This window comes from Hymenobacter sp. B1770, from assembly GCF_049896385.1.
Taxonomy (GTDB): Bacteria; Bacteroidota; Bacteroidia; order Cytophagales; family Hymenobacteraceae; genus Hymenobacter.
The window spans coordinates 172,765-230,435 of the sequence record NZ_JAFCUF010000004.1; the positions used below are offsets into that span (position 1 = coordinate 172,765).

At 59.1% G+C, this 57,671-nt stretch carries 45 protein-coding genes and 1 riboswitch (2 of these 46 only partly in view); of the genes, 25 read left to right on the forward strand and 20 right to left on the reverse strand.

Annotation, left to right across the window (positions count from 1 at the left end):
- From ACP7AJ_RS09975 to ACP7AJ_RS09985, 3 genes are all read left to right on the forward strand, one after another.
- Window positions 1–535 carry the final stretch of a DegT/DnrJ/EryC1/StrS family aminotransferase gene (locus ACP7AJ_RS09975; RefSeq protein ID WP_426060047.1) on the forward strand. Its footprint begins 620 nt before the window's first position, so 535 of the gene's 1,155 nt are visible here — the last part of the coding sequence; the start codon falls outside the window, past its left edge; it ends in the stop codon at window positions 533–535.
- Window positions 536–544: 9 nt separating this feature from the next.
- A complete protein-coding gene (locus ACP7AJ_RS09980) occupies window positions 545–1,570 on the forward strand; it encodes a Gfo/Idh/MocA family protein (protein WP_426060048.1) in 1,026 nt (341 codons plus the stop codon).
- A 72-nt stretch (window positions 1,571–1,642) separates the two neighbouring features.
- The gene (locus tag ACP7AJ_RS09985) at window positions 1,643–2,251 is read left to right on the forward strand and encodes an STM3941 family protein (protein WP_426060049.1); all 609 of its coding nucleotides are present in this window, start codon (window positions 1,643–1,645) and stop codon (window positions 2,249–2,251) included.
- A gap of 230 nt (window positions 2,252–2,481) precedes the next feature.
- Here ACP7AJ_RS09985 and ACP7AJ_RS09990 read toward each other — a convergent pair whose 3' ends face one another.
- Window positions 2,482–3,423, reverse strand: coding sequence for a DUF3078 domain-containing protein (locus ACP7AJ_RS09990; RefSeq protein ID WP_426060050.1), 942 nt, complete (start codon window positions 3,421–3,423; stop codon window positions 2,482–2,484).
- A gap of 326 nt (window positions 3,424–3,749) precedes the next feature.
- Between ACP7AJ_RS09990 and ACP7AJ_RS09995 the strand changes: the two genes are divergently transcribed.
- From ACP7AJ_RS09995 to ACP7AJ_RS10010, 4 genes are all read left to right on the forward strand, one after another.
- Entirely contained in the window at window positions 3,750–4,202 is a 453-nt protein-coding gene (locus ACP7AJ_RS09995) for a BLUF domain-containing protein (RefSeq protein ID WP_426060051.1), read from the forward strand.
- Between the two features lie 119 nt (window positions 4,203–4,321).
- Window positions 4,322–7,315: a PD-(D/E)XK nuclease family protein gene (locus tag ACP7AJ_RS10000; protein ID WP_426060052.1), complete on the forward strand. Its 2,994-nt coding sequence runs from the start codon at window positions 4,322–4,324 to the stop codon at window positions 7,313–7,315.
- A gap of 11 nt (window positions 7,316–7,326) precedes the next feature.
- Window positions 7,327–7,779, forward strand: coding sequence for a nucleoside deaminase (locus ACP7AJ_RS10005; protein ID WP_426060053.1), 453 nt, complete (start codon window positions 7,327–7,329; stop codon window positions 7,777–7,779).
- Window positions 7,780–7,908: 129 nt separating this feature from the next.
- Window positions 7,909–9,696: a chloride channel protein gene (locus tag ACP7AJ_RS10010; protein WP_426060054.1), complete on the forward strand. Its 1,788-nt coding sequence runs from the start codon at window positions 7,909–7,911 to the stop codon at window positions 9,694–9,696.
- 161 nt (window positions 9,697–9,857) lie between these two features.
- On the opposite strand, the gene ACP7AJ_RS10015 is transcribed toward ACP7AJ_RS10010, so the two are convergent.
- Entirely contained in the window at window positions 9,858–11,048 is a 1,191-nt protein-coding gene (locus ACP7AJ_RS10015) for a cation:proton antiporter (protein ID WP_426060055.1), read from the reverse strand.
- Between the two features lie 83 nt (window positions 11,049–11,131).
- On the opposite strand from ACP7AJ_RS10015, the gene ACP7AJ_RS10020 reads away from it, so the two are divergent.
- Entirely contained in the window at window positions 11,132–12,382 is a 1,251-nt protein-coding gene (locus ACP7AJ_RS10020) for a TIGR03862 family flavoprotein (RefSeq protein WP_426060056.1), read from the forward strand.
- A gap of 82 nt (window positions 12,383–12,464) precedes the next feature.
- Here ACP7AJ_RS10020 and ACP7AJ_RS10025 read toward each other — a convergent pair whose 3' ends face one another.
- Window positions 12,465–12,728 carry a hypothetical protein gene (locus ACP7AJ_RS10025; protein ID WP_426060057.1) on the reverse strand — a complete coding sequence of 88 codons (264 nt, stop codon included), beginning with the start codon at window positions 12,726–12,728 and terminating at the stop codon, window positions 12,465–12,467.
- 196 nt (window positions 12,729–12,924) lie between these two features.
- Here ACP7AJ_RS10025 and ACP7AJ_RS10030 point away from each other — a divergent pair, with 196 nt between their 5' ends.
- Window positions 12,925–14,373 (forward strand): diadenylate cyclase, encoded by a 1,449-nt coding sequence (locus ACP7AJ_RS10030; protein ID WP_426060058.1) that lies wholly within the window; start codon window positions 12,925–12,927, stop codon window positions 14,371–14,373.
- Between the two features lie 47 nt (window positions 14,374–14,420).
- Here the strand turns inward: ACP7AJ_RS10030 and ACP7AJ_RS10035 are convergent, their stop codons facing one another.
- Window positions 14,421–15,413 (reverse strand): aldo/keto reductase, encoded by a 993-nt coding sequence (locus ACP7AJ_RS10035; RefSeq protein ID WP_426060059.1) that lies wholly within the window; start codon window positions 15,411–15,413, stop codon window positions 14,421–14,423.
- Window positions 15,414–15,592: 179 nt separating this feature from the next.
- Between ACP7AJ_RS10035 and ACP7AJ_RS10040 the strand changes: the two genes are divergently transcribed.
- The 6 genes from ACP7AJ_RS10040 (at window position 15,593) to ACP7AJ_RS10065 (ending at window position 20,717) form a co-directional block, all read left to right on the forward strand.
- Window positions 15,593–16,042, forward strand: a complete 450-nt coding sequence (locus ACP7AJ_RS10040; RefSeq protein ID WP_426060060.1) for a hypothetical protein — start codon at window positions 15,593–15,595, stop codon at window positions 16,040–16,042.
- 3 nt (window positions 16,043–16,045) lie between these two features.
- On the forward strand, window positions 16,046–16,738 hold the full coding sequence (locus tag ACP7AJ_RS10045; RefSeq protein ID WP_426060061.1) for an SCO family protein: 693 nt from the start codon (window positions 16,046–16,048) through the stop codon (window positions 16,736–16,738).
- Complete coding sequence (locus ACP7AJ_RS10050; RefSeq protein WP_426060062.1) at window positions 16,738–17,139, forward strand: c-type cytochrome; 402 nt, start codon at window positions 16,738–16,740, stop codon at window positions 17,137–17,139. Before ACP7AJ_RS10045 ends, ACP7AJ_RS10050 begins: the two co-directional genes overlap by 1 nt.
- Window positions 17,140–17,347: 208 nt before the next feature.
- Window positions 17,348–18,280 (forward strand): enhanced serine sensitivity protein SseB C-terminal domain-containing protein, encoded by a 933-nt coding sequence (locus ACP7AJ_RS10055; protein ID WP_426060063.1) that lies wholly within the window; start codon window positions 17,348–17,350, stop codon window positions 18,278–18,280.
- Between the two features lie 166 nt (window positions 18,281–18,446).
- On the forward strand, window positions 18,447–19,805 hold the full coding sequence (locus tag ACP7AJ_RS10060) for a M28 family peptidase (RefSeq protein ID WP_426060064.1): 1,359 nt from the start codon (window positions 18,447–18,449) through the stop codon (window positions 19,803–19,805).
- Between the two features lie 216 nt (window positions 19,806–20,021).
- Window positions 20,022–20,717 (forward strand): hypothetical protein, encoded by a 696-nt coding sequence (locus ACP7AJ_RS10065; protein ID WP_426060065.1) that lies wholly within the window; start codon window positions 20,022–20,024, stop codon window positions 20,715–20,717.
- Window positions 20,718–20,795: 78 nt separating this feature from the next.
- On the opposite strand, the gene ACP7AJ_RS10070 is transcribed toward ACP7AJ_RS10065, so the two are convergent.
- Complete coding sequence (locus ACP7AJ_RS10070) at window positions 20,796–21,656, reverse strand: DUF2911 domain-containing protein (protein WP_426060066.1); 861 nt, start codon at window positions 21,654–21,656, stop codon at window positions 20,796–20,798.
- 122 nt (window positions 21,657–21,778) lie between these two features.
- Here ACP7AJ_RS10070 and ACP7AJ_RS10075 point away from each other — a divergent pair, with 122 nt between their 5' ends.
- Together ACP7AJ_RS10075 and ACP7AJ_RS10080 are read left to right on the forward strand one after the other, a co-directional pair.
- Window positions 21,779–23,281 carry an SDR family oxidoreductase gene (locus tag ACP7AJ_RS10075; RefSeq protein ID WP_426060067.1) on the forward strand — a complete coding sequence of 501 codons (1,503 nt, stop codon included), beginning with the start codon at window positions 21,779–21,781 and terminating at the stop codon, window positions 23,279–23,281.
- 175 nt (window positions 23,282–23,456) lie between these two features.
- Window positions 23,457–25,313, forward strand: a complete 1,857-nt coding sequence (locus ACP7AJ_RS10080) for a prolipoprotein diacylglyceryl transferase family protein (protein WP_426060068.1) — start codon at window positions 23,457–23,459, stop codon at window positions 25,311–25,313.
- Window positions 25,314–25,328: 15 nt separating this feature from the next.
- Here ACP7AJ_RS10080 and ACP7AJ_RS10085 read toward each other — a convergent pair whose 3' ends face one another.
- Together ACP7AJ_RS10085 and ACP7AJ_RS10090 are read right to left on the reverse strand one after the other, a co-directional pair.
- Window positions 25,329–27,899, reverse strand: coding sequence for a DNA topoisomerase 3 (locus ACP7AJ_RS10085; RefSeq protein WP_426060069.1), 2,571 nt, complete (start codon window positions 27,897–27,899; stop codon window positions 25,329–25,331).
- Between the two features lie 104 nt (window positions 27,900–28,003).
- Complete coding sequence (locus tag ACP7AJ_RS10090) at window positions 28,004–28,642, reverse strand: HD domain-containing protein (protein WP_426060070.1); 639 nt, start codon at window positions 28,640–28,642, stop codon at window positions 28,004–28,006.
- A 452-nt stretch (window positions 28,643–29,094) separates the two neighbouring features.
- Between ACP7AJ_RS10090 and ACP7AJ_RS10095 the strand changes: the two genes are divergently transcribed.
- Both ACP7AJ_RS10095 and ACP7AJ_RS10100 read left to right on the forward strand, forming a co-directional pair.
- The gene (locus ACP7AJ_RS10095; RefSeq protein ID WP_426060071.1) at window positions 29,095–29,559 is read left to right on the forward strand and encodes a YsnF/AvaK domain-containing protein; all 465 of its coding nucleotides are present in this window, start codon (window positions 29,095–29,097) and stop codon (window positions 29,557–29,559) included.
- A 113-nt stretch (window positions 29,560–29,672) separates the two neighbouring features.
- Complete coding sequence (locus tag ACP7AJ_RS10100; protein WP_426060072.1) at window positions 29,673–30,584, forward strand: YsnF/AvaK domain-containing protein; 912 nt, start codon at window positions 29,673–29,675, stop codon at window positions 30,582–30,584.
- 79 nt (window positions 30,585–30,663) lie between these two features.
- Here the strand turns inward: ACP7AJ_RS10100 and ACP7AJ_RS10105 are convergent, their stop codons facing one another.
- On the reverse strand, window positions 30,664–32,133 hold the full coding sequence (locus ACP7AJ_RS10105) for an amino acid permease (protein WP_426060073.1): 1,470 nt from the start codon (window positions 32,131–32,133) through the stop codon (window positions 30,664–30,666).
- A gap of 312 nt (window positions 32,134–32,445) precedes the next feature.
- Here ACP7AJ_RS10105 and ACP7AJ_RS10110 point away from each other — a divergent pair, with 312 nt between their 5' ends.
- Window positions 32,446–33,159, forward strand: a complete 714-nt coding sequence (locus ACP7AJ_RS10110) for a hypothetical protein (protein WP_426060074.1) — start codon at window positions 32,446–32,448, stop codon at window positions 33,157–33,159.
- A gap of 61 nt (window positions 33,160–33,220) precedes the next feature.
- Here the strand turns inward: ACP7AJ_RS10110 and ACP7AJ_RS10115 are convergent, their stop codons facing one another.
- The 3 genes from ACP7AJ_RS10115 to ACP7AJ_RS10125 all read right to left on the reverse strand — a co-directional run bounded on the left by ACP7AJ_RS10115 (window position 33,221) and on the right by ACP7AJ_RS10125 (window position 38,109).
- On the reverse strand, window positions 33,221–34,240 hold the full coding sequence (locus ACP7AJ_RS10115; RefSeq protein ID WP_426060075.1) for an LLM class flavin-dependent oxidoreductase: 1,020 nt from the start codon (window positions 34,238–34,240) through the stop codon (window positions 33,221–33,223).
- Between the two features lie 179 nt (window positions 34,241–34,419).
- Entirely contained in the window at window positions 34,420–35,415 is a 996-nt protein-coding gene (locus tag ACP7AJ_RS10120) for an ATP-grasp domain-containing protein (protein WP_426060076.1), read from the reverse strand.
- Between the two features lie 477 nt (window positions 35,416–35,892).
- Window positions 35,893–35,985: riboswitch (SAM riboswitch) on the reverse strand.
- A gap of 144 nt (window positions 35,986–36,129) precedes the next feature.
- A complete protein-coding gene (locus ACP7AJ_RS10125) occupies window positions 36,130–38,109 on the reverse strand; it encodes a TonB-dependent receptor plug domain-containing protein (protein ID WP_426060077.1) in 1,980 nt (659 codons plus the stop codon).
- Window positions 38,110–38,253: 144 nt separating this feature from the next.
- Here ACP7AJ_RS10125 and ACP7AJ_RS10130 point away from each other — a divergent pair, with 144 nt between their 5' ends.
- A complete protein-coding gene (locus ACP7AJ_RS10130; RefSeq protein ID WP_426060078.1) occupies window positions 38,254–40,743 on the forward strand; it encodes a M1 family metallopeptidase in 2,490 nt (829 codons plus the stop codon).
- A 199-nt stretch (window positions 40,744–40,942) separates the two neighbouring features.
- Here ACP7AJ_RS10130 and ACP7AJ_RS10135 read toward each other — a convergent pair whose 3' ends face one another.
- The 4 genes from ACP7AJ_RS10135 to ACP7AJ_RS10150 form a co-directional block, all read right to left on the reverse strand.
- Entirely contained in the window at window positions 40,943–41,641 is a 699-nt protein-coding gene (locus ACP7AJ_RS10135; protein WP_426060079.1) for a carbonic anhydrase, read from the reverse strand.
- A 97-nt stretch (window positions 41,642–41,738) separates the two neighbouring features.
- A complete protein-coding gene (locus tag ACP7AJ_RS10140; protein ID WP_426060080.1) occupies window positions 41,739–43,373 on the reverse strand; it encodes a SulP family inorganic anion transporter in 1,635 nt (544 codons plus the stop codon).
- Between the two features lie 140 nt (window positions 43,374–43,513).
- On the reverse strand, window positions 43,514–44,923 hold the full coding sequence (locus ACP7AJ_RS10145; protein ID WP_426060081.1) for a sensor histidine kinase: 1,410 nt from the start codon (window positions 44,921–44,923) through the stop codon (window positions 43,514–43,516).
- A 130-nt stretch (window positions 44,924–45,053) separates the two neighbouring features.
- Complete coding sequence (locus ACP7AJ_RS10150) at window positions 45,054–45,734, reverse strand: response regulator transcription factor (protein ID WP_426060082.1); 681 nt, start codon at window positions 45,732–45,734, stop codon at window positions 45,054–45,056.
- Window positions 45,735–46,416: 682 nt separating this feature from the next.
- Here ACP7AJ_RS10150 and ACP7AJ_RS10155 point away from each other — a divergent pair.
- The 4 genes from ACP7AJ_RS10155 to ACP7AJ_RS10170 all read left to right on the forward strand — a co-directional run bounded on the left by ACP7AJ_RS10155 (window position 46,417) and on the right by ACP7AJ_RS10170 (window position 51,564).
- On the forward strand, window positions 46,417–46,938 hold the full coding sequence (locus tag ACP7AJ_RS10155) for a (2Fe-2S)-binding protein (RefSeq protein WP_426060083.1): 522 nt from the start codon (window positions 46,417–46,419) through the stop codon (window positions 46,936–46,938).
- Between the two features lie 4 nt (window positions 46,939–46,942).
- Entirely contained in the window at window positions 46,943–47,968 is a 1,026-nt protein-coding gene (locus tag ACP7AJ_RS10160; RefSeq protein WP_426060084.1) for an FAD binding domain-containing protein, read from the forward strand.
- On the forward strand, window positions 47,965–50,232 hold the full coding sequence (locus ACP7AJ_RS10165; protein WP_426060085.1) for a xanthine dehydrogenase family protein molybdopterin-binding subunit: 2,268 nt from the start codon (window positions 47,965–47,967) through the stop codon (window positions 50,230–50,232). Before ACP7AJ_RS10160 ends, ACP7AJ_RS10165 begins: the two co-directional genes overlap by 4 nt.
- A 189-nt stretch (window positions 50,233–50,421) precedes the next feature.
- Window positions 50,422–51,564, forward strand: coding sequence for an XdhC family protein (locus tag ACP7AJ_RS10170; RefSeq protein WP_426060086.1), 1,143 nt, complete (start codon window positions 50,422–50,424; stop codon window positions 51,562–51,564).
- A gap of 227 nt (window positions 51,565–51,791) precedes the next feature.
- Here ACP7AJ_RS10170 and ACP7AJ_RS10175 read toward each other — a convergent pair whose 3' ends face one another.
- The 5 genes from ACP7AJ_RS10175 to ACP7AJ_RS10195 all read right to left on the reverse strand — a co-directional run.
- Window positions 51,792–52,670, reverse strand: coding sequence for an NmrA family NAD(P)-binding protein (locus ACP7AJ_RS10175; protein ID WP_426060087.1), 879 nt, complete (start codon window positions 52,668–52,670; stop codon window positions 51,792–51,794).
- A gap of 710 nt (window positions 52,671–53,380) precedes the next feature.
- Complete coding sequence (locus ACP7AJ_RS10180) at window positions 53,381–53,701, reverse strand: hypothetical protein (RefSeq protein WP_426060088.1); 321 nt, start codon at window positions 53,699–53,701, stop codon at window positions 53,381–53,383.
- A 164-nt stretch (window positions 53,702–53,865) separates the two neighbouring features.
- On the reverse strand, window positions 53,866–55,254 hold the full coding sequence (gene preA / locus ACP7AJ_RS10185; RefSeq protein ID WP_426060089.1) for an NAD-dependent dihydropyrimidine dehydrogenase subunit PreA: 1,389 nt from the start codon (window positions 55,252–55,254) through the stop codon (window positions 53,866–53,868).
- Between the two features lie 140 nt (window positions 55,255–55,394).
- Complete coding sequence (locus ACP7AJ_RS10190; protein WP_426060090.1) at window positions 55,395–56,720, reverse strand: FAD-dependent oxidoreductase; 1,326 nt, start codon at window positions 56,718–56,720, stop codon at window positions 55,395–55,397.
- A gap of 208 nt (window positions 56,721–56,928) precedes the next feature.
- On the reverse strand, window positions 56,929–57,671 hold the 3' portion of the coding sequence (locus tag ACP7AJ_RS10195) for a nitrilase-related carbon-nitrogen hydrolase (RefSeq protein WP_426060091.1). Its footprint extends 124 nt past the window's final position; 743 of the gene's 867 nt are visible here — the last part of the coding sequence; its start codon lies off the right edge, out of view; it ends in the stop codon at window positions 56,929–56,931.

Consider the following 57,671-nt stretch of genomic DNA (forward strand, 5'->3'; position numbering starts at 1 on the left):
CGGCGCCATGTTCACCCGCGACCCCGCCCGGGCCACCTTGCTCCGCCAACTCGCCAACCATGGCCAAAGCCAGAAATACCACCACCAGCACATCGGCCTTAACTCCCGCCTCGATACCCTGCAGGCGGCCTTGCTTCGCGTCAAGCTTCACCACTTGCCAGCAGCTACGGCCGCTCGCCAGACCATGGCGGCCCGCTACGACGCGACCCTAGCCGGGATGTCTGACCTACTAATTCCGGTGCGCGACGCCCGGAGCAGCCACGTATTTCACCAATACACCATCACCCTGGCCGAAGCCAACCGGCGCGACGAGCTGCGGCACTTTTTGCAGCGCTGCGGCGTGCCCACCATGGTATATTACCCGCTGCCGGTGCATGCGCAGCCCGCCTATGCCTATCTGGGTTACCAAGCCGGGCAGCTTCCGGTAGCCGAGCGACTGTGCGGCGCGGTGCTGTCGCTCCCCATTCATCCGCTGCTGACGGTGGCGCAGCAGGATTATATTATTGAGTGCCTCGGCACTTACTTTGGGCGCTAATCCTTACTTGTGAGCAATTCTGTACCTGAAGTACGCTTCGCCATTTGCGGAGTGGGTCACATAGGCCGTCGTCACGCCGCGCTGATTTCCCGCCATGCCGGTGCGGCCCTTGTGGCACTCATTGATGTGCGTGCCGAACTGCGACCCGAGTTGGCCATCGAATTTCCCGGTGTTCCCTTCTTTACTACCCTCGAAGAATTCATGGCCCAAGGCCCGACGGCTGATGTGCTAACCGTGGCTACTCCCAACGGTTGCCACGCCCCACAAGCCGTAGCAGGCCTGCGCCACGGGCTGCACGTGGTGGTAGAAAAACCCATTGCCCTCACCAAGGCCGATGCCGAGACCATCGTACTCACGGCCCAGCAAACGGGCAAACTGGTGTTTGGGGTGATGCAAAACCGTTATTCGCCCCCGGCTGCCTGGCTTAAGCAGGTGGTAGACGAAGGCCGCCTGGGCCAGGTGTACCTGGTGCAGCTCAACTGCTTCTGGAACCGCGACGCCCGCTACTACCGTCCCGGCAGCTGGAAAGGCACCCAGGCCTTGGATGGCGGCACGCTCTTCACCCAATTCAGCCACTTTGTCGATTTGCTGTACTGGGTGTTCGGCGACATCACCAACATCACGGCTCGTTTCCGCGACTTTGCCCACGCCGGCCTTACCGAGTTTGAAGACAGCGGCCTCGTCACCTTCGACCTGGTGCGCGGCGGCAGCGGCAGCCTCAGCTACAGCACCGCTGTGTGGGACCGCAACCTCGAAAGCAGCCTCACCGTGGTAGCAGAACGGGGCAGCCTGCGCATAGCCGGCCAGTACATGGACAAGGTAGAATATTGCCACCTCGAAGGCTACTCCTTGCCCAACCTCCCTCCCACTAACGCGGCCAATAATTATGGCGCCTTCCAGGGCTCGGCCGCCAACCACGTGCAGGTCATCGAAAACGTGGTGGATACCGTGCAACAGCGCAGCTCGGCGACAACTAATGCGCTGGAGGGATTGAAGGTGGTGGAGATAATTGAGCGGATTTACGCGTTGCGGTAGGAACTGCCATAACCATTCTTAACTGCAGGCAGCATCCGAGACACCCGCCACTAGCCAGTTGCGGCAATACAGATGTTAGGCGTAATACTCTCGGAACGCAAGCAAAATAAGGAAAAGGGGAAAATCGAAATACAAAATGGAAAAATGGAAAGAACAGAAATTTACTCAAATAAGAAAAAATCGTTTTTATTATTAGTTGGCTCACTATTATTTGTAGTTGGTGGAATTGATATGGTTATGAACGCTGGAGATTTTGCAGGTTACAAAGCAAGAAATCCACTTTTTGTAGAAGCTACTGGAATTGTATCCATTTTATTTTTTGGTCTCGGAATATATGTTGCCATTAGACAAATTTTAGCAAACCAACTAATTCTAATAATCGACAAAAAAGGAGTGAATATTAATCCGAAAAAATCTCTGACAGAGTTTATTGAGTGGAGAAACATAAACGGATTTTCTGAACTAAAAATACAAAGCCAAAAATTTGTAATTATTGATGTAGACAATGCAAATTATTGGATTGAAAAAGAAGAAAATGGAGTGAGAAAGAAGTTAATGAAATTTAATGTTAATAATTATGGTTCGCCTTTTAATCTCTCTGCCAACTCAATGCAAATGACTTATGCTGAACTTTTGAAAATATTAAACGAAAACCTGAATAAATATAAATACAACACCTAGCAGCAGTTTGGTAAGATGGCGGGTTTAGTGTGAAATTCAACGTCAGTTCTTCAATTGAACTTTTGTGTTTCGATTTCCTCCACTTCACCAAGCTGAAACCGTTAGTCTACTTCTCAAAATGCTTTTTCAAATTGTCTACCATTACTGGAATTGCTTAAAATAACAGAAGCGCCAGACCCCACAGGCTCCGGCGCTTCTTTTCGTCTTGTTATTAGTGTCAATACCGGTCCTTACTTCTTCTCATCCACAAAATTCTGGAAGGCGTAGGCAATGCCGATGTTGAGGCCCTGCGAATACTGCACGCCAGCATCCTGGTCGAAGTCATAAAGGGCGATGCCGTTGACGGCTACGTTGACATACTTACCCACTTTGGCGGTTAAGCCGAGGTCAAGGCGGTGGTCAATTTCTTTGCCATTGAGGTTGCGATAATTGGCGAAGAGGACATAGCGGGCCTTCAGGCTGACGGTGGGGCTGAGGTTTTTGTCGTACTCGGCCAGAATTTGAGCGGCCAGGATTTCCCAGCGGCTGGTGCGGCCGGGGTTTACGCCGTAGGGCGTGTCGCCGAGCACCTCCACAAACCGTTCGGCGCGGTTCACCACCGTCAGGCGCGGGGCGAAGGGCGCGAGGCGTATTCGAAACGTGGGGTTGGGGTGGTACTCGAAACCGTAAGCAGCGGTGATGAAGGCGGGCGCAAAGAAGCTGGAAACCTGCTGGGCGCGTTCGTTGCCGGCGGCATCCTTGTCGTATTTGAAGCCACCGGCAAACTGCGTGAGCAGGTTCAGCGACAAGAACATGTTCCAATCGGAGCTGATGTCGCGGCCATACTTCGTGTCGAGATACAGACGGTCCTGGCCTTTGCGGTAGCCCAAGCCTTTGGTTTCGGAAAAGGCAAAAAGGAAGTCCGATTCATTGTCGAAGCTGTGAATGCCAAGCTTACGGTTGGCCTTTAGGTTGGCCAGGGCGTTGAAGCCGATGGTGTTGACGCCGCCGCCGCGCCAGTTGCTGCTGAGCAACGACTCGTTGACTCCCAGCCCAGTCTTACCCGATTTGCGCCAGAGCGGAGGCGCGGGCAGAGCAGGCACCTGGGCAGTGTCGGGCAGCGGCGTGGTTTGGGCCTGGGCGCTGGTGGCCAGCAGCCCCGCCGCCAGCAAATAAAGTACGGGTGAACGCATGAGCAAGCAAGTTAGGTGATGGAGCAAAGGAAAGAGGAAAGGGCCGGTTCCGGCGCATGGAGGCGCTTGGCGCCCTCTTCTGAGGCGTGCGCTGGCTTAAAAGCAGGCCATTGACACCGCTTCAAAAAGTCAGTTTTGTTCTTACCCAACGAACCACACGCAAGTGCGTCACTGGCACGACTCAGCTAGCCCAAGCAAAGATTTAGATGGGTGATAAATTTTGTAACTTACTAAAAAAAGGCACCATTCTCCGATAGACAATACCCAGGGTTGCACGGAGTTTCGGGCTCCGCACACCTCTTACTTCACGTTTTGGCAGCTGCGCCATGGGTCTTTACCAACTAATTTTTCAGAGCCAGGCGCTGGTGCCTTTCGAGGAGCCGGAGCAAACCGCCTTGCTCACCCAATGCCGGGCTAATAACCGGATTCACCACATCACTGGCTTGATGCTTTACACCCCCGACGGGCGTTTTTTGGAAGTGCTCGAAGGCGAGCAGGCCATCGTTCGAAACCTGTATTTCAACCGCATCGTGGCCGACCCGCGTCACTACAATTGCCAGGTGATTGCCGATGGTCTCTGCCTTCACCGCAGCTTTGCCGACTGGAACATGGGTTTTCGCATCGCCACGGCCCTGGACTTGCGCAAACTGCTCAGTTTGCGGCCTCCCAACGAGCTGGGGCTTCTCATCCCGCGCCCGCCCACGCGGCCCGAGCTGCTGGAACTGCTGCTGGAATTTGTCACCGCTTCTGAAACCGAGCCCTGGCTGGAGCACCCGTAGGGCGACGCAAGCGCAACAGGAGGATTCAAGAGCTGGGATGGAATGGCAACGCCGGTAGATTTTGTTCTATACAAGCCTCGCCCCCCTATCAACCCGCTTCCTCCGGTATCTTTACCTCAATGCCTGCCCTGCCCACGTCTTACCCCGTTCCTGCTACTGATTCGCCGTTGGTGGCGCCCGTTTCTTTTCTTGCCGGCACTGCCCGCGAACTGCTGGACCGCTATGGCTCCGGGCCGCTCGATGAGCTGTCTGATATTGTGGTAGTGGTGCCCACCCGGCGCGCGGTGGTGTACCTTAAGAATGAGTTGGCCCTGGCCCTGCCCCCCGGCTCACCGCTCTGGGCCCCGCGCGTGGCGGCCATGGAAGACTATATGGTGGAGCTGGCGGGCGTGCAAGTAGAGGAGCCCATTGCCTTGCAGCTGCTGCTGTTCGACATTCTTAAAAACATTGACACCAGCCTCGATTTTGACCGGTTTGTGGGCTGGGCAGGGCTGCTGCTGAGCGACTTCTCTAACCTGGACCAAAACCTGGCGCCCACCCGAAAGGTGTTTGAATACCTAAGCCAAGCTAAGGCCTTGGAGCGCTGGGACCTCCAGGCCCTGCCCGAAAAAAGCAAGGTCGCCGCGCACTCCTTTAGCTTCTGGGACCAGCTCGAAAAAGTGTACCGCGAGCTGAAACGCCGCATGCTGGCCAACCACCTTGCCTACCCCGGCCTAGCCTACCGCATGGCCGTGGAAAAGCTGGAAAAGCGCATTCTGGACCCGGCTGAGCCCGAAGTAGCCCGCCACGTGTTCGTAGGCCTGGGCAATTTGTCGAAGTCCGAGGAAAAACTTATCCGCCTGCTCATCGGGGTTGGTCGGGCCGAAGTGCGCTTCGATGGCGACCCGTTTTATCTGGAAGAGGCCTCGCCCAACCGGGCTGGCCAGCATCTGCGGCGCTATTTTAAGAACTGGAATCTGCCGCGCGAAAACATGGGCGGCGGTGTGGAATGGCTGCGCGGCCAGCCCCACCACGTGCGCTACCTGGGCGTGGCCAACCCCAGCATGCAGGGCAAGCTGGCCGGCCAGCTCTTGGCCGAAGCCCGCCGCCGGTACCCCGATTCGTCGGTGGCCGTGGTGCTGCCCGACGAAACCCTGCTCCTGCCGGTGCTGCACGGCCTGCCGCCCGACGAGGTGCCCGACTACAACGTGACCATGGGCCTGAGCTTCCAGGCCACGCCCCTGTTCAACCTGGTCGATTTGCTGTTTGAGGTGCACCTCACGGGCATTCGGGAAGGCAGCGCCGAAACCGGCTACGGCGTGCCCCGCTACCACCACCTGGCCGTGACCAAGCTACTGGGCCACCCCTTCCTGCGGCGCTACCAGCAGTGGCTCGACCGCCAGCCCGACCAGCCCCAGTATCACGGCGTGCTCGACCACGTGTGCCGCGAAATCGTGCGCCTCAACGCCGTGCTGCTGCCCGCCAGCGAGCTGCTGAAACTGGGCTCGCACCACCCAATTATTGAAGCCCTGTTCAAGACCTGGAACAACTGCGACGACATCATTGCCGCCTGCCACACGCTCATCGACTTGTTGAAGCAGGTGTACTCGGACAAGCAATCTGGCATTGAAGCTGAGTACCTGTACCTGTTTTATACCCTGATTAAGCAGCTCGACTCGGCTTTCGACTGCCGCGAGCAGCGCCTGTCGGTGCGCTCGTTCCGGCGCTTTCTGTACGAGCAGATGGGCCGTACGCGCTTGCCCTTCAGCGGCGAGCCCCTGGCCGATGTGCAGGTGATGGGCTTGCTGGAAACCCGGGCCCTGGACTTTGACCACGTCATTATCCTGAGTTGCAACGAAGGTGTGTTGCCGGCGCCCAAGAAGCAGCAGTCGCTGTTTCCTTACGACGTGCTGCAGGAGTTCAAGCTGCCTACCTACGCCGATGCCGAGGCCATTACAGCGTACAACTTCTGGCGCCTGTTGCAGCGCGCCCAGCGCGTCGACCTGGTGCACGTGCTGCCCGGCGCCGAAGGCATTAAAAGTGGCGAGCGCAGCCGGTTTCTGCTTCAGCTGCAAAACGACCTGTTGCCCCAAAACCCGCAGTTGACCCTCGAGGACCTAACTGTGATGGTGGCTGGCCCTGATACCGAAGTCCGGGTTGACCCCTACGAAGGCGACCTGATTCTGGAAAAAGACGAGGAGATGCTGGCTGCCCTACGCGGAGTACTGGAGCGCAACATCTCGCCTTCCCGCCTCAACGATTTCCTGGCGTGCTCCCTGCGATTTTACTTTTCCAAAGTGGCCCGCTTCCATGAAAACGAAGCAGTGGAAGAAACCCTGGAAGCGGGCAGCTTCGGCACCATGGTGCACGCTGCTTTGGAAAACCTGATGATGCCCTTCGAGCAGCAGGCCCGACCCATCACGGCGGCCGATATTCCGGAGTTGCTTAAGCAGGTACCCGAGGAAGTGCGCAAGGCCCTGCGCCAGGAGGAAACCGAAAAGCACGCCCGCCCCGACGAAGGCCTCAACCACGTATACGGCCAGGTAGCGGTGCGCCTCATCACCCGCTACCTCGAAGGGCTGGAAAAGAGCGAAGGCCTGCCGCTGCGCCTGTTCAGCCTGGAGAAAGACTTAGCCGCTACGGTGTTTGTAGACGTGCCTGGCTCCGGCAAGCTGGCCGTGCGCCTCTTCGGCAAAGCCGACCGGGTGGACCAGCTACCCGACGGCCGCCTGCGCGTGGTAGACTACAAAACCGGCCTCGTCGAAGCCAACGACCTTAACCTGAGCAATCGCGGCAAGCTCACGCCCACCGAGGCCACCGAGCGCCTGCTCTGGGAAGCCACGTCCAGCGCCGACAAAGTGCGGCAGCTCTGGCTCTACCGCCTCATGCTGGCGAGCACCGAAAAGCGCGAAACGGAAAACACCGCCATTGTTTCCATGCGCAACCTGGACAAAGGCCTGCTGTCGGCGGACTTAGGCTTTCTTACTCCAGAGGGGGAGGATTTTGTCCGGATTTCCGAGGAATTAGTGAGTAAAATTGCACTGCGAATTTTGGACCCAACAGAGCCAATTCGCAAAACCGACGATTTGAAAAAGTGTGAGCACTGTCCCTATCGGGGCATATGCGCCAGATAAATTCCCACCCCATGACCGACCAAAACACGAAAGACGAATTCATGCAAGCCGCCATCGACGAAGCCCGCCTGGGCCGGTCGCAAGGCGGCATCCCCATTGGCTCGGTACTCATCCGCGACGGCAAAATCGTGGGCCGCGGGCACAACAAACGCGTGCAGGAAGACTCCGCCATCAAGCACGGCGAAATGGACTGCCTGACTAACGCCGGGCGCCAGCGGACCTACCGCGACACCGTGATTTACACCACACTGATGCCCTGCTACATGTGCGCCGGCACCATCGTGCAGTTCAAAATACCGAAGGTGATGGTGGGCGAGTCGCGCACCTTTGGCGAGTCGCGGGCTTTCCTCGAAAGCCACGGTGTGGAAGTGGTAGACCTCGACCTGCAGGAGTGCATGGACATGATGAATGAGTTCATCGAGGCCGAGCCCACGCTTTGGAACGAAGACATAATGGAATTGTAATAGAGCTTCGTGCAGACTGGCCCAATTCGGCGTGAATTTTGGTGGGTTCACCGAGCTTATCCCATAAGCCAGCATCTGCCTGCTCGATTTTTGCGTTGCTGATAATGCGTTAGCCTGCCCACATTGCCCATGCCTCATCACGCCGTCCACCGATTGTTGCGCCCCCTCCTGGTATGGCGGGCGCGCCACGTCAGCGAGCGGATGTACATGCTCTTCCTGAGCATCTTGGTGGGCATCGGCGCGGGTTTGGCGGCGGTACTGCTCAAGACGGCTATCCGGGCGCAGGTCGACCTGCTGCAAGGGGCCATTTCGGAGCCGCAACGGGTGTTTGCCTTGTCGGTTTACCCCATCATTGGCATCACGCTCACGGTACTGGTCACGAAGTATTTGCTGGGTGGGCAATTGGGCCGGGGTATTGGGCCTATCATTTATAGCACCGCCCGCGAAAACAGCGTAGTACCCCGCTCAAAGCTATATTCCCAAATGATTACGGCCTTCCTCACGGTGAGCTTTGGGGGCTCGGCTGGTACTGAGGCCCCGATTTCCGTGACCGGGGCCGCATTGGGCTCCAACATTGGCCGGGTGCTGCACGTGGACCGACGGCGGCGGCGCCTGCTCACCGGCTGCGGTGCGGCGGCGGGTGTGGCGGCCATCTTTAATTCGCCCATTGCCGGCGTGCTGTTCGCCGTCGAAACCATCTTGCTGGAGCTGCCGGCGCAATATTTTATTCCGCTGCTGATTTCCTCGGCCACCGCGACGGTGGTATCCAAGGCGCTGTACGTCGGTCAGCCCTTCGTGCTCATCACCACCAGCTGGCCCGTCGATGCCGTGCCCTTTTACGTGCTGCTGGGCCTGTTCACGGCCTTCTTCTCGGTGTATATGATTCGGACCTACCACTGGTTCGAACGCTTTTTTGACCGGTGGCCGGGCCTCGACTGGCGCAAGGTTCTTCTGGGCGGCACCTCACTCGGCATTCTCATTTTCTTCTTCCCTACCCTCTACGGCGAGGGCTACAACACCGTGGAGCTGCTGCTTGCCGGCCACGCCGAGCGCCTGACTGACGGCAGTATCTTCTCGGTTTATAAGGACAATAACCCCTGGCTGCTGCTGGTGCTGGTCATCTTCAGCATGTTGCTTAAAGTGGTGGCCACCAGCATCACCGTGGGCAGTGGCGGCAACGGTGGTATGTTCGGCTCGTCGCTGTTTGCGGGGGCGCTGGCCGGCTTTTTCTTTGCCCGGCTCATCAACCTGAGCGGCCTGACCTACATCCCCGAGGTACACTTTGTGGTGCTGGGCATGGCAGGCACGCTGGCGGGCGTCATCCACGCTCCACTCACCGCTATCTTCTTGATTGCCGAAATCACGGGCGGCTACGCCCTATTTGTGCCCCTGATGTTGGTGAGCAGTTCGTCGTACCTCATCACCAAATACTTCGAGCCCTACTCCGTCTACACCCGCAAGCTCACCGCCCGCGGCGTGGACGTGTACGCCAACCGCGACCGGGGCCTGCTGGCCCAGCTCGACCCGCGCAAGCTTCTGGAAACCGACTTCATACCGGTGCGGCCCACTACAACTCTGGGTGAGCTGGTCGAAATATTTAGGCACTCTTCGCGCAACTTGTTCCCAGTGGTGGCCGCCGGTGGACGTCTGCTGGGTATTGTAAGCCTCGATATGGTGCGCGACGCCCTTTTCGATGATGCCCACTACAACACCACCAAAGTGAGCGAGCTCATGAAGCCTGCTCCCGCCGTGGTAGGGCCCAACGACGACCTGGAGCACACGCTTTCCTTGCTGGACCGCACCGGCTCCTGGGCTCTCCCGGTGTGTGAGGAGGACGGCCGCTACTTAGGCTTTATTCTGAAGTCAGCCATTCTGGCTCGCTACCGGCGGCAGCTCATTCTGGAAAGTGAGGCGTAAGATGCAGTTGTTCACAGCAGTTCTAGTTGGGACTAGTAGCGCGAACTTGTAGTTCGCGTGCCAGAACGCTACCCGAACGATTAGCGAATGGCGAGGGGACGCGAACTACGAGTTCGCGCTACTGCCTGGTACGTAGACGCGGATATAACTGTATCGGGAAGTCAGACCTCCAGCATATCAGGGGTGCGGTGCGCCAACTGCAGTCCTATCATCATCAGGATGCCAGTGAAGAGAATCACCACGAAAAGGATGTTTTCGCTGACCTCGCCAATTAACAGCCGGTCCGGGATGCTATAGAACAGCAGCACTGAGATAAGACCTTTGGGCGCAATAAACAGCTCGGGAATCAGGTCGGTACGGGCCACATACTTTAGGTAGACGAACCGAATGAGGGTGAGTACACCCACAATAAGAACTCCCTGAAATAGCAGGGTCCAGCTTACGAGGTTCGACAAAGTGATGGAAAACCCGAAGAGCAGGAAGAAGAACGTGCGAATAAGAAACGCCGACTCGGCCGTGATGCTCTTGAGTTGCTGCAGCTCGGCGGCCAGGATTTTGGGGCGCAGCAGCCGTTGCATGCGCGGGCCGCGGGCTAGCAAATCGGCGTTGTTCACCACCAGGCCAAACACCAGCACCAGCACCAATGAGGATAGGTGCAGCTTTTTGGCCACGCTGTAGATGAGCACCAAAAAGGCAAACAAGAGAAAAAACTTGACGTGGGCACGCAAGCGGCCCAGCAAAAATACCAACAGCACGGTGCTTAGAATAGCCACCACGCCCACCGCCAGCACATCGCGCCCAAAGGTGACCACCGACAATCCCTGAGCAAAATTGTCTTGCAGGGCGAAGTTGAAAAGCATGATGCCGATAATGTCGGAAAAGGTGCTTTCGTAGATGATAAATTCCTGTTTTTCGCCGCCCAGGCCGGCCACGCTTGGGATGGCTACTGCGCTACTCACCACGGCCAGCGGCACGGCGTTCACGAGGCCGCTTTGCCAGCCCACGCCCAGGTACACGTGCAGCAGCCAGGTGATGGCCCCGGCCTGTACCACCATAATGAGGGCTGCTGCCAAAAACGAGCGCCGCACAAGCGGCCACTTTTCGGGCGTCAATCGCAAGTCAAGCGAACCTTCCAACACAATGAATATCAGACCAACAATCCCAAACAGTTGAAGCGCCAATGGAGGCACGACAAGGGGCATATTGAAGTAGATGCTGGCTTGGCTGAGGGCGATGCCTGCCAGCAGCAACAGCAGCACGGAAGGCACTTTGGTAGCCCGCGCCGTGAGGTCGAATAGGTAGGAAAGCAGCACGGCTAGGCTCAAGCCGATGAGGATAGTATAAGGTCCCATGTACCAAAGCTAATCGGAGAACAGGCATCGGCGAACCTTGGCGGCAGCCGGGGCCGTACCTTGGAGTTTTTGTTCCTTTGGTAGTGGCTGACGCATTCCTCGATAATTCTTCTTTTGTGGCCGTGGTGGGCGGCGGGCCGGCCGGGCTGCTAGCTGCTCAGCGCCTCGCCGAGGCAGGGCGCAAGGTGCATGTATTCGAGGCGCAACCCACGGTGGGGCGCAAGTTTTTGGTGGCCGGGCACGGTGGCTTCAACCTGAGCAACGCCGAGGAGCTGGCCCGCTTCGCCGGCCGCTACGGCGCCGAGGCGACGCGCTTCGCGAACTTGCTCAGTCATTTTTCGCCCGCCGAACTCCGAGCCTGGGCCGCTGATTTGGGCATCGCCACCTTTGTGGGCACCAGCGGGCGCATTTTTCCGGAAGCCGCACACAAACCCGCCGACTTGCTGCGCGCCTGGCTGGGCCGGCTGCGCGAGTTGGGGGTGGAGCTGCATACCCGGCACCGCTGGCTGGGATTTGCGGGCCCTACGGGAATAAGGCTCATGGACGAAACACCCGGGATGGAAGCCCGCCGCGAGTTCGTGCTGGAGCCCGCGGCCACAGTGCTGGCCCTGGGCGGAGCCAGCTGGGCCAAGACGGGCTCCAACGGCGCCTGGGTGCCTTTGTTGCAAGAGATTGGGGTTCCGGTGTCGGCTTTTGCGCCCGCGAACTGCGGTGCCGAAGTAGCATGGTCGCCGTTTTTTAAAGCAAAAATTGGTCGGGCACCCCTCAAAAACATTGCCCTGCGCGTAAACGATGGCCCCGCCGTGCGCGGCGAAATTATGCTGACGGAGTACGGATTGGAAGGTACGCCGGTGTATGCCCTCACGCCTCAGCTGCGGGCGGCACTGGCCGGTGGCGGCCCCGCCGCTTTGCACCTCAACCTAAAGCCCGACCTGCCAGCCCCCGCCCTATTAGCAAAGCTCCAACAGCGCCGGGCCGGTGCTTCACTTCCTGATTTCCTACGCAAGGCCTTGCACCTGAGCCCTCCGGTGCCCACTCTATTACGGGAAGCACACCCTAATGTGGCCACGCTCGCCCCTGACGCCTTAGCCGCGCTGCTCTCGGCAGTGCCGATTGCAGCCACGGGCCTGCGCCCCCTTGACGAAGCCATTTCCACGGCGGGCGGCATTGCCTTTACGGCTCTGGATGAACACCTGATGCTGCGGCAACGGCCAGGGACTTTTGTAGCCGGCGAGATGCTGGACTGGGAAGCCCCCACCGGCGGCTATTTGCTCCAGGGCTGCTTCAGTACAGGAGCATGGGCGGCCAAGGGAATAATAGAGTGGCGACCGTAAGTGTAACCAAGCGCGGTTCTCAGCATGGCAGTGCCACGTAATATGGCGTGTCCTTTAACTCCAGGGAGAGGTGCCTGCCCCTTTACTTCTCGGCTTTGATGCGCGCCGCTGCTTCTTCGGCTTCCCGCAGAATCTGGCGGGCCTCACCCAACAGGCGGCGACCGGGGTTCAGTTCGTCGCGGGCGATGAGGGCGAACAGCAGAAAGAACGAAACCAGTGGCAAGAGCCACCCCAAGCTAAACCACAGCCAGAATGACCGGCCCCGGCTGTGGGCGCAGTAGCCAGTAAGAATCGGGATGAAAGAGATGGCCACCACCATCACAAAAAGCATGTCGACGAAGAGCATAGGCTTGCGAGGTTAGCAGTGGTGAGGGCTAGGCGGCTACGCCGGCCAAGGACATCCCGAAGTTACAACTTTATGAGGAGTAGAAGAAGCCTTTACCAATGATTTTTGTTTCACGGTACTACTATGCCGAGCTTTTTTCCGTAGTTCGAAACAAAGTTGGGCCTGCAACAGGGTCCGGCCGCCCTTGTACTTGCCCATGTGGGAACACCAAAGCCTCTTTCGCGTCTCTGCTCAGCTGTTTGCTGAAGGTATTTTTAATTTGCTTGACCGCAACCTGCGGCCCGAGGTTTTCTTAATCGGTTTTGCCTCCTCCAAAGAGCCGGACGAGCCCGGCGCAGTAGTGGTTGAACCCGCTACGACGCGCTACAGCGCGCACGATTTTAAGGACGTGAAAAGCGTGGCTGCCACGTTGGAAACGGATACCGGGCCCCAGGGCATAGTGTACCACCTGCACCCCAACGACCACGACCGCATTGCCAAGCACCATTGGTACGAGCTGGTGTGCCGGGCTACCGAATCAACGCTGCATTCTATCGCCGCTTCGCGCCACGAAAACCGCCGCTCATTCTGCGCCGTGCCCGTGAGCCTGCAGGGGTATCTGGTGACAGTTGTGCTTCAGCTCTCGGCCGACTGCTACGATGGGTACTATACCCTGCCTAAGGCAACTACCGGCCGCCCCACCAACCTGCCCCACGCGGCGGTGATGGAGTTTTTGCATGATTGCAACCGGGCCCTGCGCGAAGCCGACACGGCCGACAACGACCAGCCCGTTCTCGACCGCGACTACAACGAATTGCTGCGCTCGGCGGGCCGCCGCCTAATGCTGCGCGTCGCCCCGGCCGGCACGCACGGTCTTTACGATGCCTGCAACGGCATCGCCGCCCTGCGCCACGAGGGCGACGAAGGCATCGGGACCATGCTGGTGAGCCGACGCCTGCACCCGGCCATTGTGCCAGTGCTGACCCTGGAAACCCCTGTGCCCATGCGCGACCATCGCTCCATCCGGAAGCTGCTGGAGCTGAGCGAGGGCCACACGGCCCTGATTTCGGATGCCTCGCACGTATTTGGCCTGGGCCAGCTCGTGCCCGAGTCCGACGGCCAGTACGAGCCCCTGATAACGGTGCACTTCACCAACCACTACAGCTGGGAGATGAGCCACGCCGGCCACGTGCTCATGCGCGTGGTGAGCAATACACCCCGCCTGCCACAGGGCCAGGTAGCAGCCGACAATTTTGCCCGCACGGCCCGCATCGTCTTTCCAAGCCTCAACTCCGATAGCATCGACTTTCTTTGGGACCTGGCCCAAAAAGCCAGCAACCAGCCCAATGGTACCATTCTGGTTATCAGCACCGGAGCGGCCAAAGAAGCCCAGCGCCTCACGCGTCAATGCTTTCGGGTGGTGCCGCGCATTATGACGCCTTCGGTCCTCCGCCTGGTTACCAACATCGACGGAGCTGTGCTCATCGAGCCCAGCGGCATGTGCCACGCCATTGGCGCCATTCTCGACGGCTTGGCCACGGAGAAAGGTGATTCGGCGCGCGGGTCGCGGTATAATTCCGCCTTGCGCTACGTGAACAGCAGCAAATACCCGGTGCTGGCCGTGGTGGTAAGCGAAGACGGCTGGATAGACCTGCTACCCTCTTGACGACAACTCCCCTCCTTATCAAAGGAGGGGAGTTATTGTTTTACAGCTTAACCATTCACCGAGGCCATCATGGCTTCGGGATAGCGCAGGCCCGCAGCGGCGGCACCTTTGGGGGCAATTTCATCCAGCTGCGCCAGCTCATTAGCCGATAGGCTTACTTCGAGCGCGCCCAGGTTTTCTTCCAGATACTTCACGCGCTTGGTGCCCGGAATGGGCACTACGTCCTCGCCTTGGGCCAATACCCAGGCCAGGGCCAGCTGGCTGACCGTGCAATGCTTCTGCTGCGCGAGGTCGTTGATGCGAGCCACCAAGTCGAGGTTCTTTTGGAAGTTTTCGCCCTGAAACCGGGGCGTGTGGCGGCGGTAATCGTCAGCTTCCAGGTCTTCGAACTTCTGAATCTGGCCCGTCAGAAATCCCCGGCCCAGCGGCGAATACGGCACAAACCCAACGCCCAACTCCCGGATGGTGGGCAGAATCTCATCCTCCGGCTCGCGGCTCCACAGCGAGTATTCGGTTTGGAGGGCGGCGATGGGATGCACGGCCATGGCGCGACGCACGGTGGCCGGCGCGGCTTCGCTCAGGCCCAGGAAGCGGACTTTGCCGGCCGCTACCAAGTCGGCCATGGCTCCTACCGTGTCTTCAATGGGCGTGCTGGGGTCGACGCGGTGCTGGTAGTAGAGGTCGATGTAGTCGGTGCCGAGGCGCTTGAGGCTCGCCTCACAGGCGGCTTTCACGTACTCGGGCCGGCCGTTGATGCCGCGCTTGGCGGGTTCGTTGGGGTCGCGCTCGATGCCAAACTTAGTGGCCAGTACAATGCCTTCGCGACGGCCTTTGAAAGCTTTGCCGAGCAGCTCTTCGTTTTTGAAGGGGCCGTACATGTCGGCCGTGTCGAAGAACGTCACGCCCAGGTCCAGGGCGCGGTGCAGGGTGCGGGTGCTTTCGGCATCGTCCTGACCGCCGTAGAAGTCAGACATGCCCATGCAGCCCAGGCCGAGAGCGGAAACAGTAAGACCAGAGCGGCCCAGTTGGCGGTTTTTCATAGGTAGCTAAATGAAGAAGAGTGACTGATTGGTGTGCTTACCAGCGTACGCAGTAGCCTTCCAAACCGGCTAAACCGGCCTTTTGATTTGCGACTACGATTTCTCGCACCTAAGCTGGTTTCGATTGCCTATAGGCTCCGGGCCTTTCACTTCGCGCTGGCCAAACGTACCTTTGGGGCGTGAAATTTCCCTTAAAATTTGCGCTACGGACGGCGCTGGTGGCCCTGACGCCTGCTTTGGCGGCCTGCCCAGCTGCAGCTCCGCCCCGTCAGCTCTCCCCAGACAAAGTCGCTGAAAAAGCTGTATTGGTCCGCCACGATTCGTTGATGGCCCGAATGGACCAGCTGTACTCGCTCAAGGGCAAGATTACGGCGGCGCGCTCGCCGGCCGCCGGGCCCTACCTACGCGGCCTGGCCGCCGCCGACGCCGCCATGATGGACTGGATGCACCAGTACCGCGCCCCCGACACCACGGCGGCCCCCGCAACCCGCTTGGCTTACTTCCAGCAGCAGCAGCAAGTACTGGCGGGCGTAAGCCAGCAGTTTCAGGCAACGATAGACTCGGCTACGTTGTTTATCAATCAACTGCCGGCTGCTGCTGCCCCGGTGGCACCCGCTACTTCTAAATAAGCCATGCTCAAACGTCTTTTCCTGCTGCCCTTGCTGGCAGCTTCTCTCTTCACTGCCTGCACGGGCCCTAGCTCCGAAACGGCCCGACTGCCCATTCTGGGCGAGCGCGACGTGCGGCCCCGCGCCGATGGCGGCCCCGCCGACACCGTGTTTGCCAAAGTGCCAGCCTTCAAGCTCACCAATCAAAACGGAGAGGTTATCACCAACCAAACCTTTGCCGGCCGGGCCTACGTGGCCGACTTTTTCTTCTCAACCTGCCCGGGCATCTGCCCCAAAATGCAGGGCGAGCTGCTGAAGGTTTACAACCAGTTTGCGAAGGACCAGCGGGTAACGTTTCTCTCGCACACCATCGACCCGGCCCACGACACCATTCCGGTGCTGCAGGACTATGCCCAGCGCCTCGGCGTGACGGATGCCAACCGCTGGCATTTTGCTACCACTGGCGGCCACGGCGAGCCTACGGCCAAAGACACGGTGTTTCAGTTGGCCCGCGCCTACTTCACCGCGGCCGAGCCCGATAAAGATGCCCCCGGCGGATTCGCCCACAACGGCACTTTTGCCCTCGTGGATGACCAGGGCCACATCCGTGGCCTTTACGACAGCCTCAACGCCCAGGAAGTGGAGCGCCTGTTGGCCGAGTTGCCCATTCTGCTGGCCGAAATCGACTCTCGGAAGCAGGCTGTTGCCGGTAAATAATGCGGGCCCGACTTCGCCTTTTACTCGGTGGCGTGGCGCTGGCCACGGTGTTGCCCGGCTGTTTCAGCAGCAACAAAAACCAGGGCGAGCGGCTGTATGTGCAGCACTGCTCCGGCTGCCACGGCGACCAGGGCCAGGGCCTGGCGCGCCTTATCCCGCCCCTGGCGGGCGCCGATTACCTGGCCGACCACCGCGCTGAATTGCCCTGCCTGCTTCGCAATGGCCAGAACGAAGTTATTGTAGTAAACGGCGTTGGCTACCACCACATCATGCCTGGCAACAAAGCGCTTAGCCCGGCCCAGCTCACCAACTTGTTAAACTACATTGAAAGCCACTGGGGCAACGAATCGGTGCCACGCACCATACGTGAGGTGCAGCAGCAGTTGGAGGCCTGCAAGTAGCCGGTGCATCATTTTGTATGCCCAGCATGGCGGAGGGAGTACCTGCCAAACGGCTGCCTGGCAGATGGTGCACGGCTCGCCACTTATTTCTTAGTGCAGCGCACTGTTTCATTATCAATTGAATAGCTGGCGCAAGCGCTTTTTACCTATCCCAACCCGGTTTCTGCCGTAGATTGCAGTCCCAATCCACCCGACATTTTATCAAATTATGGGCCTGCTCGACTTCCTGAAAAACAAACCTGCCGACGACAAGCCGGCTACTCCTGCTCCGGCTACTCCCGGTGCGCCTTCCCCAGCGGCCGAAAAGCCTGCCGGCGGCCCGCGCTACCAAGGCTCCAAATACACAGCGCCGCCCGCTCCGGTCGAGCCGGCCTATACCATTCCCGAGCCGCCGCCCTTCCCTTTCGAGCCAGAAAACGTGCTCGAGCAGCTCCTCCTCCTGGCCGCCACGGATGAAAATGCGCGCCCTGCCTTTTACCAGGCGCTTCTTCAGGAAGAGATTCTCATGATTCTTGCGCCTATGGAAGGCATTGGCGAAGGCGAAGTCACCTTGAACGAAGGCCAGGAAATTCAGCTGCAGATTTTGTCGGATGGCAAGCTGCCCATTTTCTCCTCGGTATCCCGCCTCACCGATGGCGGCATCGACAATGGTCCCGTGAGCTACGTGCGCCTGCCGGGCCATGCGTTTTTCAGCATGGTGCAAGGCCAGGACTGCGTGCTGAACCCCTTCTCACCAGCGGGCAAGCTCCTACCCAAGGACGAGCTGGCGGCTCTGCTGGCTGGCCAGCTCACGGGCCCCCTTTCGCCTGCAGGCGGCGATGCCCAGGTGCTGCTCAGCCAGCCAACCGACTACCCCACGGCCGTCGCCGATGCCATTAAGGGCTGGGCCGCTACGCAGCCCCACATCCAGTCGGCCTACCTGGCTCAGATGCAGCTGGCTGACAATCCCGAGGTGCTGCGCTTGCTGCTGGCCTTCGTAAGCAACAGCCCCGACCCCAGCTTCATGCAGGAGCTGGGCCCGGTGCTGCAAGGCCAGACCAATGCGTATGAGTTTGTGGATTTGATGCTGCTGGATATGTCCTCGGAGGAGGGCGTAAACCCGTACTTCCGCACAGTCGAGCCTTTTTACAAGCAGGGATAAGTCCCCAAAGCTCGGACTGGACTTTCAACCCGAACGTCATGCTGGACTTGTCGAAGCGTCTCTACCGCGTAACTAATGAAAGTTAGTACTGCAGTAGAAATGCTTCGACAAGCCCAGCATGACGGTTTTTTTTCTTGCCTATTTCTGGCCTGCTTACCTTCCCAACATGAAACTCGCAACGCTCTTGTTCCTGGCGCCTTTTGCCGCCCTCGCCCAAACCAAGCCCGCCCCGCTGCTCCCACCCGCGGACCCCAGAATTCAAAAGCTCGTCGATGCGATATCGGCCAAAAACCTGGAGGCGGACATTCGCAAGCTCGTTTCCTTTGGCACCCGCCACACCCTAAGCGAAACCGACAACCCCACCCGCGGCATTGGCGCGTCCCGCAATTGGGTGCGCGATGAGTTCCTGAAGTACAGCAAAGCCGGTGGCGGCCGCATGACTGTAGAGATGGACACTTTCACGGTGAAGCCCGACGGCCGCCGCATCAACAAGCCTGTGCTGATGGCTAACGTGCTGGCCACCCTGCCCGGCACCGACCCCAACGACACCCGCGTTATCCTGGTGAGCGGCCACATCGACTCCCGCGTGACCGACGTGATGAATGCCACCGCCGATGCCCCCGGCGCCAACGACGACGGCTCGGGCACCGCGCTGGTGATGGAGCTGGCCCGCGTGCTGGCCGGCGAGAAGTTCCCCTGCACCCTCAAGTTTGTGGCCGTGCAGGGCGAAGAGCAGGGCCTCTACGGCTCGGGCCACCTAGCCGCGCGGGCCAAAAAAGAAAACTGGAACCTGATTGCCATGCTCAACAACGACATCGTGGGCAACTCGCACGGCTTCGACCCGGTCATCAACGACGACAAGCACCTGCGGGTGTTCAGCGAGGGCGTACCAGCCAATGAAACACCTGAGCAGGCGCGGGTTCGCCGGCAGCTCAGCAACGAGAACGATGGCATCAGCCGCCAGCTGGCCCGCTACACCCAGCGCACAGCCAAGCTCTATGGCAAGGGCCACGAGGTGGTGCTGGAGTACCGCCCCGACCGCTTCCTGCGCGGCGGCGACCATACGCCCTTCAACCAGCAGGGCTTTGCGGCCGTCCGCTTCACCGAGATGAACGAGGACTATACCAAACAGCACCAAGACCTTCGCACCGAAAAAGGCCGCGCCTACGGCGACGTAATCGAGGGCGTAGACTTCGCTTACCTACGCCGGAACGCTGGTGTGAACCTGGCTACCATGGCCAGCCTGGCCCTGGCCCCCGCCGCTCCCGATAAGGTAGAAGTGCTCACCGCCAACCTCACCAACCGCACCGAGCTGCGCTGGCAGGCCCCGGCTACCGGTGCCAAGCCGGCCAGCTACGTGGTGTTGGTACGCGAAACCAGCGCCCCGCAGTGGCAGCAGCGCTTCCCAATGAGTGGCACCACCGCCGACCTGCCAATAAGCAAGGACAACTTCATTTTCGGCGTGGCATCGATAGATGCCGCTGGGCACGAGAGCGTGCCGGTGCTGCCGGTGGTGGGGCGGTAAGCTGTAATTCCTGTGCCCTCCTAACTCACTTCGTTCTCAGTTTTGCTTGCATATGTTTTGGCGAGTTGTGGTCACTCTTTCACTGCTAGCGCATTGCTGGGCTTTGCCAGCGAAGGCAACTGTTTGTGATTCCTCGCCGTGGATACGGGTGTGGCCCAGCTACGAAGCTTCAACCATTCAACCGCGCCAGGTTTTTTTGTTCTATGCTGACGAAACATGGGGTCCCTGCAAGAAGGACTCAGGCAATTTGGCACGGCGGTTCAGATATACTTATGGTCAGCCCAGGACTCGGTAGACTTGCATGTATTGGACCGGGCATTGGACGACAAAGGAAATAGGCAGCTTCTGCTTCGGCCCAATCGCCCGTTGCAGGCGGGGCACGAGTACGAGCTACGCGCCAGCCGTGGGCAGGAAAATGTGTTTTATTACTTTGAACAGCCACCGGCTTCTACTGCCAAAAGAAAAGGCTTAACCCGCTACCGTTGGAAAGTAGCAACGGCAATTGACTGGCAAGCTCCTATTTGGAAAGGTTCTCCGCAGGTTCTAAAAAAAGTTTACGAGAACAACTACGACTACTACAATATAGTCCTGTTTTCATGTCCCGTTCGTGATTCCTCTACTTATCTCATTAAAATAACGGTTCGACACCAAGCTACTGGTCGCCAGTGGTGCGCTTACCAAACACCTGCAAATCGAATACCTTGGAAAAGCCAAGTATGGGTGGGAGAAAGTTCGTGTGGAGGCAATGTGCGGTTTGAGTTGGAGAGTGATTACAGCGTTGTCTTTGAGGCTATCGACTCTGCCGGAAACCGAGCCAGTGCTGGTAGTGCTCCCCTTGCTTTCCAAGCGCCCAAAAAAGTGGAATGCTGCTTGAAAGTGCGTTCACAACCTTCCAAATTAAAGAAGAGGTAGTAGGTAATGAAGCTTTCATTAAAAAAGGCTCCGCTCTTAAATGAGCGGAGCCTTTTTTGTGGAACTGCTAGGCGGAACTTACTTCTTCCCACCAGCGGCGGCTAGCACCTCCTGGTTCAGGCGGATGTACTCAGCCTTGGCTACTTCGTTCTTGTCATCTTTCAGTAGCTCCAACGACTTGTTGGCGGCGGCAATGGCTTCTTTGTTGTTGCCCTGCTTCTGCAGCAGCTTGCCCTTCCAGTAGTAGCCGTTGTAGCGGGTGGGGTTAGTGGCGATGTACTCGTCGAGCCAGCCGAGGGCAGGGGTTAGGTCTTTGCCGGCGTTGAAGTAGTACTGCACGGCGGCCATGTAGGGCTTCTTTTCGCCCCTCATGGCTTCCTGAATCTGGGCCATCACAATGCGGTCGGGGTCGGCGGTGATGGGCAGGGCCACCTGGGTGCGGTCCCAGCTGATGACGAGGTCGGCGGAGGCGGGCTTGACATTTTCAACGGTCAGCGACATGGTTTCCTGGGGAGCGGCCAGCTTGGTGGGCTTGGCTTTCACGCGCAATACGTCCTGGTCCGGCTTGTAGGCGTAGGTGCCCCACTGCACCGTGTCGCGGTTCAGGATGAATGTCCACTCCTTGGCATCGGGGATGGTGAGCAGGGCGTAGGCACCGGCGGGTACCACCTGGCCTCCAATTTTAACTTCTTCGCCAAAGCGCACTTTGGTTACGGTGTTGGCGCCCGTGCGCCACACCGTGCCATTGGGCACCAGCTTGCCGAAGGCTGACCGGCCCCGCAGCGACGGGCGCGAATACGTGAGGTCGATGTAAGAAGTGGAGAAATCCTGCCGGATGTGAGTGGCAGGGCTCAGCGGCGGGATGGTGAGCTTGGTTTGCGCCTGGGCGGCCGAGCTCAGCAGCAGGCCCGCAGTGAGTAATGGGAAGATGTATTTCATGAAGACAAAAATGGTGAGCAGACGCAGAAAGTATGAATGCGCTATTGATTTGATTTTGTGAACAACCAAAGCCCCAAGTCGTTCAGTTATGTAGCAACTCTGCAGCATAAGCATCTCATGGCATGAAAATTCTTCTCACCGGCGCCACTGGCTACATCGGGCAACGCCTGTTGCCAATGCTGGCCGCGGCCGGGCACGACGTGGTGTGCCTTGTTCGCGACCCGCGCCGCTTCTCCCTGCCCGACACGCTGCCCGAAGCCCTGCACGCGCGGGTGCAGGTGGCCCGCGGCGACCTGCTCCGGCCCGCCACCCTAGCCGACCTGCCCACCGACTTCGACGCTGCCTACTACCTCGTGCACTCCATGAGCGGCCACAGCGAGAACTTCTTCAACCTGGAGCAGCAGTCGGCCCACAACTTTGTGCAGTACCTGAACACCACCTCGGCCAGGCAGGTAATCTACCTCTCCGGCATTGCCAACGACCGGGGCCTGAGCGTGCACTTGCGCTCGCGGCGGGCCGTAGAATCCGTTCTCGGCAAAGCCACTACAGCTCAGCTTACCGTGCTGCGGGCCAGCATTATTATTGGCTCGGGTTCGGCTTCGTTTGAGATTATCCGGGACCTTGTGGAGAAGCTTCCGGTGATGGTGACTCCCAATTGGTTAAACTCACGTTGCCAGCCCATTGGCATCCGCGACATCATGTTTTACTTGACCTCAGTTTTGGACAAGCTCGAGTGCTTTGGAAAAGCTTTTGATGTGGGTGGGCCCGATGTGCTCACTTACCGCGAAATGCTGCTGGGGCTGGCAGCGGAGCGGGGCTACAAGCGCTGGATTGTGACGGTGCCGGTGCTCACGCCGCGGCTTTCGTCGTGGTGGCTGTACCTGGTCACAAGCACGACTTTTTCCCTAGCCCAGAGCCTGGTGGAGAGCCTGAAAAACGACACCGTGTGCGACCCAGCCAAGAGCATTGATGCCGTCGTTCCGCACGAGTGCATGAACTACCGGGCCGCGCTGGCACTGGCCTTTCAGCGCATCGAGCAGAACGAAGTAGTAAGCAGCTGGAGCGACGCGGTGAGCTCCGGCACCATGCGGCAGAACTACATGGACGCCATCCGGATTCCGAAGAACGGCATGTTTTTCGACCGGCAGCTCCTACCCTTCCGGCGGCCCGTGGCGGAAGTGCTGGACAATATCTGGCGCATCGGCGGCGACCGGGGCTGGTACAAAACCGACTGGCTGTGGCGCCTGCGCGGCCTCCTGGACAAAGCCGTGGGCGGCGTGGGCCTGCGCCGGGGCCGCCGCTCCCCTACCCACCTGCGGGCGGGCGACCCGCTCGACTTCTGGCGCGTTCTCGTGGCTGATAAAGCCAGCCAGCGCCTGCTGCTCTACGCCGAAATGAAGCTACCCGGCGAGGCCTGGCTGCAGTTCCGCATCGTGGACCAGGAAGACGGCAGCCATGCGGTGGAGCAGCTGGCCGCCTATCGCCCCCGCGGCCTGGCTGGGCGGCTCTACTGGTACGCCGTGCTCCCATTCCACGGCATTATCTTTAAAGGAATGGTGAAGAACCTGGTTAGCTACGTAGAAGAGCCTGCGCAACTGGAACGCAGCTCGAAGGTTACGCCCTAGGCCAGCGCACCGGAGAAGTCTGAATTCTCTCGTATAATAATCAATATGCTAGAATCTTATTCTCCTGTATGGGCGAATCTGAAGTCTGATTTAGGCAAAGTTCGTATTGTGGAGCGGGGAAGCTGGCGGTTAGGTTTGAGGTAAATTACTTCCTTAGCCTGCTCAACCGTTTACCATGCTGCTCCCTCATCTACACGGCGTCGACTTTTACACGCCGTTCTATCTGCTGGCTACCCTCACCAATGTGTTGCTGCTGCTGGTAGAAGGCTGGCGGCGGGGCTTGCCCATGCGCCCCTGGCTTACGCTGATAGCAGCTAGCAGCCTGGCCCTGATTCTTGGTTCCAAGCTCATCACCCAGCCGGGGAGTGAGTGGGGTCTGCTGCTGTTCAGCGATGCTCCGACCAGCACGGCACGCTCCATTTTGGGCGGTGGCCTAGCTGCTACCCTCACGGTGCTGGCGCTGCGGCGCTGGCTGGTCCTGAGCTGGGCAGTACTTGATGCCCTGGCCTTGCCCTTGTGTGGCGCGCTGGTGGTGCAATGCGTAGGCTGTGTGCTCACGGGGTGCTGCTTTGGGGTGCCGACTACCCAGGCCTGGGGCCTCCTATACGCGGCCGATACCCTGCCGTGGGCGGCGCAGGTACAGGCTGGTCTGATTTCAATGGATGCAGCTTATAGCCTACCCGTTGTGCCTACGCAGCTGCTGGCCCTCGTGCTGTGTGCGGCCGTGGGAGGAGTGCTGCTGGCAACCCGCCACAAGCCATGGCCAGTGGGCTCATGGCTGCTGCTGCAAGCTGGCCTGCTTGTACTCGGGCGGGCAGGGCAGGCTGTTTGGCGGGACCCAATTGGCGAGCCAGTGGCTGGTGGTATCCACACCCTGCTCGGAGTGGAGTGGATGGATTTGCAACTCGTGTTGCTGCCTGCAGGACTTCTGCTGCTGGGCATCTGGGCCTGGCGCATAAAGCAATACCGCCCTGCTCCGAGCGCTTCTCCCGCTGTGGCCGCTCCAGCCCCGGGAACGGGCCGCCACCTTGCCGTGGTGCTGGTCATGCTGGTGCTAACGGCGCTGCTGGGCCGCCATGCACTCACCTTGCCGGAGGTGCTGGTGGTTAGGGGACTGCTGCTGGCTGTGCTGGTAGCGGAAGCAAGTGTCGGCTTGGCCTCGCTGCGGGTCCAGAGCCCGCGCCTGGCAGGCATACCGCTGAGTCTTGCCCTGGCTGGCATGGTGCTGCTGACTACCGCGCAGGCGCCGGCTCCCGAGCGTGGCACCGTGGATAGCACCGGAGTCACGCACTCAATAATCGTAACGGGAGGTGCCTTGAGCAATTACCACGAAGCCGATGCATACATTCTGAATAACAACTCAGGCTGTAGCGGCGGCCAGCGGCTGACCCTGCAGCAGCGGGTGAAGGCCGCAGGTGGTGAAATTGCCATGCAAACGGCACAGCCTTCGGGAAGCACCAAAACCTGGGGCGGCGGTGTGTGGGTTGGCCAGCAGCGCATCGACATGCAGCCCATTGCAGAGGCCAACACCTCACCCATCATCACCAAACGGGACTCAACTGCGAAAAAGGTGCTGGCCGACATTCACATTTACCGGGAAGCTCACCGGGAAAATGGCTGGCGCAGCCTCGATTTGCGGTTTGGGTTGCACGTAGGTAACCTGGGTTACTATAGCTACTTCGATGATGACAACTCCAAGGAAAGCACGCTTATCATGCCCGAGCTAATGATACGAATGGGCAAACCCTCTGTGCTCTACGGGCAAGCCGACTTCTGCTATGGGGCCGAAAACGCCATGGGCGCCTACACCACCCGCTTTGGGGTGGGCTCCGGCCTGGGCGTCCGCAACGGCTCCCAACTACTTCTGGGCTACGCGCACTCCCCCCACCAGCCTACTTCCAGCCTGGGCTTTGCGAGCGCCGTGCTGCGGCTGCCCGGCCGCACCGGCTTCAGCCTCGAACCCTACTTTGCTACCGACTTTGGCCGGCACAACAATCTTAGCTTAAGGCTTAACTATCAGTTCAACCGCTAGCTTCTCCGCCGCAACCTATCCAAACACGGGAACTACCCGGCCTTCTTCCACCTTGAGTGCCGCGTCGTACTTCTTGCCGGTCTTGGCCGAGATAAACCCTTTGATGACACTGGTTTCGCCGCGGCGCAGCAGCTGCTTGAGCTGCGTTTCGGTGAGGGCCTTGCCGCCCCACTCAAAGGCGACCCGGAACTGACAGTCTTCACGGAAGCGCGAGCAGCCAAAGGCGGCCTTGCCCTTGAGCATGGTACCAAGCTTGCACACTGGGCACGGAATCTGACCCGATTCGGGCGTGGCACCGGGCTTGCTGTCGGCTACGAGCAACAGCGTGGGCTGAAAAGCAGCATCCAAGCCAATGGCGGCGTCGAACTTCTGGCCTTCGGCCCCCACAAAACCCTTCATGATGGGCGTGCGGCCTTTGGCAAGAAGGGCTTTCACTTGCGGGTCGCTCAGCCTCTTTCCGTGCACTTCGGCGGGCAGGCGGAACGTGCAGCCTTCCCGAAAGCGGGCGCAGCCAAAGGCAGTTTTGCCGCGAACCACGTGGCCGGTCTGGCACATGGGACAGTACCCCAGCCCACTTGCCGAAGCGGTAGCGGCCTTGCCGGACACCATGCCCGCAGGGGCCTTGGAACCGGCCACTTTAGCAGCAGCGGGAGCAGCCTTGGCAGCGGCCACCACTTGCTCGGCACTGCCAGAGGTCACGGCGCGGCCCGATGCGTCGGTTTTTACCTCCTGCACCATCTCGCGCACTAGCCCGGTAAGTTCGGCTAAGAACTGCTCTGACGACAGTTCGCCCTTCTCAATCTGGCGCAGCTTGCGCTCCCATTGACCCGTGAGTTCCGCCGATTTCAGCGTTGGGTTACGGATTAGGCCAATCAGCTCCACCCCAGTAGGCGTTGGCAGCAAGCGTTTTTTCTCGCGCCGGATGTAGTTGCGCTTGAACAGCGTTTCGATAATGGCGGCGCGGGTGCTGGGGCGCCCAATGCCGTTCTCCTTCATGGCCTGGCGCAGCTCTTCGTCGTCGATGTTGCGGCCGGCGGTTTCCATGCCGCGCAGCAGACTGGCTTCGGTGTAGTCCTTGGGCGGTTGGGTGACTTTGCTGTCGAGGCGCGGCTTGTGGGGGCCGCTTTCGCCCTTCACGAAGCTGGGCAGCACGGTGCTCACCACGTCTTCCTGCTCTTCGCCGCCGGTCTTCTGGTTGGGGGCGGGGGCCAGGGTGGGCGCCTGCTGCTCTTCGGGGTTGCCGTAGACCACGCGCCAGCCGGGGCTGAGAATCTGGCGGCCGCGAACCCGGAAGGGGCGCTCGGCGGCTTCGGCCAGCACGGTGGTGTTGCTCACCTCGCAGTCGGGGTAGAACGCGGCAATGAAGCGGCGCGCTATGATGTCATATACGCTGCTATCCATGCCTCCGCCTGGGCCGGCCGCGCCTGTCGGGATGATGGCGTGGTGGTCGGTTACCTTGGCGTTGTTGAACACCTTGGGCGTCTTCGGAATTTTGGTGGCCAGCAGCGGCGCGGTCAGGCTGTCGTAGCCAATACCACGCAGGATGCCAGGAATTTTAGCATACTGGTCGTCGGGCAGGAAGGTGGTATCAACGCGTGGGTAGCTTACCGCTTTCCTCTCATAGAGGCCCTGCACAATCTTGAGGGTGTCCTCGGCCGAGAGCCCCAGCTGGTTGTTGCACTGCACCTGTAAAGATGTCAGGTCGAACAACCGCGGCGGCGACTCCCGCCCTTTTTTTATCTCAACATTGGTGATAATCAACGGTGCAGGCCGCACTGCTTCAAGTGCCTCTTGAGCTTCCTGCTCGGTCACGAAGTAGCCAAGGGCACGGAGCCGGGTCTTTTCGTCGGGCGCGTCTTCGGCTTCTTTGGCCTGCTTGGGCGGGGCAATGTGGCTGAACATTGTGCCCCGGTATTCGGTCCGCAGCACCCAATAGGGCTCAGGCTTGAAGTTCTGTATTTCGTGCCAACGGTCAACCAGCAGGGCCAGCGTGGGCGTCTGCACCCGTCCAATGCTCAGCAGCTGCTTGTCCTGATAAGTGGTGTATTTTAGGGTGAACAGGCGGGTTGCGTTCAGGCCCAGCAGCCAGTCTCCCACGGCCCGGCTTTTGCCGGCCTGGTATAGCTTGTCGAACTCCTTGCCCTCGCGCAGATTGGCGAAACCCTGCCGGATGGCCTCTTCGGTGAGGGAAGAAATCCACAGACGTTTCACGGGCTTGCGGCATTTGGCTTCCATCAGTACCCAGCGCTGAATCACCTCCCCTTCCTGCCCGGCGTCGCCGCAGTTGATGACCTCCTCGGCCTCGTCGACCAGCTTTTTGATGGTATGAAACTGCTTCACCACGCCTTCGTCGCGCCGCATGAGCTTGATGCCGAAGGTATCCGGAATCATGGGCAGGTTGTGCAGGCTCCAGCGCTTCCACTCGGGCTGGTAGTCGTCGGGCTCCTTAAGCTGGCAAAAGTGGCCGAAGGTCCAGGTGACTTGGTAGCCGTTGCCCTCAAAATAGCCGTCCATGCGGCGGGTGGCGCCCAGCACGTTGGCAATTTCACGGGCCACACTGGGCTTTTCGGCTATGCAGACTTTCACGAGTACTTCCTTATTTATAAACTTCCGCAACGCTGACTGCGGCTGCCGAATTAACAAAGGTACGCGCTGAAAAGGTCGTTTTCGGGGGCTGAATAGGCCTCGGGCTACAGCCCGCCCCGCTCCCAGGCGTGTAGCTCGGCCTGTAGGTTGCGGCGAGCGGCAGCGTCCAGTTCCTGGCGCATGGCGGGCGTGTGGTAGAGCACGGGCGCGGCCAGCATTTTGGCTAGTATTTTCTGGCGCCCCGGACGGTAGAGCAGGTCGGGCACGAGGCGGTACTCCTGGCGCACCTGCCGGGCATAAGCCCAGTAGTCGGCTTCCGACGCTCCGAGGATGCTGAGGTCTGCATCGAGAAAGTAGAGCAGGTCGGAATCGTCGGACGGTTGGGGCAGGGTGTGGTCGTGCGTGCGCTCAATAAGGAACGCGACGCGCTGCTGCTGGGCGGGCTCCAGGGCAGATGTGGCCAAAAAAGCCCGGGCCTGAACTGCACTGCGGGCCTCGTTGTCTGACCTGAGAGGATTGTATACTGCGTCGTGAAACCACACGGCCAGCTGCACCACCGGGGCATCGTGCAGCGGCGCGCGCTCCAACCGGTTCAGCAGGTTTTCGATGTGCTGCAGCGTATGGTAGTGGCGCCCGGAAGCCTGATAGGCCGAGGCTAATGCCTGATATGCCAGTTCGCGCGGCGCAGCATCGGGCACAAGCGGAGCGGTGAGGCGATGCCAGCGGGCAGCAAGCGTATACATATAGACAGCGTGGGTGGGGTAAGGAGCTACAGAGGCCAATACGATTCTGTGTGAAAAGTACAGCAAGCTAACCGACGCCGACGCCGCACTCACCACGACAACCCTCTTAACTAATGATTATTAATATGTTATGAAATGCAAGCATTAGTAAGGTTTGGCCTTTTTCCGTTCGGGCGCAGGAACCGGACTACTTGGAAATATGTGAATAAATACCTAAAAAATACGGGCATTGTTAGGAGCACTGCGCCACTCTGTTGCCCGCTTCGCCTGGCTGCCCCCAACCTTAGCCCTTAATATTGATAAAGCGCTGATATACAGTGAAAAGTTGGTACAAGTGAGCGAGCACTGCTTGACTTTACCTTCGACACTGAGCGGCAACAACCCCGGCGCTAGTCCTTGGTTAGCAGCCTTGAGCCGATTAACTCCTGCCGAGGTTGCCCGTACTACTTACCATGGCTGCAAACGACCCCGAATTCCTCCCCTCCCCTTCTGCCTCCCAACCATCGGCCACACCTGAGTTCCTGCCTCGCACCATTCCTATTATTGAGGAAGTGCCCCACATTCATAAAGAAGTGGTAGAAACTGGCCAGGTGGTAGTGCGCAAAACCGTGCACCAAGAAACCCAAGCCGTAAACGTGCCCACCCGGCACGACCAAGTGTCGGTGGAACACGTGCCCGTAAACCGCTACGTCGACGTGCCTCCGCCCGTGCGGCACGAAGGCGACACGATGATTATCCCGGTGTTTCGGGAAGAGGTAGTCGTCACAACCCGCATTTTGCTGGTGGAGGAAGTGCACGTGCGCAAGCAGGTGGTCACGACCAACACCGTGCACCAAGTAGAGCTGCGCCGTGAAGCCATAAGCGCCGAGCGCATTGCCACTCCCCCTCCGGGCGCTACCAACACGCCCGCCTCCTAAAGCTCCTTCCCTTTTCCTTCCTTTCCACATTTTCATTTCCCACTACCATGGCTCAAACCGTAGTAGGCTTGTTCAATAGTGCTTCAGAAGCGCAGCAGGCGGTTCAAAATCTTATGTCCGCTGGCTTTGTAGGCAGCAACGTTGACGTAGCTGCCCAAGACGCCCAGAATGCCCAACGCCTAACGGGCAGCGTCGGCACGAGCACCAACAACCGCGACGCCTCGGACTATCGCAACACCAGCGGCACCGCTGTAGAAGGCGCTGCCGATGCTACCGGCCGTGGCACCGACGATGCTCAAGACGGCATCAGCCGTTTCTTCAGCAACCTGTTCGGCGGCGACAACGACACCGATACCCGCTCGGCCTACACCAACTTAGCCCGCAGCGGCCGCTCCGTTGTGACCGTGCACGCCAGCACCGCCGATGAAGCCGAGCGTGCCCGTGACGTCCTCGACAACAACGGCGCCATCGACGTGCAAGAGCAGGCCAGTAGCCAAGGCTACGGCATGACTGGCGCCCGCGGCTACAGTGCCGATGCTAACACCAACTCGGCCACTGCCCAGACCGGTAATACCCAGGCCCTGCCCATCATCGAAGAAAACCTGAATGTTGGCAAGCGCGTGGAGCAAACCGGTGGCGCCCGCATCCGCAGCCGCATCATCGAGCGGCCTGTAGAAGAGCACATCCGCCTGCGCGAAGAGCATGTGAACATTGAGCGCCGCGACGTAAACCGTCCCGCCACAGAAGCCGATTTTGCCGCCTTCAAAGAAGGTGAAATCCGCGTAGTCGAACAGGCCGAGCGCGCCGTAGTGGGCAAAGAAGCCCGTGTGGTCGGCGAGGTCAACATTGGCAAAGAAGTGACCGAGCGCGACGAAACCGTAACCAGCACCGTGCGCAAGACCGACGTAGAGGTAGAGCGCCTGCAAGGCGGCCAAACCCACATCGGCGACACCGACATTAATCTGCGTGGCGGCACTAGCCGCAATAACGCTGACCTCGACGACAATGGCCTAACGGGCCGCTAGTCGAAGCGTTAAAACCCAAAAGAGGCGGCTGAGAATACTCAGTCGCCTCTTTTTTTGTGTCTTACCCAGGCAGTCGGCCTTATGGTACGGGTATCGTTGGCTTTTCAGCTTCTTGTGCCAGGCGCAGTTTGCTGTGCTTTTTGCCGTAGCCGTAGTAAATGGCCATACCGATGGCCAGCCAGATAATGAGTCGCAGCCAAGTTTCGCCGGGCAGTGAGAACATCATGACGAGGCACACTACAATGCCCAGAATTGGCACCACCGGCACCCACGGGGTGCGGAAGCTGCGCGGCGCATCAGGGTCGGTGCGGCGCAGGATGAGCACGCCCAGGCACACCATCACAAAAGCTAGCAGCGTGCCGATGCTGGTCATTTCGCCCACCACGGCAATGGGAACGAAGCCCGCAAAGAGGGCAATGAAGGCCCCCAGCAGCGCGATGGACTGAAAAGGCGTATTCCGGCGCGGGTGCAGGCGTGAGAACACCGGTGGCAGCAGCCCGTCTTTCGACATGGCAAAAAACACCCGCGACTGCCCCAACAAATCGACCAGAATAACCGAGGTGTAGCCGATGAGAATGGCCACCAGCACCGCCGACGTCAGCCAGGCATAGGGCGTTTTCTCGATGGCAATGGCCACTGGCGCGGCGCTGTCTTTGAACTCGGTGTAGTTGGCGAGGCCGGTGAGCACGTGCCCGAACAGCACGAACAGCACCGTGCAAATCAGCAGCGAGCCCATAATGCCAATGGGCATGTTACGCTGCGGGTTCTTGGTTTCCTGGGCCATGGTGGCGACGATGTCGAAGCCAATAAACACGAAGAAAATCACGCCGGCTCCGCGCAAAATGCCACTCAACCCAAACTCGCCGAACGTGCCCGTATTGGTAGGAATGTAAGGTTGGTAATTGATGGGGTTGATGTATTGCCAGCCCAACCCGATGAACACCAGAACCACCGACACTTTCAGAAACACCACCAGCGCATTAAACCACGCCGAGCCCTTGGTACCGCGCATCACAATGGCCGTCATGGTGAGCACAATGACCATAGCCGGCACGTTTACGAAGCCCGATACGGTGCTGCCATCGGCCAGCTTAGCGGTCTCAAAGGGCGACATCACCAACTGAGCGGGCAAATTGATATCAAACTTGCTCAAAAACTTAATCAGGTACTGCGACCAGCTAATGGCCACAGCCGCCGCGCCCACGGAGTATTCAAGTACCAGGTCCCAGCCGATAATCCAGGCGAAAAGCTCGCCCATGGTTGCGTAGGAATAAGTATAGGCCGAGCCCGAAACGGGTACCAGCGAGGCAAACTCGGCGTAGCACAAGGCGGAGAAGGCGCAGCCCACGGCCGCCACGATAAACGAAATGGTAATGGCCGGCCCCGTATGGTTGGCCGCCGCAATGCCCGTGAGCGAAAACAGGCCCGCCCCGATGATTACGCCGATGCCAATGGCAATGAGGCTTACTCCGTTGAGACTTCTTTTGAGGCTATTCGCCCCGGTTTCGGCTGCTTCCAATTGAAGCAGCGCCAGTGATTTTTTAAGCATGTAATGGTAAAAGACCCGAGACGATTCCTTTTTTGATTGTGAGATTATTTATTTGGTGAGGGCGGGCATTCCTTTCACGTTTCTGAATCCCTGGGTAGCTGAAGGAGCAGGCCATTGGGGCGGTGTTACTGGTTTTTCGCTCGAATTAATTCGCGGAATTGTCAACGGGCGAGGCAGGCAGCATGGCCATCTTTAACTACACTTAATTGTTTAACCACACTTGCCTTCTGTAACTTTTGGGGTTAACCACAAGTACTTATAGCTCAGTATATCAACTACTTGTTAAATAATCTTCAACTTAACCTCCACTGTATGAGCACCAACCAGCCCAACCCCAATCAGATGCAGCCCAGTGACTTGCCTACCTCCGAACGGTTGGCCACAGCCGCCACTGGCATGATGAGCGCCGTAAAGACTCAGACAGTCGGTGAGAAGGGCGAGCAGCCCACGCACACCATCGTCGATTCCACAACGGTTAAGTCATACACCGAAAGCTGGCCAGCCATGGCCAAGAAATCGGCGGAGCAAACCATTGAAAAATATGGCTTGCCCAACGAGGCCCTGCCCAGCCGTCTGATTTGGTATAACAATGCCCCCTGGAAGCGCACCATCTGCTACCGCGACGAGGTGCCGCACAACTTCCCGCAGCCTCACTCCGACGTTGTTGAAAATTTCATCGACTACCAGGTTCCCCCGGAAAAAGCCTCCGAGCTGGCCCGCTTCGATGGCAGCGTCATTGTGGAGCGCACCAAGGGCGAAGTATCGGCTCGATGCGACATGGAAGCGGCCAATATATTGGCTTTAAACATGATGCATGAGATTGTAACAGGTCGCATGACTGCCGAGCAGGCTCGCGAAAAGTACTCTGAACAGACCGCGGCCTACGTTATGAACCGTCCCGCGCCTTATGCCGAGGTGCTGCAGTTCCAGCTGCCCACAAGCGACACCACCGACACCGACCACGTCACCATTGGCGGCGACCTGCTCGACCAATCCGTTGAGAAAGTAAAAGACGCGTTCCGGTAGTCGGCAGCGCCCGAGTGACGCCATCCTTACCGGGCACGGCCCCGTAGGGATGGCGTCTACGCTACGCCAGCACCTGAATCACAGCCTCTGAAAAGCGCTCCATCTCTTCCAACTGCGGGCTGGCCTGCAACAGGAAAAAATCAACGCCAACATTTTCAAAAGCTCCGATGCGGTCCTGGATTTGGGCGGGTGTGCCGGTGAGGCCGGTGCGCAAGCCACGGTTCGATACTGAGTAGTCTTGCAGCGACACCTGCTGTTCGAGCTGGGTGCCGGCCAACCACTGCTGGTAGTTGTCGTAGCCGGCAGCCGAGGCTTTCACATTGGTGATGCGGTCAAGCTCTTTTTTCACGTCCTGCTCGCTGTTGCGCACTATCGTGTAGCCGGCTACGCCAAACTTCATGGGGGGCAAGCCTTTTTGCTCGCGGCGGCGGCGCATGTCGGCAATGCGCGCCCCGATTTGCTCTGGCGAGTCGCCGTGCATCACGTAGCCGTCACACTGGGTCGAGATGAGGTCTTTGGCCGCTTCCGACTCACCGCCTGCATACAGAAACGGCGCCTTGGCGGGCTTGGGCTGCAGGATGTTGTCGGCTACCTGGTAGTATTTGCCGTCGTAGCTGAAATGGTCCTGCTTCCACACGTTGGTCACCACGTCGAGCCACTCGCGGGTGCGGGCGTACCGGTCGTCGTGCTGCTCAAAGTGCAAGCCGTACTTGGTGGCTTCGTCGCGCCACCACGACGATACCACGTTCAGCGACAAGCGGCCGGGGGCAATCAGGTCGATGTTGGCGGCCTGCTTGGCCAATAGCGCGGGGTTGTGGAAGGTGGGCCGCACGGCCACCATTATTTCCAGCTGCTCCGTGACGGCGGCCAGGGCGGCAGCGGTGCTCCACGCTTCCAGCGAAGGCGCCTCAGTGCCCTTGATATCGTTCAGGTACAGTTCGGCAATGAGCGTGAGGTCGTAGCCGAGGGCTTCACTGCGCTGCGCCAGTTGCTTGACGTAGCTCCAGTCGGTGGGCATCTGCTCGTCTTCAATGTTGCGAAGCCAGCCCCCAAAAATGGGCATCCAATATCCGAATTTCATAGTTTGATGTTTTAAAGTACCACGGTCGGTTTAAGCGAGACGCCTTAATTTAGTCTGTCATCCTGAGCGGAGAGAAGGACCTTATCACGCTCGCAACAGTTTGATTACTGTGAGTTGTTCTTCGGTGATAAGGTCCTTCGCTCCGCTCAGGATGACAAATGGCCTCGTTTGATAATAAGCTAAGCAGTGGCTAATTCCGTTGGTACCGCTGCCTCAGCGCCTTTTGGAAGCTGCGTTTCCAGGTAATCGACGAAGCGGGCGTAGGGGTCGAAACCAACCACGTTCACGGCATCGGCCACGAAGTTTGACAGGGCGTTAATGTCGTAAAACAGCACGTCGCCGGTGCGGTCATCGATGAGGTATTCGATGCCACCGACGTCGATTTTGGCGGCAGCCACGATGCCTTCCACGGCGGCAATCACTTCGGCCGGAGGCGTGAAGGCCTCCACCTGAATGCCTTTTTTAGGCGCTTCGGTCAGGCAAAATTCGGCCGACTGCTCCTCGGGAATCTGGCAGATTTCGGCGGGGCACAGGTTGAAGCTCTCGCCGGTGGTGAACACCTTCATGGCGTAGAGAAACTTGCCGTCCAGCATTTCGACGCGGTGAATGTTGCCGCCGCGGGGCGTCACGTATTCCTGTACCAGCGCGGTCTGGTCAATGCCGAGGTCAATCTGGTTGGCGTCCACAGCGGCCTGTAGGCCCTCGGGCGTATCGAAGCGAATGATGCCCGCACCGCTGCCGCCGATGTTCACCTTCACCACAATAGGAAAGCGCAACTCCTTGGCCGCGTCCACTGCCCGGGAAGCATGGTTAATCACAAACGACTTCGGGTATTTCAGCCCCAGCGACTCAAACAGGGAAAGCTGGCGGGCCTTGTTGGTTTCGATGGCCGTAGCCGCCGAGCCGTTGATGATACGCGTGCCGATGCGCTCGAGGTGAGTGGCGAAGCCGGCGGTGTGAAAAATGCCCTGCCCGTTGCCGCGCAGGTAAGCCGAAGAGCTCATGCGGTTCACCACTAAGCTGTAGCGGCTTTCCTTTTCCGCGGGGTTGAATAAGTGGTGGGCGGCGTCAATCTTCTCATAGGGCAGCCCGCGGCGTTCCAGCTCCGCAAACAGGGGCTTAAACCATTCGGGGTGCTCGAAATAGATACCAATGGGCTTTTGAGTCAGCGACATAATCAGAAACTTGGGTTGTAAATAAATAAGACGGTGGTGTGAGAAGGCCGGCCAGTGGGCTCTGCACTGCGGCCACGAATACAGAAAACTGGGGGTGGCCTAATGAGCAGGCAGTCGGCAGCGTTGGTCCTTCCCAGATTTTAGCGAAATGGCTGCTTGGCTTACGTTTTCACATGAGATGGTTGTTGCCAAAGCAGTGCCTTTAAGCACAATGCCCGCTGCGCGCCGAAAAGCGACAGCCAGCAGCAACCCGGAAAGTGGGGATGCGGAAGCCTACAGGCAGCCGCAAAAACGCTGGCATGCAGAGGCGCCAAGCCTCGGCTACTGCCTACCTACCCGCGAAAAACCATTCGGGACAGGCTAAGCCAGACAACAACAGCAACAACAGCCCACGCCAGCCCAACGCATGACAGCGGGGGAGGCAGTAAAATCGGCAATGGGATTGGGGAGGTTGTTGGCAGCGTCCACGGCAACTTGTTTTTATATGGTCAGGAATTGGCACCTTGCCCGCGGTTGCGGATGGTTGCCGACGCTTCATCGAGCCTGTCTCTCAGCGCCTCTGTATAAAAACAATCCTTTGGGAGAAAGAATTGATACTGCAAAGATACAGCGAAGCCCCCGATTTGTTCCAAACCGGGGGCTTCACTTTGTTTATAGCTCAGGTTTTGGCCTACGCCAATGCCAGCAAACACCAGCTGCTCTGGGGCTTCTGCTCTATTTGCTAAGTGCTACGCGCACGCCGCCCATCAGCCAGCGGCCGGGCATCTGGGCGCCCAGCAGGTCCGAGTATTTTGCGTTGAACAGGTTCTGAGCCTGACCTAACACCCATAGTCGCCCGGGTAGTAGGGCCACCTCGAGGCGGCTATTGATAACTCCGTAGCTAGGCGTGAGCACTGCATCGTTCACGGTGAGGCTGGGAATTGTTTGCTGGGCGGCGCGCTGCTTGTATACGCCACCCACACTGGCCATGAAGCGGCGGTGCACCAGGCTCACATTGCCGCTTACGAGCTGCTTGGCTACGTTGCTCAGGTACTGCGATACGATGTCCCCGTCCACGTCGAGGTGGGTATAGGTGTAGCCTACACTGCCGTCCAGACGTAGGCCAGTGCTTAGCTGGGCCCGGGTGCTGGCTTCCAATTCCAGGCCCTGCGTTGTTACGGCAAACAAGTTTTGGGCGAAGCGGTAGGTGGCAGCTAGGTTCAGATTGGTGAATCCGGTGCTGGCCTGCACTACGCTGCCGGGGGTAGCCACGTAGTCAATCAGGTTGCGGCCGTAGCGGTTAAAGTACGTGGCGCGCAGGGTGAGCACCGGTCCGATTACATAATCCAGGCCGCCCTCGTAGCTCCAGGTGCGCTCGGCATCTAGGGCGGGGTTGCCCACGTTGAAGCCGCCGGGTACCGTGCCGGGCCGGATGGCCGAGTTGTATTGCTCGGTGAAGTTGGCGGCCCTGATGGCCCGGCCCACTGCGGCGCGGGCCGTCAGCTTCTCGCCCAGCTGCTGGCTGGCGGTAAGTTGGGGCAGCACCTCGGTACCGTACGCTTGGTCATGGTCGAGGCGCAGGGCGGCGGTCAGGTTCAGGGTGGCAGTGGGGCTTAGGCCGGCCACGGCAAAAACGCCCTGGTGCCACACGGCGTGGTTGCCGCGGTCGTTGCTGCGCACGCGGCGGCGGTCGGCTTGGCCGCCCAAAGTCAGCTGCACTTTCTCCGAGAAGCGCAGCTGGTGCTGGCCCTGCACGTTGAGGTAGCGCATGAGGTGGTCGCTGGCGGCTGAGGTGGGCGTGTACACGTAGTAATCGGTGCTGGTGGTGCCCACCAATTGCAGTTCGGTGCGGGCGCGGGAGTTCCAGTCGTAGCGCAGCTGCCCCTGGTACCAGTCGCGGGCGGTGGTTTCGCGGGCGCGGTCGCCGGCGTTGGTCGTGTAGAAGTTCTGGGCGTTGTAGTCGCGCCGGTCAAAGCTGGCGCGGGCGGCGGCGCTGAGCTTGCTGCTGACCTCGTAAGCGGCCGAAAGGGAATAAGTATTCAGCTTAAAATCGTTGCGCAGGCCGCCGGGCAGGTTCAGCGGTTGGCCGCTGGCTGAGTTGTTGAGGATGCCGCCCGCCAGGCGCAGGCCATTGTCCTGGCCGTAAAAGCCAGCGTTGGTGGATTTTAAACCGTACTCGCCGGCCATAAATGTGCCGCCCAATTCCATGCTATCGGGCCGGTGGGTGGCAGCAAAGGTTTTGGTGACAATATTGACGAAGCCGCCCACAGCATCGGGTCCGTAGAGGGCCGCACCGGGGCCGCGCACCACTTCAATCTGCTCAATCTCGGCCGGCGTGATGGGCAGGTAGCCCGCGAAGTGGCCTGTGAGTGGGTCATTCAACCGCATGCCATCCAATAGAATCAGCACTTGGTTGAAGGTGGAGCCGCGCAGGGTAATGTCGGCCTGGGTGCCGAAGCTGCCCCGGCTTTGCATTTCGATGGCCGGTAGCAAACGCAGCAAATCATCGAGCGAGGCCACTGGGTACTGGCTCAGGGTGCGGCCGGGCACCACCGTTACGTAGCGGCCGGTCTGGCCAGCTACTTGGTCGAGGCGGGTGCCATACACGGTTACCTCGTGCAGGCTGCGGCTGCTGTCGGCCGGAGTCTGGGCCAGAACATTAAGCGAAAATGAAAGGGCGGCAATCGGTACAGTCAGGCGTAAACAAAGCATCATGGTGGGATAGATGAGGCCACAAACTTACGGGCGGGAATGAGTGTTCGCGCTGCTGGCTCAGTTTCCCTACTTTCGTAGCTGCGATGGGAACGCTCCCTTCACGGCTTGGTCCTTCGCGCAACCCACCACCTCCATCTCGTTTTCATGAAGCACCTTTTTGCGTTGGGCCTCCTGGGCCTCGTGGCCGCCACTCCGGCCCTGGCGCAGGCACCCGCCTCCCCTGCTCCCCGGGCCGAATTGCCCTACCGCGCCTCTGCCACCAAAGTCAATGCCCTGGTGCACACCAAGCTCGACGTGCGTTTTGACTATGCCAAGCGCTACCTCTACGGCAAAACCTGGATTACGCTAAAGCCCCACGCCTACCCCACCGACACCCTACGGCTCGATGCCAAAGGCATGGACATTAATGCCGTGGCTCTGATGAACGGCGACAAGCAACAACCCCTTAAATACACCTACACCGACGGCGCCAACCTGCGCATCAACCTCGGCAAAACCTTTAAGCCGGGCGAAGAATACGTCATCTACATCGACTACACTTCCAAGCCCGACGAGCTGAAGGTGCAGGGCAGCGCCGCCATCACCGACGCCAAGGGCCTGTACTTTGTGAACCCTGACAGCGCCGTGGCGGGTAAGCCGGTGCAAATCTGGACGCAGGGCGAGACCGAAGGCTCCTCGGCCTGGTTCCCAACCATTGACCGGCCCAACCAGAAAACCACCCAGGAAATCAGCATGACGGTGCCCGCCAAGTACGTCACGCTCTCCAACGGCGCGCTGGTGAGCCAGACGCCCGCCGGCCCCGGCCTGCGCACCGACACCTGGAAAATGGACCTACCCCACGCCCCCTACCTGTTTATGATGGCCGTAGGCGACTTCAAAATATACAAAGACACACCGTGGCGCGGCAAGGAAGTGAGCTACTACCTCGAACCTAAGTACGCGCCCTACGCCAAGCAGATTTTCGGCAACACCAACGACATGCTGGAATTCTACTCCAACCGCTTGGGCGTGGAATACCCCTGGAATAAATACGCCCAGATTGTGGCCCGCGACTACGTGAGCGGCGCCATGGAAAACACCACCGCCACCCTGCACGGTGAGCAGGTGCAACTCACCGACCGCGAGCTGCTTGACCGCGAGTTTTCCGGCGAATCCGTTATTGCCCACGAGCTGTTTCACCAGTGGTTCGGCGACTACGTCACGGCTGAGTCGTGGTCGAACATCACCGTGAACGAGTCGATGGCCGACTTCTCGGAAGGCCTTTACGCCGAGCACAAGTACGGCCGCGACGCCGCCGATGCTCACTACTACCGTTATATGCGTCGCTACCTGGCCAGCCCGCGCGACGCCACCAAGTCCCTGGTACGCTTCCACTACGAGCAGCAGGAAGAAGTATTCGACCTGGTGAGCTACCAGAAAGGCGGCGCCATCGTGGACATGCTGCGCACTTACCTGGGCGATGAGGTGTTCTTCGCCGGCCTGCAGAAATACCTGAAGGATAACGCCTTCGGCACCGGTGAAGCGCATCAGATGCGCCTGGCTTTTGAGGCCGTGTCGGGCCAGGACCTGAACTGGTTCTATAACCAGTGGTACTTTGCCCCCGGCCATCCGGTGGTGACCATCGATTACGCCTGGGACGCAGCCAAAAAGGTGCAGTCTGTAACAGTAAAGCAGACCCAGCCGGGCCAGCCCTTCCGCCTGCCCTTCGCCATCGACTACTACGTGGGCGGCAAAGTGCAGCGCCAGCAAGTGGAAATGACCGAGGCCACCCAAACCTTCACCATGCCCCTATCGGCCAAGCCCGAACTGGTGAACGTGGACGCCAACAAGAAAACCCTCTGGCAGAAAACCGACAACAAACCCCTGGCCGACTACGTGGCCCAATACAAGCGCGCTCCCCTGTTTGTAGACCGCGCCGAAGCCCTGGGCGCCGCGGCCAAAGAGCAAACCACTAACGCTGCTGCCCGCGGCGTGCTGCTGGCAGCCCTCAACGACAAGTTTTACAGCCTGCGCGCCGCCGCTGCCGAGGCCCTGAAGCTCGATGACAAAACGGTAGCCAAGGCCGCGGCCCCGGTGCTGCGCAAGCGTGCCGCTACCGAAAAAGAGCCCGCCGTGCAGGCCGCGCTCCTGGCCGCCTTAGCCAAGCTGAAAGACAAGAAGGACGAGAAGCTATTCGGCCAGCAGCTCAACAGCCAGTCCTACAAAGTGCAGGGTGCGGCCCTTAGCGCATTAGCAGCAGTGCAGCCCGCTCAGGCCCTGGCCCGCGCCAAGACTTACGAGAGCGACAGCCACGGAGCCCTCACCCAGGCCGTGATGGAAGTATATGCCTCTAGTGGCACAGCCGAGCAGTGGCCCTACATCCGCGACAAATTCGACGCGGCCCGCCCCCAGGGCCAATTCAATATGATGGAACCCATGGCTGCCATGCTTGGCCGCCTCGACGATGCTACCGCCGTTGCGGATGGCGTAACGCGCTTGAAATCCCTTGGGTTGAAATACAAGAGCTACGGCGCCGACAAGCCGGTTATCGGCCTGTTGCAGGGCATTGCAACTGCCAGAGCCAATCGGCCCGGCGCGGCCGACACCCAGCAAGCAGTTGCCAAAGCCGTTGCGGAAATTGAAGCCGCGAAATAGGCAGCTCCTAGTGCTTAAAGGCCCGACAACTTAGTGAGTTGCCGGGCCTTTTTTGTGGGGCAGCGGAGGAGTAACGCAAATGCTGTAGTTCGCACTACTCTATACCCAGCTGAAAAAAACCAATGGCCTTCCACACTGTGCGAAAGGCCATTGGTTTTTTTCAGCTGGACGTCACCTTAGTTATTAGCACTGCTGGAAGCTACTTATCCGCGGGGTCTTCCTTTTCGCCTTCGTAGGTGGCGGAGTCTTTGTCGCTGCTGGCTGGCGCCTCGGTGGCGTAGATGTGCTTGAGCTCGTTGAGGACGTCGCCGCTATTCACCGCCAGGTCTTTGAGGCGTCCATCGGCGATGTCGTACACCAAGCCGTGCAGGCGGGGTGGATTGGCTCCGCGCATGGCGTTTTGGATAATGCTGGTTTTGGCGAGGTTCTGTACCTGCTCGATAACGTTCAGCTCTACCAACCGGCGTAGCCGCTGCTCCTCGTTTTCAACGCTGCGATACTCGCTTTCATGCAGCCGAATAACGTCGCGGATGTTCGTGAGCCAGTTGTCGATGAGGCCATACTGCTTGCTGCCAGCCGCTGCAGCCACGCCGCCGCAGCCGTAGTGCCCCACCACCAGAATGTCCTGCACGCCTAGGACTTCCACCGCGTACTGCAGCACGCTCAATAGATTCATGTCGTTGTGAACCACCAGATTGGCGATATTGCGGTGCACAAACATTTCCCCGGGCCCTGTCCCGGTGATGTTGGAAGCTGGAACCCGCGAATCGGAGCAGCCAATGAAGAGGTAGCGCGGCTTCTGGCCCTTGGCCATGCGGCTAAAAAACTCAGGGTCTTGGGCGTTCTTATCGGTTACCCACTGGCTGTTGTTATCGAGAATTTCTTGAATACCGGACATGATAGTTTTTTATTGGTGGTGTTTTAGGGTGGAAATTTTTCTATGTTCACTGCCTAATGGGACGGCGGCCAAGGCAATGGTAGGCCTCTGTTGGCACTTAGTGTACGGCCAAGTCGACCTGACGAATGCCTCGCATCTCCAGTTGAATACCTCGTGCGGGGGCCGCCTGGCGGAAAGCTTCTATGGCTTCCAGCACGTCGTGGTCGATGACGTCGGAACGGGTGCCGTCGAGAATAACGCGGCTGCCCGATGGAAGCTGCTCGAGGGTAGTCACGATGCTGGCCTTGTTAAGAAACGAAACGTGTTCGGGCAGGCGCAAGTGCAGCAAGCCGGGGTCGTCTTCGGGAGTGGGTTCGTCGCGCAGGTACGAGCCTGCCTTGGAATTATCGCGCAGGATAAAGAAGAAACCTAGCGCCAACCCAATAGCAACCCCTTTGAGCAAATCGGTAAACAGCACCGCCACAATGGTGATGATGAAAGGAATAAACTGCTCGCGCCCGAGCTGCCACTGCTTGCGATACAGTGCCGGTTTGGTAAGCTTGTAGCCGACCAGCAGCAGCACTGCAGCCAGGGCCGAGAGTGGAATCAGGTTCAGAATCGAACCCATAAACAACAGACTCGCCAAGAGCAGTAAACCGTGGATGAAAGACGACATTCGGGTTTGACCGCCGGCACTGATGTTGGCAGACGAGCGCACGATAACGGCTGTGACGGGCAAGCCCCCCAGCAACCCGCTTACCAGGTTGCCGCTGCCCTGGGCCATCAACTCGCGATTGGTAGGCGTGTGGCGCTTATGGGGGTCAAGGTTATCGACGGCCTCCACGCTTAGCAGCGTTTCGAGCGAAGCCACGAGGGCAATTGTTAGAGCCACCCCATAAGTTGCCGGCCTTCTCAGGGCGCTAAAATCTGGAAATACTATCTCGCCCAAGAGCTGTTGCGGTGACGACACTACAGGCAGCGTTACCAAGTGCTCGGGACGAACCTGCAGGTCTGGAAAAACAGCTTTAAACAGTTGATTCAGGGCTACCGCAGCCAGCACCGCCACCAGCGCGCCGGGCATCAATCGCGCCCACGATTGGCGGCGCACGGCTGGTGTATCCCAAAGCAGCATAAGTAGCAACGCAACTGCTCCTATCAGCAAAGGCCCTAGGTTTAAGTTTTGAATGGCTGCCCCGATAGCCAGAAACGAGTTTAACCCATCGACCTTAGAAAAATTCATGTCCTCCAAGTAGTCCGTGTCGGCACCGAGGAAGTGGGGAATCTGCTTTAAAATCAGGATAATGCCAATGGCTGCCAACATGCCCCTGATAACTGCTGCCGGGAAATACAAGGCAATGATTCCGCCCCGGGCCAGTCCCATAATTATCTGAAAAACACCCGCTATAGCTGTGGCCGTAAGCACAGCCGGCCAAGACCCTAGAGTGGATATGGCCGATAACACAATGGTAGTAAGACCCGCCGCTGGCCCCGTCACGCTAACGGCCGAGCCGCTGAGCCAACTCACAAGCACACCGCCCACAATGCCGGCCACTACCCCCGCCAACAGGGGGGCACCCGACGCGAGCGAAATGCCCAAACACAAAGGCAGGGCCACTAAGAAGACCACCAGCCCCGCCGGGGCATCCTGACCGATAGACCCAAAAAGCGAAGGTTTAGGTAAGGGGGCTTCGGCATTTGTACCGGGAGCAATGGGACTCCCCGTGCTCGCCGGAGTAGAAACAATCTCTGGCATATAGGCTATGTGTTTAGCGGTCAGCTTTCTATCTCCGACCAAATGGTGTATAAGAAGAGTTTGCACACAAGTGTACGAGTCCCTTATTAATAATCAATTAAAAGGGCATTAAAATGAAATTAAAATGAGTTAACCGACAGTCAGACACGGTGATTATCCGGCCATTCCAGCCAAACCTGCGTGCCTTTGCCGGCTTCGCTTTCCATGCGCACTACCCCGCCATGTAGTGCCATAATGCGGGCGGCCAGGGTCAGGCCGATTCCGTGGCCGGGCACTGCGCGTGCCGAGGCTGCCCGAAAAAACGGCACAAAAACCTGCTGCAAGTCATCAGGGCTCAACCCGGGCCCTTCGTCGGCCACAAGCAGCGCCAAGTGCGGCCCCTTCCGGGCCAGGGTAGCCGTGACGGTGCCCGCCCGGCCCGCCGAAAACTTGCAGGCATTGTCGAGCACATTCAGCATGGCTGATAAGAGCAGGGCTTCGTTGCCGTACACGGTGAAGGAGCGGGAGTCGTCGAGTTCGCCAAAATCCAGGTCGACGCGGCAAGTTGGGTGGCGGCGCAGGAGCTGCTCGTGGGCTTGCAGCAGGAGTTCATCCAGCCGAACCGCGGCCATGGGCACTTGAGAAGGGTCGTCGGAAGCCCGGGCAATCTGCAACAGGCCATTGGTTAGCTCATTGAGCTGCCGTGCCGAGTCCAGGGTGCTCTGCAGCACGCGCCGGTACTCGGCCGGTGAGCGCTCGGCCTGCAGCAGCGCCACTTCCACCTCGCCCATAAGCGCCGTAAGGGGCGTGCGCAACTCGTGAGAGGCGTCGCGCACAAAGGTGTGCTGGCCGGCAAAAGCCGCCTCCAGGCTTTCGAGCAAGCGGTTGAACCGCTGGGCTAGGCGGCCGATTTCATCGTTCGAGCCGGCGGCCTGGGTCAGGCGTTGGCTGAGGTCGGTAGCCGTGATTCCATCTACCTCCCGCACCATGCGCCGCAGGGGGCTAAGGGCGCGCCCGGCAAAAACCCAGCTACCGATGCCCACTACCACCAACGCGGCCAGCAAGCCGCCGGCCAATAGCCGACGCAGCTGTTCAAGCTGCTGGCGACTGTCTTCGTCGATGGAGGAAGCTACCACCACCAGCGGCCCCAGGCGGGCGTCGCGGTAAAGCAGCCCTACGGTTTCGTGGTAGTGGGTTTCGGGCTCGAGCACGGCGCGCCCGCTGCGGCGCACCTGAGCCAGCCAGGAGGCGGGCACCGGTTTGGTGGGCCCCTGCCCTTCCTGAAACACCAGCCGGTCGGCCGCGTCGTACACGCGCCCTTCTTCGGCTGGCAAAGTGCGGTAGAGCTGGCGCAAATACCGCCGGTAGGACTTCTGCTGGGTAGAGTCGTGGCGGGTGTCTTGGCCATCGGCATAGGCATGCCCTACCACCAGCGTCCGCTTAAATAGGCTTTGCGTGAACAGCTCTCGCCTCGACTGTTTGGTAGCAAAATAGATAGCCATCGAGAACAGCAGCAGCGTCAGGGCCAGAATGGCTCCAAACTGTATGGCAAGCCGCAGGCGAATGGACATGGTACAACAAGCTGGAAAAGGTTAAGGAGGCGCAAGCTAGGCAGGGGCTCGGGGCAACCGTCATAGCTAAAGCATACCAGCTAAGCTATTATCGCCGCCCTGCTGCAGGCCCGCCAACCATCGGCTCCGTTTAGCCTTCGCTTTTCATTACGTAGCCCATGCCCACCAGTGTGTGTATCAGCTTGGGCACAAAACCCTTATCAATCTTTTTCCGCAGGAAATTGATGTACACGTCAATCACATTGGAACCGGAGTCGTAGCTCATGTCCCACACGTCCTCCAGCAGGTTGGCGCGCGACACCACCCGGCCCTGATTGCGAAGCAGGTACTCGAGCAGGGAAAATTCCCGTGCCGTGAGCTGCACCGCCTGGCCGGCTCGCTCCACCCGCTTGGCCGAGGGGTCGAGAGTGAGGTCGGCCAAGTGCAGCAGGGCTTTGGGGGCGGGCGCTTCGGTGCGGCGCCGCACCAGGGCCCGGAGCCGGGCCAGCAGCTCTTCGAAGGCGAAGGGCTTCACGAGGTAGTCGTCGGCGCCGGCGTCGAGGCCGCGAATCTTGTCGTCGGTTTCGCCCAGAGCGGTCAGCATCAGGATGGGGACGCCGGAGTCGTGGGCGCGCACCTGACGGCACACATCCAGGCCGCTGAGGCCGGGCAGCATCTGGTCCAGAATCAGGCAGTCGTATTGGGTCGATTGCGCACGGCGCAGCCCCAGCAGGCCATCGGCAGCCAAGTCGACGGTGTAATCCTGCTCTGTGAGGCCTTGGTGCAGAAATGCCGCAACCGAGGGCTCATCTTCTACTAAAAGGATTTTCATGGCGCTGGAAGGTAGCGCCAGCCGACCGAAAATAAAGCCGGCCCCCTCCGGCAGCAAGCACCGCGAAGCGGGCCGGCATGAACCAAAAGCCGAGACGGGGCACTCAGAATCTTACCGGCTGGCTACTTCTCCCGACGAGGTACTAGACTGAACATCAGCTGCCTCCTCGCTGGACACTATGTCATTTTCGGTTAAGCCCGCCCCTAGGGGAGCTGCCTGCATCCGGACACCAACGGCCAGCAAAATCATTAAAACCAATGCTACGTAGTAGCGGAAATTTTTTTGTACAGATAGCAACATGAGCTAGGACAGAACGAAGCTGGACCCATTGAGACACGGGCACTGGCTTCGTTTTTATACTACTCAAAGTTACCTGGTTCCTGGCAGCTACCGAAGAGAAATTAGGATAAATCCCGCGTTTTACTGGACGAGCTAATCCCCTCGCTCGGTAAATGACTTAGTACCTAGACCGCCTGTTTTCCGGGCAAGCCACACAATTTAAGATATAATTTAAATTATATCTAACTGTTTTTCACAAGAAAAAAATATCAATCTATACCACATAAATAATAACACTGTCCTGCTTATAGCACGTATGGTAAGAAAGCCCAACGGGTAGCTACCTGCTCGTGAGCCTTGCCTCCGCACTGCTTTCTTCCCATTCTTCCCTGCCCTTTTCATTATGAGCCCAACCACTCAAACCGCGCCGGGCCGGTCTCCCGTGCCTCTGGCACCCACCCAGCCTCTCGCCTTGCGCATCAATGGGGAAATCCGCACCCTGCAAGTAGCGCCCTGGACCACGCTGCTCGACGCCCTGCGCGAGTACCTGGACCTGACCGGCACCAAGAAAGGCTGCGACCACGGCCAGTGCGGCGCCTGCACGGTGCTGGTCAACGGCAAGCGCATCAATTCCTGCCTAAGCCTGGCAGTGATGCAGGAAGGCGAGGACATTACCACCATCGAGGGCATCGGCACAGCCGAGCAGCTGCACCCGGTGCAGCAGGCGTTTATCGACCACGATGCCTTTCAGTGCGGCTACTGCACGCCCGGCCAGATTTGCTCGGCCGTGGCCCTGCTCAAGGAAGGTCGGGGTAAAACCGAGGCGGAAGTAAGGGACCTGATGAGCGGCAATCTGTGTCGCTGTGGGGCCTACACCAACATTCTGAGCGCCGTGATGGAGGTGGTCAACGCCCAAAAAGCTTAACGTTATGAACAGCTTTACCTACTCCCCTCCCACCGTCGTGGACGCGGCCGTGCGCGAAAGAACCAACCGGCCCGACTCGGCCTACATCGGTGGCGGCACCAACCTGATTGACCTGATGAAGGAAAACGTGGCCCACCCCACGCACCTCATTGGCCTCAAAAAGCTGCCCCTGGCCGAAATTGAAAACACGCCCGACGGTGGCCTGTGCCTAGGCGCCATGGCCACCAACGCCGACACCGCCTGGCACCCCGAGATAGAAAAGCGCTACCCGCTGCTCAACCAAGCCATTCTGGCTGGCGCCACGCCTCAGCTGCGCAACATGGCTACCGACGGTGGCAACCTGATGCAACGCACCCGCTGCTACTATTTCTACGACCTGGCCACGCCCTGCAACAAGCGCGAGCCCGGCACGGGTTGCTCGGCCATTGGTGGCTACAACCGCATTCATGCCATTCTGGGCGCCAGCGAGCACTGCATTGCCACCCACCCCAGCGACATGTGCGTGGCCCTGGCCGCACTCGAAGCCGTGGTGCGCGTGAGCGGGCCGCAGGGCGAGCGCACCATCCCGTTTGCTGATTTCCATCGCCTGCCCGGCGACCGGCCCGACCTCGACAACACCCTTCGCCCCGGCGAATTGATAACCGCGCTGGACTTGCCCAAAAAAGGCTTCGAGAAGAACTTCACCTACCTCAAGCTGCGCGACCGCAGCAGCTACGCCTTTGCGGTGGTATCGGTGGCAGCGGCGCTGGAGCTGGACGGCAACATTATCACCGATGCGCGGCTGGCCCTGGGCGGCGTGGCCCACAAGCCCTGGCGCAAAACCGAGGCCGAGCAGTTGCTCATCGGGAAGCCGGCCACACTGGTCAGCTTCCGGCTGGCGGCGGCCGAACTGCTGGTCGGCGCCGAAGGCCACGCCCACAATGCTTTTAAGATAGAATTGGCTAAGCGCGCCATTGTGCGGGCCCTCAAGCAGGCCACCGAAATGAATTACGCGCTTGACACCAACGCCTTCCAAAACTCCAACCCATGAGCCATACCATAGCTAGCACGCCTGTTGTGCGCCTGGGCACCGACTACATCGGCAAACCCACCAGCCGCGTCGATGGCCCGGCCAAAGTAACCGGTGCGGCCAAGTACGCCGCCGAATACAACGTTCCCAACCTGCTCTACGGCGTGGTGGTGTGCAGCCACATCACGAAAGGCCGGATTACGAAGATTCATGCCGCCGATGTGCTGGCGGTGCCCGGCGTGGTGCAGGTGTTCTCGCACGAGAACGTACCCTCCCTGGCTTGGTTCGACCGCAGCTACAAAGACGATGTGGCCCCTGGCGGCTCGCCGTTCCGCCCGCTGCACGAGCCCGAAATCCGCTTCAACATGCAGCCTGTGGCCTTGGTAGTGGCCGACACCTTTGAGCTGGCCCGCTACGCGGCCTCCATCCTGGAGATTGAATACGAAGTAGAGCCGCACGAAACCGACCTCGAAACCATGCGCAACGACGGCTTCGAGCCTGGACAGGGCAAAACGGGCTGGGCGCCTCCCCCCCCACCCCGCGGCAACCCCAACCAAGCCTACTGCAAGGCGCCCCACCAGCACGAGGCCGAATACATTCACCTGGCCCAGCACCACAACCCCATGGAGATGTTTGCCACCACGGTGGAGTGGCTCGGCGACGGTCAGAAGATGAACATCTTCGACAAGACCCAGGGCGCCTTCAACGTGCAGCAGTACATCACCAAGATTTTTGGGCTGTCGAAGGAAGAGGCCCGGGTGATTTCGAAATACACCGGGGGCGGGTTTGGCTCGGGACTGCGGCCGCAGTACCAGGCCTTCATGGCCGTGCTGGCGGCCCTGGAGCTGCAGCAATCGGTGCGCGTGTCGCTCACACGGCAGCAGATGTTCAGCTTTGGGCACCGGCCCCACACGCTGCAGTACGTGAAGCTGGCGGCCGACGAAAACGGCACCCTGCAAGCCCTGCACCACGCGGCGCTGGCCGAAACCTCGCAGTTCGAAGACTTTACCGAGAACGTGGTGAACTGGTCGGGCATGTTGTACCAGTGCGAAAACGTAAAGCTCAAGTACCAGCTGGCCAAGGCTGACGTGTTCACGCCGCTCGACATGCGCGCGCCGGGAGCCGCCACGGGTTCATTTGCCCTGGAAGTGGCCATGGACGAACTCGCCTTCAAAGCCGGCATCGACCCGTTGCAGTTCCGCCTCCTGAACTACGCCGACCGCGACCAAAACGCCGACAAGCCTTTTTCAAGCAAAAAGCTGCGCGAATGTTACCACCAGGGCGCGGCCAAATTTGGGTGGGAGAAACGCAACCCCATGCCCCGCTCCATGCGCAACGGCTCCAAGCTCATTGGCTACGGCATGGCCACCGGCGTGTGGGACACCGCCCAGAAAAAAGCGGCCGCCAAAGCCTGCCTCACTGCCGACGGTCGCCTCACGGTGAGCAGCGCCAGCAACGACATCGGCACCGGCACCTACACCATCATGACGCAGATTGCGGCCCAAACCATGGGCTTGCCGCTGGAAGCCGTCACCTTCGTGCTCGGCGACACCACCCTGCCCGAAGCCCCCGTGCAGGGCGGCTCCTGGACCGCCGCCTCGGTGGGTTCGGCCGTGGAGGCCGTGTGCCAGGATTTGGGCAAAAGCTTGCTGGAATTGGCGCAGAAAATGGACGACTCGCCCTTGCGGGGAGTCGCTTTCGAAGACGTGCAGTTTGTCAATGGCCTGATTCGGCGCAACGACGACATTCGGCAGTCGGTAGTGATTCGCGATGTATTGCAAGCCATCGGCCAGGAAGAGCTCACAGCTGAGTCGAGTGCCTCGCCCGACATGGTGAAGCAAACTGGCTACTCCATGCACGCGCACAACGCTGTGTTTGTGGAGGTGCAGGTTGATGAAGAACTCGGCACGCTGCACGTGACACGCGTGGTGAACGCCGTTGCCGCGGGTCGCATAATTAACCCCAAAACCGCCCGCAGCCAGGTGCTTGGCTCCATTGTGTGGGGCATTGGAATGGCCCTGATGGAGGAAACGGTGATGGACCACGGCTTTGGCCGCTACATGAACCACAACCTGGCCGAATACCACATCCCCGTGATGGCCGACATCCACGACCTGCAAGTGGTATTTGTGGAAGAGGAAGATGACATTGTGAACCCGCTGGGCGTAAAAGGCATTGGAGAAGTTGGCCTGTTGGGCGTAGCTGCGGCCATTTGCAACGCCGCATTTCATGCCACCGGCAAACGAGTGCGCGACTTGCCGGTTTTGATTAATAAATTGATGTAGTCAATGCAATGCTTGGCTGTAAGGCCAGTTCTCAGGACGTCACCCACCTCATCATGCAAAATCATGGCATGCAGAGCGCAGCGGAATATCTCGCTACGCTCTGCATGACGTTTTGAGGTGCTTGACGGCCGCCTACATGACGACCCTTGGCTGCCTTATATCCTTGCTATCCTATCCTTTACCTAAACAATGACCGAACTACAACGCCTGCTCCTTGCCTATGACCAGCACCGTGCCGACGCCCGGCCTTGTGCCCTGGCCACGGTGGTTGAGGTACTGGGCTCGGCTTACCGGCGGCCGGGCGCGCGCATGCTCGTCACCGACGATGGCCAGCTGACGGGCGCCATCAGCGGGGGCTGCCTGGAGGGAGATGCCCGCCAGCGCGCCCGCCAAGCCATTTTTCGGGGCCAGCCCGCGCTGGTTACCTACGACACGCGCGACGAGGACGACCCACGCCACGGCCTCGGCCCGGGCTGCCAGGGCGTGGTGCGCATTCTGCTCGAACCCCTCGATTATGCCGCGCCCGACAACCCCATGGAACTGCTGCGTGGCTTTGCCTATCACCCCGAGCCGGCCGTGCTGGCCACCGTATTCGAGAAGGATAACGCCACCGGCCTGCGCGCTGGCGTAGGCCAGCGCCTGCTGCTGACCGCCAACGGCGACCTGCGCGGCTTGCCCACGCTGGCTACGCCACTGGCCGAAGCGGCCCAGGCCACTTTGGCCGGAGGCACTTCGCAGGTGCTGGAAATTGAAACCGATGCTGGCCCCGTACGGGCCCTGCTCGAGCTACTTACTCCTCCCCTGCGCGTTGTCATTTACGGGGCCGGCAACGATGCCCAACCGCTGGTGCGCCTGGCTGCCTCGCTGGGCTGGCACATCACCGTACTCGATGGCCGGCCGAACCTTGCCACGGCTGCGCGCTTCCCCGAAGCGGCCGAAGTGCGCGTGGTGCCTGTAGCGGCCATCCCTCAGGAGACGCCCGGCGATGCTTACGCTGTGCTGCTGAGCCACAACTATGCTTACGACCTGGCGGCGCTGGCCCTGCACCTACCCAGCCCGGCGTCCTATATCGGCTTGCTGGGCCCGCACGCAAAAGCCACGCGCCTGCTGGCCGAGCTGAACTTAAGTGAAGACGAAATAGCCAACCTGCGGACTACCCGGCTGCACAGCCCCATTGGCCTGGATTTGGGCAGCGAGACTCCCGAGGAAATTGCGCTGGCCATTGTGGCCGAGATTCAGGCCAAGCGGCACCAGCGCGACGGGCGCCCCTTGCGGGAACGAGCCGATGCAGTGCACGCCCCGGTGCTGGCCCTACACGACAGTTTTTTATGAGCAGCGGCAGAAGCTGAGTGTATTCGACTGCTCCGACCTTCTGGTTGTCTTAAAGCTGATTGAGTTTACTGCAAAAGCCATCCGAACGAAGTAGAGACGCAACATTTTTCGTCTCGCCGTTGAACAATAGCCTGCAAATAAAGACGTCCAGATGAAGTGGGCGTCGCGGCCGACAACACGCAATATCTAGCGTGTTGTCGGCCGTTTTCGCTTACTCAAACAGCCCCTTATTTCCGGATAGCCAGCACTTCGCGTACCGGAGTCCAGCATATTTCCGGATAGCGGGCATTATCGAGCGGCTGCAGCTTGGGCAGGCCCGTGAACATGTTGTGCATGTACTGCATGCCCTGCCAGGGCGGAAACACGTCGTCGTTGGCCGGCATCAGGGCCTTGGTTGCTTTTATCATCGCTCCCAACACCCACAAGCCTCCTACCCTCAACAGGCCAAACTGCTGCCCCGTGGCTTCGCTGGCGGCTTTTTGCACGCCGCGGATGGTGGCCACTTCGCCGGCCACGCGCAGATAGCGCGGCGTGCTGGGGTCGAGGGCTGCGGCGGCCGTAAACTCGGCGGTGTTAGCGGTGGTGGTAAAGTCCAGCGGCTGGTCGGCATTGCCGTAGTACATCACCCGCTTGAGCCCAAAGAGGACTACCGGCGCCTGGCCGGTGAGCAAATCGGTGAACATGCCATTCAGGATGGAAGTGGCGCCGATGGGAGCATAGTCGAGCCACTGGTTGAACTCGCGCCGCAGGTCGAGGTTGCGGTTGCTGCCGTTGGCAAGCTTCGTATAGTCGATGGAGTAGTCGGAGGGAATGAAGCGGGGCACGCCGGCCGCAACGGCAGCATCAAGAAGCCGCTTCTGGGTGTCGACAATGACATCGCGCAAGCCTGATAAGGCCGAAACCACGCAGGTAGCCCCGGCGCATATGTTGGTAAGCCCTGCGACGCTGTTGAAATTGACCTCCACCACGGTGGCGCCCAACTCACGCAAAGCGGCTACTTCCGGCTTGGTGTTGCCTTGGCGCACCAAGGCCCGCACCACGGCGCCGCGCGCCAGCAGGTATTTAGCGATGAGGCTGCCGAGGCCGCCGGTGGCGCCTGCCAGCACGATGACTGGTTTATCTGCAGCTGTAACACCTGGCTGGCTTGTTCTGATTTCTGACAAAATGGAATGTCTAGTTGTAAGTATGGCGCATTTAACGACCACAGCAGCTTTTGGGCCAATGGATAGTAGCGCGAACGTTGTAGTTCGCGTCCCAGAATGAGCTAGCGGCGCGGGGACGCAAACTACAACGTTCGCGCTTCTTACAGCGGGTACGTTTTATGGCTCTAAAAAACGCCCTGGCTGAAAGTATAGACTTATGACCTCCGTAGGTCAGTTCAAATAAAGCCGGGGCCACGGGCTGCGATTTAACCGTTACCTGGGTTCGGGCACGACTTTTCTACCTGCATGGTTATTCACATCTTGTGAAATTTGGGATGCTGCGCCCGCTGCTGTATTTGGCGCGCCTCCTCGTCCCAGCCCAAGGACTGGAGCGCGGGCAGTTAGCCTTCTTGGGAACTGCGCTCAGCAACCACGCGGCCAAGCATGATGCCGTAAATAACCTTGGAGGTTATATCTGCCACAGCGCCATTCCCACCTTAAATGAGCACCCATAAATCAGTACACAACATTACAACTACTAAATTTAAAGCATTATATATCATATACTTGGTCAAACAGCAAACGAATACCTACCTGCCAAACGGCAACCGGGCTGCCCACATTATTGAGCAGCCCGGTTGTGCATCCCGCTCCGTAGCGGTCAATTAAAAACTTTAGTATACCCGACGGCGAGTTTGGCCCTGGCTTCGTTGGCCACTACGGCCAGGGTACTGAGGCCGGATGGAGCCGCCGTCGTTTCGATACACCCGCGGCGAACGATAGGGCTGGCGGTAATAGCCCCGCGGCACTACCACGGCTGGCCGGGGTCGATAATAATAGGGGACTACCGCTCCGTAGTAAGGCGAATAGAAGGGATGAACGGGCGGGTAGTAGCCATACCCCGTGCCTACCCCAACTCCCACTGCGCCACCCGCGCAGCCACTAAGTAAAAGGGCGCAAAAGCCCAAAGCGAACAACCAGGATTTTGTCTTCATAATCGGATGCGCCGAAACGCATTATTAATTAGTGGACATTCCCTTTACAACAAACCCCGCAGCAAAATCATTGCTCAAGGTGCCCGCAGCGCCTTGAACTTATCAAATTTTACGGTCAGGCAAAGTATAGGTTCTTCAGATGTTCGAGCCAAGAAAGGACGGGCTTATACAGCCGCCGGCACTTCCGTTTCGCCGTTCAGCACCCGGGCTTTGCCGGGTAGTGTCTTGTGGCGCTCCTTGCCCAAAGCCGCCGCGGGCTCGGGCACCCAGTGGTGGCGGCCACCGGCTTTTTCGTCGTTAAATTCGGTGGGGGCGGTGCCGGCTTCCACCCGCTCCTTCCAGGTGAGGTGCTGGCTGCCGTCGTCGGTGCGGTCCATGGTGATGCATTGCTCCACGGGGCATACCAGCGAGCAAAGGTTGCAGCCTACGCAGTTCTCCTCAATGATTTCGGGTACCCGCGTGCCGGCATTGAGCCGGATGGCTTGGTGGGCGCCGTCTTCGCAGGCTGTGTAGCACAGCTGGCAGCCTATGCACTTCTCCTCGTGGATGTTGGCCGTCACCTTGTACTTCATGTTGAGGTCTTCCCAATGGAGCACGTTGGGCAGGGCCTTGCCCACAAAGTCATAGATGGTGTTGAAGCCTTTGTCCACCATGTACTGCTCCAGGCCAGACGTCATTTCGCGAATGATGCCGAAGCCGAAGTGCATGGCGGCCGTGCACACCTGCACGCTGCTGGCCCCGAGAAGGATGTGCTCCACGGCATCGCGCCAGTTCTCGATGCCGCCAATGCCCGAAATGGGTAGGCGCACGTCGGGGTGCTGGGCGCAGTTTTTCACCATGTTCAGGGCAATGGGCTTCACGGCCGGGCCGCAGTAGCCGCCGTTGGTTCCCTTGCCATCCACAATAGGATAAGGAGCAAAGTGGTCGAGGTCGACGCCCACGATGCTCTGGATGGTATTGATAAGCGAAATAGCGTCGGCGCCGCCGCGTCGGGCGGCCATCGCCGGCTCGGTGATGTCGGAAATGTTAGGCGTGAGCTTCACGATGACGGGCTTGGTGGCCACCTCCATCACCCATTCCACTATCATTTGCAGTACCTTGGGCTCCTGCCCCACGGCCGAGCCCATGCCGCGCTCGCACATGCCGTGGGGGCAGCCGAAGTTCAGTTCAAAGCCGTCGGCGCCAGCGTCTTGGCTTTGGCGCACTATATCGTGCCACTCCTGCCGGCTTTGCACCATAAGCGAAGCAATAACGGCGTGGTTGGGAAAGCGCTTTTTGACTTCCTCAATCTCGCGGAGGTTGTCGGCTAGTGGGCGGTCCGAAATCAGCTCGATGTTGTTGAAGCCGACCAAACGCTTGTCGCGGTAGTTCACCCCGCCGTAGCGGCTCGATACGTTCACGACGGGCACGCCCAGGGTCTTCCATACCGCCCCGCCCCAGCCGGCGTCGAACGCTTTCATTATCTGGTAGCCTGAATTGGTGGGCGGCGCCGAAGCCAACCAGAACGGATTTGGCGATTTGATGCCGGCGAAATTTATCGAGAGGTCTGGCATGTTTTCTATATTTTAAGCTAGGTCATGCTGAGCGCAGCCGAAGCATCTTGCTCGCTTCGTTGTAGCTTCATTGCTTACTGCTGCACGCGAGATGCTTCGGCTGCGCTCAACATGACGTTCTTTTTCATTATCTGGTGCGGCTACTTACTCAGGTAAGCGTGAATGCCCCGCGCCGTGAGCTTGGCTTCGGCGGCGGCGTTTACCACTTCAGCGCCCCCATTCCAGGCATCACCGGAGGCGAAGTACTTGGGGTTAGAGGTTTGCCCGGTGTGAGCATCAGCCACAATACGCCCTTTGCTATCCAGCTTTAAGCCCGGAATCAACTTCAGAAACTCCGTTTGCTTGGCTTGGCCAGTGGCTTTGATAACCATATCGCAGGGCTCGACGAAATCTGAGCCGGGAATTTCCTGCACCTTGCCGTCGGTGGTTTCCGTGCGCACAAAGCGCACGCCCGCCACGTAGCCATTGCCCACGATTTCTACGGGCGCCACATTAAACAAGCCCTTCACTCCTACTCCCTTGGCCAGGTCGTATTCGAAGTCGTAGGCACCCATTTCGTCCATGCCGCGGCGGTAGGCCAGAACTACTTGTTCCGCGCCCAGCCGGGCCGATTCAGAGGCAGCATCCATTGCTGTGTTGCCGCCACCCAGCACGATTACCTTGCGGCCCACTGCAACTTCGTGATGATGCTGACGCAGCTCGGCAATAAATTCTACGGCTCCGGTACAATTGATTTTATCTTCTCCGGGCAAGCCCAATTCATTGGTACGGCCCAAGCCAATTCCGAGGAAAATAGCGTCGTATTTCTTTTCTAATTCCACCAATTCCTCACGCGAATTAATTGGAGAATTAAAATAAACATTATACCCAAATTGAGCCTGCAAATAGGCCATTTCGGCCAACGTTTCTTCGTTGGTAATTTTATAGGGCGCAACCCCATAAACGGTCAGGCCGGAGGGTTGCGCTTTCGCTTCAAACACATCGACTTCGTAGCCAAGTGCTCGCAACTCACAAGCCGCTGAAATGCCGGCCGGCCCGGCCCCAATCACCGCCACGCTTTTGCCAGTGGCCTTTCCCGGCCCAAACAACTTTCTACCACTCTCGATAACCTTGGTCGTGGCATAGCTCTGTAGCCGACCAATTTCAATTGGCTTTACGTCCTGCAGATTATACACACAGGCGCCCTCGCACAATACTTCCGTAGGGCACACTTTACCACAGGCATTACCGAAATAATTAGCCTCGTAAATAGTACGCGCCGCCCCCGTTTCATTGCCCGAATTAATCTGCCGAATAAACTGCGGAATATCAATACCTGACGGGCACGCTTTTATACAGGGCGCATCGAAACAAAACAGGCAGCGCGAGCTTTCGTACAGCGCCTCCGTGCCGTTCATGTGCGGCTTTAGCTGCGCGAAATTCAGCTGGAATTCCTGCTCAGTAGTGGGGGTGGAATATTCGGCCATGGTGGGCGGGGCGTTCTAAATAAGTAGGAAATCAGAACGTCATGCTGAGCGCAGCAAAGCGGAGCCGAAGCATCTCGCTCGGGGCAGCAACTCAATCGTTCAAAAGAAATAATTAGTACCACACGCGAAATGCTTGCCTATGGCACCCTGCGGTTCGACTGCGCTCAGCATGACGTTCTAGAAGGTAGGCGCCTGCGTGAAGCAGGGCTTACAGTTCCACCAGTTTCTCGTAAGTCTCCGGACGACGGTCGCGGAAAAACTGCCAAGTAGAACGCACCTCGTCAATCATATCGAGGTCAAACTCCGAAACAAGCAATTCATCGTTGTCCTCGCTGGCCTGGGCGAAGATTTGCCCACGTGGGTCCACGAAGTAAGACGTGCCATAGAACTTGCCCAAGTTCCAGGGTCTTTCGGTGCCCACACGGTTGATGCAACCCATGAAATAGCCGTTGGCGGCGGCGTGTGCAGGCTGCTCTAGTTTCCAGAGATACTGCGAGAGGCCAGCCACTGTAGCGGAAGGATTGTACACGATTTCGGCGCCGTTGAGGCCCAGGATGCGGGCACCGTCGGGGAAGTGGCGGTCGTAGCAGATGTACACACCCACTTTGGCGTACTTGGTCTGGAAAACCGGGTAACCCAGGTTGCCGGGCTTGAAGAAGAACTTCTCCCAGAAGCCGGAGGTGTGCGGGATGTGGTTTTTGCGGTACTTGCCGAGATAGGTACCGTCGGCATCAATCACGGCGGCCGTGTTGTAGAGGAAGCCCGCGGCTTCGCGCTCGTACACGGGCACAATCATCACCATGTTGTATTTCTTGGCGTACTCAGCCATGCGCTCGGTGGTAGGACCGGGTACCGATTCGGCCGAGGCATACCAATCTTTGTCTTGGCCCGGACAGAAATAGGGCGTGTTAAAGATTTCCTGCAAGCAAAGAATCTGCACGCCCTGTCGGC

Bases quoted from the DNA above. Each gene is read 5' to 3' on its own strand.
- ACP7AJ_RS09985 (WP_426060049.1), top strand. From the start codon at position 1,643: ATGTTAGGCGTAATACTCTCGGAACGCAAGCAAAATAAGGAAAAGGGG.
- ACP7AJ_RS09990 (WP_426060050.1), bottom strand. From the start codon at position 3,423: ATGCGTTCACCCGTACTTTATTTGCTGGCGGCGGGGCTGCTGGCCACC.
- ACP7AJ_RS09995 (WP_426060051.1), top strand. From the start codon at position 3,750: ATGGGTCTTTACCAACTAATTTTTCAGAGCCAGGCGCTGGTGCCTTTC.
- ACP7AJ_RS10000 (WP_426060052.1), top strand. From the start codon at position 4,322: ATGCCTGCCCTGCCCACGTCTTACCCCGTTCCTGCTACTGATTCGCCG.
- ACP7AJ_RS10005 (WP_426060053.1), top strand. From the start codon at position 7,327: ATGACCGACCAAAACACGAAAGACGAATTCATGCAAGCCGCCATCGAC.
- ACP7AJ_RS10010 (WP_426060054.1), top strand. From the start codon at position 7,909: ATGCCTCATCACGCCGTCCACCGATTGTTGCGCCCCCTCCTGGTATGG.
- ACP7AJ_RS10015 (WP_426060055.1), bottom strand. From the start codon at position 11,048: ATGGGACCTTATACTATCCTCATCGGCTTGAGCCTAGCCGTGCTGCTT.
- ACP7AJ_RS10025 (WP_426060057.1), bottom strand. From the start codon at position 12,728: ATGCTCTTCGTCGACATGCTTTTTGTGATGGTGGTGGCCATCTCTTTC.
- ACP7AJ_RS10030 (WP_426060058.1), top strand. From the start codon at position 12,925: ATGTGGGAACACCAAAGCCTCTTTCGCGTCTCTGCTCAGCTGTTTGCT.
- ACP7AJ_RS10035 (WP_426060059.1), bottom strand. From the start codon at position 15,413: ATGAAAAACCGCCAACTGGGCCGCTCTGGTCTTACTGTTTCCGCTCTC.
- ACP7AJ_RS10045 (WP_426060061.1), top strand. From the start codon at position 16,046: ATGCTCAAACGTCTTTTCCTGCTGCCCTTGCTGGCAGCTTCTCTCTTC.
- ACP7AJ_RS10050 (WP_426060062.1), top strand. From the start codon at position 16,738: ATGCGGGCCCGACTTCGCCTTTTACTCGGTGGCGTGGCGCTGGCCACG.
- ACP7AJ_RS10055 (WP_426060063.1), top strand. From the start codon at position 17,348: ATGGGCCTGCTCGACTTCCTGAAAAACAAACCTGCCGACGACAAGCCG.
- ACP7AJ_RS10060 (WP_426060064.1), top strand. From the start codon at position 18,447: ATGAAACTCGCAACGCTCTTGTTCCTGGCGCCTTTTGCCGCCCTCGCC.
- ACP7AJ_RS10065 (WP_426060065.1), top strand. From the start codon at position 20,022: ATGGGGTCCCTGCAAGAAGGACTCAGGCAATTTGGCACGGCGGTTCAG.
- ACP7AJ_RS10070 (WP_426060066.1), bottom strand. From the start codon at position 21,656: ATGAAATACATCTTCCCATTACTCACTGCGGGCCTGCTGCTGAGCTCG.
- ACP7AJ_RS10075 (WP_426060067.1), top strand. From the start codon at position 21,779: ATGAAAATTCTTCTCACCGGCGCCACTGGCTACATCGGGCAACGCCTG.
- ACP7AJ_RS10080 (WP_426060068.1), top strand. From the start codon at position 23,457: ATGCTGCTCCCTCATCTACACGGCGTCGACTTTTACACGCCGTTCTAT.
- ACP7AJ_RS10090 (WP_426060070.1), bottom strand. From the start codon at position 28,642: ATGTATACGCTTGCTGCCCGCTGGCATCGCCTCACCGCTCCGCTTGTG.
- ACP7AJ_RS10095 (WP_426060071.1), top strand. From the start codon at position 29,095: ATGGCTGCAAACGACCCCGAATTCCTCCCCTCCCCTTCTGCCTCCCAA.
- ACP7AJ_RS10100 (WP_426060072.1), top strand. From the start codon at position 29,673: ATGTCCGCTGGCTTTGTAGGCAGCAACGTTGACGTAGCTGCCCAAGAC.
- ACP7AJ_RS10105 (WP_426060073.1), bottom strand. From the start codon at position 32,133: ATGCTTAAAAAATCACTGGCGCTGCTTCAATTGGAAGCAGCCGAAACC.
- ACP7AJ_RS10110 (WP_426060074.1), top strand. From the start codon at position 32,446: ATGAGCACCAACCAGCCCAACCCCAATCAGATGCAGCCCAGTGACTTG.
- ACP7AJ_RS10115 (WP_426060075.1), bottom strand. From the start codon at position 34,240: ATGAAATTCGGATATTGGATGCCCATTTTTGGGGGCTGGCTTCGCAAC.
- ACP7AJ_RS10120 (WP_426060076.1), bottom strand. From the start codon at position 35,415: ATGTCGCTGACTCAAAAGCCCATTGGTATCTATTTCGAGCACCCCGAA.
- ACP7AJ_RS10125 (WP_426060077.1), bottom strand. From the start codon at position 38,109: ATGATGCTTTGTTTACGCCTGACTGTACCGATTGCCGCCCTTTCATTT.
- ACP7AJ_RS10130 (WP_426060078.1), top strand. From the start codon at position 38,254: ATGAAGCACCTTTTTGCGTTGGGCCTCCTGGGCCTCGTGGCCGCCACT.
- ACP7AJ_RS10135 (WP_426060079.1), bottom strand. From the start codon at position 41,641: ATGTCCGGTATTCAAGAAATTCTCGATAACAACAGCCAGTGGGTAACC.
- ACP7AJ_RS10140 (WP_426060080.1), bottom strand. From the start codon at position 43,373: ATGCCAGAGATTGTTTCTACTCCGGCGAGCACGGGGAGTCCCATTGCT.
- ACP7AJ_RS10145 (WP_426060081.1), bottom strand. From the start codon at position 44,923: ATGTCCATTCGCCTGCGGCTTGCCATACAGTTTGGAGCCATTCTGGCC.
- ACP7AJ_RS10150 (WP_426060082.1), bottom strand. From the start codon at position 45,734: ATGAAAATCCTTTTAGTAGAAGATGAGCCCTCGGTTGCGGCATTTCTG.
- ACP7AJ_RS10155 (WP_426060083.1), top strand. From the start codon at position 46,417: ATGAGCCCAACCACTCAAACCGCGCCGGGCCGGTCTCCCGTGCCTCTG.
- ACP7AJ_RS10160 (WP_426060084.1), top strand. From the start codon at position 46,943: ATGAACAGCTTTACCTACTCCCCTCCCACCGTCGTGGACGCGGCCGTG.
- ACP7AJ_RS10165 (WP_426060085.1), top strand. From the start codon at position 47,965: ATGAGCCATACCATAGCTAGCACGCCTGTTGTGCGCCTGGGCACCGAC.
- ACP7AJ_RS10170 (WP_426060086.1), top strand. From the start codon at position 50,422: ATGACCGAACTACAACGCCTGCTCCTTGCCTATGACCAGCACCGTGCC.
- ACP7AJ_RS10180 (WP_426060088.1), bottom strand. From the start codon at position 53,701: ATGAAGACAAAATCCTGGTTGTTCGCTTTGGGCTTTTGCGCCCTTTTA.
- preA (WP_426060089.1), bottom strand. From the start codon at position 55,254: ATGCCAGACCTCTCGATAAATTTCGCCGGCATCAAATCGCCAAATCCG.
- ACP7AJ_RS10190 (WP_426060090.1), bottom strand. From the start codon at position 56,720: ATGGCCGAATATTCCACCCCCACTACTGAGCAGGAATTCCAGCTGAAT.